Source organism: Streptomyces sp. NPDC007872, assembly GCF_042868165.1.
Taxonomy (GTDB): Bacteria; Actinomycetota; Actinomycetes; order Streptomycetales; family Streptomycetaceae; genus Streptomyces.
In genome coordinates, this window is the sequence record NZ_JBIAEA010000005.1 from 225,677 (window position 1) to 283,347 (window position 57,671).

49 protein-coding genes and 2 tRNA genes (2 of these 51 running past the window's edge) are annotated in these 57,671 nt (G+C 70.4%); 32 read left to right on the top strand and 19 right to left on the bottom strand.

Annotation, left to right across the window (positions count from 1 at the left end; genetic code table 11):
• Together ACFYNX_RS19640 and ACFYNX_RS19645 are read right to left on the bottom strand one after the other, a co-directional pair.
• Nucleotides 1-1,284, bottom strand: the 5' portion of a protein-coding gene (locus tag ACFYNX_RS19640) for a glycosyltransferase family 87 protein (protein WP_388662837.1). It extends 198 nt beyond the left edge of the window; 1,284 of the gene's 1,482 nt are visible here — the first part of the coding sequence; the start codon lies at nucleotides 1,282-1,284; the stop codon falls past the left edge of the window.
• A 113-nt stretch (nucleotides 1,285-1,397) separates the two neighbouring features.
• Nucleotides 1,398-4,160 carry a transglycosylase domain-containing protein gene (locus ACFYNX_RS19645; protein ID WP_388662839.1) on the bottom strand — a complete coding sequence of 921 codons (2,763 nt, stop codon included), beginning with the start codon at nucleotides 4,158-4,160 and terminating at the stop codon, nucleotides 1,398-1,400.
• A gap of 367 nt (nucleotides 4,161-4,527) precedes the next feature.
• Between ACFYNX_RS19645 and ACFYNX_RS19650 the strand changes: the two genes are divergently transcribed.
• From ACFYNX_RS19650 to ACFYNX_RS19660, 3 genes are all read left to right on the top strand, one after another.
• Nucleotides 4,528-5,208 carry a PadR family transcriptional regulator gene (locus ACFYNX_RS19650; RefSeq protein ID WP_125659770.1) on the top strand — a complete coding sequence of 227 codons (681 nt, stop codon included), beginning with the start codon at nucleotides 4,528-4,530 and terminating at the stop codon, nucleotides 5,206-5,208.
• A 49-nt stretch (nucleotides 5,209-5,257) separates the two neighbouring features.
• Nucleotides 5,258-6,340, top strand: a complete 1,083-nt coding sequence (locus ACFYNX_RS19655; protein ID WP_125659772.1) for an inositol-3-phosphate synthase — start codon at nucleotides 5,258-5,260, stop codon at nucleotides 6,338-6,340.
• 117 nt (nucleotides 6,341-6,457) lie between these two features.
• Nucleotides 6,458-7,717 (top strand): MFS transporter, encoded by a 1,260-nt coding sequence (locus tag ACFYNX_RS19660; protein ID WP_388662842.1) that lies wholly within the window; start codon nucleotides 6,458-6,460, stop codon nucleotides 7,715-7,717.
• Between the two features lie 100 nt (nucleotides 7,718-7,817).
• Here ACFYNX_RS19660 and ACFYNX_RS19665 read toward each other — a convergent pair whose 3' ends face one another.
• Nucleotides 7,818-9,284, bottom strand: coding sequence for a CCA tRNA nucleotidyltransferase (locus tag ACFYNX_RS19665; RefSeq protein WP_388662844.1), 1,467 nt, complete (start codon nucleotides 9,282-9,284; stop codon nucleotides 7,818-7,820).
• A gap of 244 nt (nucleotides 9,285-9,528) precedes the next feature.
• Between ACFYNX_RS19665 and ACFYNX_RS19670 the strand changes: the two genes are divergently transcribed.
• The 7 genes from ACFYNX_RS19670 (at nucleotide 9,529) to trxA (ending at nucleotide 19,278) form a co-directional block, all read left to right on the top strand.
• Nucleotides 9,529-11,964 carry a DUF6049 family protein gene (locus tag ACFYNX_RS19670; protein WP_388662846.1) on the top strand — a complete coding sequence of 812 codons (2,436 nt, stop codon included), beginning with the start codon at nucleotides 9,529-9,531 and terminating at the stop codon, nucleotides 11,962-11,964.
• Nucleotides 11,965-12,009: 45 nt separating this feature from the next.
• Nucleotides 12,010-14,286, top strand: a complete 2,277-nt coding sequence (murJ, locus tag ACFYNX_RS19675; RefSeq protein ID WP_388662848.1) for a murein biosynthesis integral membrane protein MurJ — start codon at nucleotides 12,010-12,012, stop codon at nucleotides 14,284-14,286.
• 117 nt (nucleotides 14,287-14,403) lie between these two features.
• Nucleotides 14,404-16,095: a protein kinase family protein gene (locus ACFYNX_RS19680; protein WP_388662850.1), complete on the top strand. Its 1,692-nt coding sequence runs from the start codon at nucleotides 14,404-14,406 to the stop codon at nucleotides 16,093-16,095.
• On the top strand, nucleotides 16,092-16,826 hold the full coding sequence (sigM, locus tag ACFYNX_RS19685) for an RNA polymerase sigma factor SigM (protein WP_388663401.1): 735 nt from the start codon (nucleotides 16,092-16,094) through the stop codon (nucleotides 16,824-16,826). The genes ACFYNX_RS19680 and sigM overlap by 4 nt, the downstream gene beginning before the upstream one ends.
• Nucleotides 16,823-17,776, top strand: a complete 954-nt coding sequence (locus ACFYNX_RS19690; protein ID WP_388662852.1) for a hypothetical protein — start codon at nucleotides 16,823-16,825, stop codon at nucleotides 17,774-17,776. The genes sigM and ACFYNX_RS19690 overlap by 4 nt, the downstream gene beginning before the upstream one ends.
• A gap of 138 nt (nucleotides 17,777-17,914) precedes the next feature.
• Complete coding sequence (trxB, locus tag ACFYNX_RS19695; protein WP_388662854.1) at nucleotides 17,915-18,898, top strand: thioredoxin-disulfide reductase; 984 nt, start codon at nucleotides 17,915-17,917, stop codon at nucleotides 18,896-18,898.
• A 47-nt stretch (nucleotides 18,899-18,945) separates the two neighbouring features.
• Nucleotides 18,946-19,278, top strand: a complete 333-nt coding sequence (trxA, locus tag ACFYNX_RS19700) for a thioredoxin (RefSeq protein WP_351973838.1) — start codon at nucleotides 18,946-18,948, stop codon at nucleotides 19,276-19,278.
• An 88-nt stretch (nucleotides 19,279-19,366) separates the two neighbouring features.
• Here the strand turns inward: trxA and ACFYNX_RS19705 are convergent, their stop codons facing one another.
• The 9 genes from ACFYNX_RS19705 to rpmH all read right to left on the bottom strand — a co-directional run bounded on the left by ACFYNX_RS19705 (nucleotide 19,367) and on the right by rpmH (nucleotide 26,088).
• Nucleotides 19,367-19,984 (bottom strand): GNAT family N-acetyltransferase, encoded by a 618-nt coding sequence (locus ACFYNX_RS19705; RefSeq protein WP_388662857.1) that lies wholly within the window; start codon nucleotides 19,982-19,984, stop codon nucleotides 19,367-19,369.
• A gap of 167 nt (nucleotides 19,985-20,151) precedes the next feature.
• Nucleotides 20,152-21,132, bottom strand: a complete 981-nt coding sequence (locus tag ACFYNX_RS19710; protein ID WP_388662859.1) for a ParB/RepB/Spo0J family partition protein — start codon at nucleotides 21,130-21,132, stop codon at nucleotides 20,152-20,154.
• A complete protein-coding gene (locus ACFYNX_RS19715) occupies nucleotides 21,129-22,223 on the bottom strand; it encodes a ParA family protein (RefSeq protein WP_388662860.1) in 1,095 nt (364 codons plus the stop codon). The genes ACFYNX_RS19710 and ACFYNX_RS19715 overlap by 4 nt, the downstream gene beginning before the upstream one ends.
• A 292-nt stretch (nucleotides 22,224-22,515) precedes the next feature.
• A complete protein-coding gene (gene rsmG, locus ACFYNX_RS19720) occupies nucleotides 22,516-23,232 on the bottom strand; it encodes a 16S rRNA (guanine(527)-N(7))-methyltransferase RsmG (protein WP_033208766.1) in 717 nt (238 codons plus the stop codon).
• Between the two features lie 121 nt (nucleotides 23,233-23,353).
• The gene (locus ACFYNX_RS19725; protein ID WP_388662863.1) at nucleotides 23,354-23,866 is read right to left on the bottom strand and encodes a protein jag; all 513 of its coding nucleotides are present in this window, start codon (nucleotides 23,864-23,866) and stop codon (nucleotides 23,354-23,356) included.
• A 30-nt stretch (nucleotides 23,867-23,896) separates the two neighbouring features.
• On the bottom strand, nucleotides 23,897-25,231 hold the full coding sequence (gene yidC, locus ACFYNX_RS19730; protein ID WP_388662865.1) for a membrane protein insertase YidC: 1,335 nt from the start codon (nucleotides 25,229-25,231) through the stop codon (nucleotides 23,897-23,899).
• Nucleotides 25,232-25,234: 3 nt separating this feature from the next.
• Nucleotides 25,235-25,561 carry a membrane protein insertion efficiency factor YidD gene (yidD, locus tag ACFYNX_RS19735; RefSeq protein ID WP_125664307.1) on the bottom strand — a complete coding sequence of 109 codons (327 nt, stop codon included), beginning with the start codon at nucleotides 25,559-25,561 and terminating at the stop codon, nucleotides 25,235-25,237.
• A complete protein-coding gene (rnpA, locus tag ACFYNX_RS19740) occupies nucleotides 25,558-25,929 on the bottom strand; it encodes a ribonuclease P protein component (protein WP_388662867.1) in 372 nt (123 codons plus the stop codon). Before rnpA ends, yidD begins: the two co-directional genes overlap by 4 nt.
• Nucleotides 25,930-25,950: 21 nt before the next feature.
• On the bottom strand, nucleotides 25,951-26,088 hold the full coding sequence (gene rpmH / locus ACFYNX_RS19745; protein WP_015659252.1) for a 50S ribosomal protein L34: 138 nt from the start codon (nucleotides 26,086-26,088) through the stop codon (nucleotides 25,951-25,953).
• A gap of 397 nt (nucleotides 26,089-26,485) precedes the next feature.
• Here rpmH and dnaA point away from each other — a divergent pair, with 397 nt between their 5' ends.
• The 11 genes from dnaA to ACFYNX_RS19800 all read left to right on the top strand — a co-directional run bounded on the left by dnaA (nucleotide 26,486) and on the right by ACFYNX_RS19800 (nucleotide 40,984).
• On the top strand, nucleotides 26,486-28,297 hold the full coding sequence (gene dnaA, locus ACFYNX_RS19750) for a chromosomal replication initiator protein DnaA (protein WP_388662870.1): 1,812 nt from the start codon (nucleotides 26,486-26,488) through the stop codon (nucleotides 28,295-28,297).
• Between the two features lie 885 nt (nucleotides 28,298-29,182).
• On the top strand, nucleotides 29,183-30,313 hold the full coding sequence (dnaN, locus tag ACFYNX_RS19755) for a DNA polymerase III subunit beta (protein ID WP_125664301.1): 1,131 nt from the start codon (nucleotides 29,183-29,185) through the stop codon (nucleotides 30,311-30,313).
• A gap of 190 nt (nucleotides 30,314-30,503) precedes the next feature.
• On the top strand, nucleotides 30,504-31,382 hold the full coding sequence (gene gnd, locus ACFYNX_RS19760; RefSeq protein WP_365539780.1) for a phosphogluconate dehydrogenase (NAD(+)-dependent, decarboxylating): 879 nt from the start codon (nucleotides 30,504-30,506) through the stop codon (nucleotides 31,380-31,382).
• A gap of 56 nt (nucleotides 31,383-31,438) precedes the next feature.
• Complete coding sequence (recF, locus tag ACFYNX_RS19765) at nucleotides 31,439-32,560, top strand: DNA replication/repair protein RecF (RefSeq protein ID WP_388662873.1); 1,122 nt, start codon at nucleotides 31,439-31,441, stop codon at nucleotides 32,558-32,560.
• Nucleotides 32,561-32,573: 13 nt separating this feature from the next.
• Nucleotides 32,574-33,143: a DciA family protein gene (locus tag ACFYNX_RS19770; RefSeq protein WP_365539779.1), complete on the top strand. Its 570-nt coding sequence runs from the start codon at nucleotides 32,574-32,576 to the stop codon at nucleotides 33,141-33,143.
• Nucleotides 33,144-33,686: 543 nt separating this feature from the next.
• A complete protein-coding gene (gene gyrB, locus ACFYNX_RS19775; RefSeq protein ID WP_365539778.1) occupies nucleotides 33,687-35,717 on the top strand; it encodes a DNA topoisomerase (ATP-hydrolyzing) subunit B in 2,031 nt (676 codons plus the stop codon).
• 41 nt (nucleotides 35,718-35,758) lie between these two features.
• Complete coding sequence (gene gyrA / locus ACFYNX_RS19780) at nucleotides 35,759-38,371, top strand: DNA gyrase subunit A (protein WP_365539777.1); 2,613 nt, start codon at nucleotides 35,759-35,761, stop codon at nucleotides 38,369-38,371.
• A 109-nt stretch (nucleotides 38,372-38,480) separates the two neighbouring features.
• On the top strand, nucleotides 38,481-39,044 hold the full coding sequence (locus ACFYNX_RS19785; RefSeq protein ID WP_125661582.1) for a DUF3566 domain-containing protein: 564 nt from the start codon (nucleotides 38,481-38,483) through the stop codon (nucleotides 39,042-39,044).
• Nucleotides 39,045-39,144: 100 nt separating this feature from the next.
• Nucleotides 39,145-39,218: transfer RNA gene (locus tag ACFYNX_RS19790), tRNA-Ile, on the top strand.
• Nucleotides 39,219-39,387: 169 nt separating this feature from the next.
• Nucleotides 39,388-39,522, top strand: coding sequence for a DLW-39 family protein (locus tag ACFYNX_RS19795; RefSeq protein ID WP_003958712.1), 135 nt, complete (start codon nucleotides 39,388-39,390; stop codon nucleotides 39,520-39,522).
• Nucleotides 39,523-39,682: 160 nt separating this feature from the next.
• On the top strand, nucleotides 39,683-40,984 hold the full coding sequence (locus ACFYNX_RS19800) for a hypothetical protein (RefSeq protein WP_388662876.1): 1,302 nt from the start codon (nucleotides 39,683-39,685) through the stop codon (nucleotides 40,982-40,984).
• Nucleotides 40,985-40,996: 12 nt separating this feature from the next.
• On the opposite strand, the gene ACFYNX_RS19805 is transcribed toward ACFYNX_RS19800, so the two are convergent.
• Together ACFYNX_RS19805 and ACFYNX_RS19810 are read right to left on the bottom strand one after the other, a co-directional pair.
• Nucleotides 40,997-42,385 (bottom strand): protein kinase, encoded by a 1,389-nt coding sequence (locus ACFYNX_RS19805; RefSeq protein ID WP_388662878.1) that lies wholly within the window; start codon nucleotides 42,383-42,385, stop codon nucleotides 40,997-40,999.
• 61 nt (nucleotides 42,386-42,446) lie between these two features.
• Entirely contained in the window at nucleotides 42,447-42,995 is a 549-nt protein-coding gene (locus ACFYNX_RS19810) for a DNA-binding protein (RefSeq protein WP_365539774.1), read from the bottom strand.
• 129 nt (nucleotides 42,996-43,124) lie between these two features.
• Between ACFYNX_RS19810 and ACFYNX_RS19815 the strand changes: the two genes are divergently transcribed.
• The 4 genes from ACFYNX_RS19815 to ACFYNX_RS19830 all read left to right on the top strand — a co-directional run bounded on the left by ACFYNX_RS19815 (nucleotide 43,125) and on the right by ACFYNX_RS19830 (nucleotide 46,406).
• Nucleotides 43,125-43,197, top strand: a tRNA-Ala gene (locus tag ACFYNX_RS19815).
• Between the two features lie 216 nt (nucleotides 43,198-43,413).
• A complete protein-coding gene (locus ACFYNX_RS19820; RefSeq protein ID WP_388663403.1) occupies nucleotides 43,414-44,508 on the top strand; it encodes an acyltransferase family protein in 1,095 nt (364 codons plus the stop codon).
• Nucleotides 44,509-44,605: 97 nt separating this feature from the next.
• The gene (locus ACFYNX_RS19825; protein WP_388662881.1) at nucleotides 44,606-45,883 is read left to right on the top strand and encodes an MFS transporter; all 1,278 of its coding nucleotides are present in this window, start codon (nucleotides 44,606-44,608) and stop codon (nucleotides 45,881-45,883) included.
• Between the two features lie 145 nt (nucleotides 45,884-46,028).
• On the top strand, nucleotides 46,029-46,406 hold the full coding sequence (locus tag ACFYNX_RS19830; protein ID WP_388662883.1) for a DUF6344 domain-containing protein: 378 nt from the start codon (nucleotides 46,029-46,031) through the stop codon (nucleotides 46,404-46,406).
• A 223-nt stretch (nucleotides 46,407-46,629) separates the two neighbouring features.
• On the opposite strand, the gene ACFYNX_RS19835 is transcribed toward ACFYNX_RS19830, so the two are convergent.
• Complete coding sequence (locus ACFYNX_RS19835; RefSeq protein WP_365539771.1) at nucleotides 46,630-47,343, bottom strand: DUF5324 family protein; 714 nt, start codon at nucleotides 47,341-47,343, stop codon at nucleotides 46,630-46,632.
• Nucleotides 47,344-47,515: 172 nt separating this feature from the next.
• Between ACFYNX_RS19835 and ACFYNX_RS19840 the strand changes: the two genes are divergently transcribed.
• Complete coding sequence (locus tag ACFYNX_RS19840) at nucleotides 47,516-48,043, top strand: peptidylprolyl isomerase (protein ID WP_388662885.1); 528 nt, start codon at nucleotides 47,516-47,518, stop codon at nucleotides 48,041-48,043.
• Between the two features lie 21 nt (nucleotides 48,044-48,064).
• On the top strand, nucleotides 48,065-48,931 hold the full coding sequence (locus tag ACFYNX_RS19845) for a rhomboid family intramembrane serine protease (protein WP_388662887.1): 867 nt from the start codon (nucleotides 48,065-48,067) through the stop codon (nucleotides 48,929-48,931).
• 315 nt (nucleotides 48,932-49,246) lie between these two features.
• Here ACFYNX_RS19845 and crgA read toward each other — a convergent pair whose 3' ends face one another.
• Complete coding sequence (crgA, locus tag ACFYNX_RS19850; protein WP_125661612.1) at nucleotides 49,247-49,501, bottom strand: cell division protein CrgA; 255 nt, start codon at nucleotides 49,499-49,501, stop codon at nucleotides 49,247-49,249.
• Between the two features lie 140 nt (nucleotides 49,502-49,641).
• Here crgA and ACFYNX_RS19855 point away from each other — a divergent pair, with 140 nt between their 5' ends.
• The 5 genes from ACFYNX_RS19855 to ACFYNX_RS19875 all read left to right on the top strand — a co-directional run bounded on the left by ACFYNX_RS19855 (nucleotide 49,642) and on the right by ACFYNX_RS19875 (nucleotide 53,483).
• Complete coding sequence (locus ACFYNX_RS19855; RefSeq protein WP_388662889.1) at nucleotides 49,642-50,409, top strand: DUF881 domain-containing protein; 768 nt, start codon at nucleotides 49,642-49,644, stop codon at nucleotides 50,407-50,409.
• A 122-nt stretch (nucleotides 50,410-50,531) separates the two neighbouring features.
• A complete protein-coding gene (locus ACFYNX_RS19860) occupies nucleotides 50,532-50,693 on the top strand; it encodes a hypothetical protein (RefSeq protein ID WP_185893351.1) in 162 nt (53 codons plus the stop codon).
• The gene (locus ACFYNX_RS19865; protein WP_125661615.1) at nucleotides 50,690-51,328 is read left to right on the top strand and encodes an aminodeoxychorismate/anthranilate synthase component II; all 639 of its coding nucleotides are present in this window, start codon (nucleotides 50,690-50,692) and stop codon (nucleotides 51,326-51,328) included. The genes ACFYNX_RS19860 and ACFYNX_RS19865 overlap by 4 nt, the downstream gene beginning before the upstream one ends.
• Entirely contained in the window at nucleotides 51,325-52,767 is a 1,443-nt protein-coding gene (locus ACFYNX_RS19870) for a class E sortase (protein WP_388662892.1), read from the top strand. The genes ACFYNX_RS19865 and ACFYNX_RS19870 overlap by 4 nt, the downstream gene beginning before the upstream one ends.
• A gap of 38 nt (nucleotides 52,768-52,805) precedes the next feature.
• A complete protein-coding gene (locus tag ACFYNX_RS19875) occupies nucleotides 52,806-53,483 on the top strand; it encodes a class E sortase (protein WP_388662894.1) in 678 nt (225 codons plus the stop codon).
• Between the two features lie 84 nt (nucleotides 53,484-53,567).
• On the opposite strand, the gene pknB is transcribed toward ACFYNX_RS19875, so the two are convergent.
• The 3 genes from pknB to ACFYNX_RS19890 all read right to left on the bottom strand — a co-directional run.
• Nucleotides 53,568-55,607, bottom strand: a complete 2,040-nt coding sequence (gene pknB, locus ACFYNX_RS19880; protein WP_388662896.1) for a Stk1 family PASTA domain-containing Ser/Thr kinase — start codon at nucleotides 55,605-55,607, stop codon at nucleotides 53,568-53,570.
• A 167-nt stretch (nucleotides 55,608-55,774) separates the two neighbouring features.
• Nucleotides 55,775-57,241 carry a penicillin-binding transpeptidase domain-containing protein gene (locus tag ACFYNX_RS19885; protein WP_365539764.1) on the bottom strand — a complete coding sequence of 489 codons (1,467 nt, stop codon included), beginning with the start codon at nucleotides 57,239-57,241 and terminating at the stop codon, nucleotides 55,775-55,777.
• Nucleotides 57,238-57,671, bottom strand: the 3' portion of a protein-coding gene (locus tag ACFYNX_RS19890; RefSeq protein WP_125661630.1) for an FtsW/RodA/SpoVE family cell cycle protein. 1,009 nt of this gene lie beyond the right edge of the window; only the last 434 of its 1,443 coding nucleotides appear in the window; the start codon falls outside the window, past its right edge — the gene reads right to left on this strand; its stop codon occupies nucleotides 57,238-57,240. The genes ACFYNX_RS19885 and ACFYNX_RS19890 overlap by 4 nt, the downstream gene beginning before the upstream one ends.

Genomic DNA, 57,671 nt, shown 5'->3' on the forward strand with positions numbered 1-57,671 from the left:
CAGGGTGCCGAGCAGGTGCAGGACGATCGCGAACTGGTAGCCCTCCACCGGCAGGCCCTGCTTGTTGCCGCTGGTGGTGAACGCCAGGTACATCCAGATGCCCAGGAAGTACATGACCTCGCACGCCTGCCAGATCAGGAAGTCGCGCCAGCGCGGCCGGGCGAGGACCGCCAGCGGGACCAGCCACAGCACGTACTGCGGCGAGTAGACCTTGTTGACGAGGACGAACGCGGCGACGACCAGGAAGGCCAACTGGACGAAGCGGGGCCTGCGGGGGGCCGTGAACGCCAGGTAGGCGAGGCCGATCACGGCCATGCCCATCAGCAACAGCGCGTACAGGTTGGCCCGGTCCGGCGGGATCGAGGCGCCCGTGCGCTGGCCGACGAGCAGCCAGACCGAACCGAAGTCGACGTTCCGCTGCCGGCTGAAGAGGTAGAACTGCTTCCACCCCTCCGGCGCGAGCAGCATCACCGGCAGGTTCACGACCAGCCAGGACCCCGCGAAGCCGAGCACCGCGGCCCCGTACTCCCGCCACTTCCCGGCGCGGCAGCAGAGCAGCAGCAGCGGGAGGAGGAGCAGGACCGGGTAGAGCTTGGCGGCCGTGGCCAGGCCCAGCAGGATCCCGAAGGCCACCGGGCGGCTCCGCGCCCACATCAGGACGGCGGCGGCGGTCAGCGCGACGGCCAGCAGGTCCCAGTTGATCGTGGCCGTGAGCGCCACCGAGGGCGCCAGGGCGACCAGGAGGCCGTCCCAGGGGCGCCAGCGGTGCGTCCTGGCCACGCAGACCGCCAGGACGGCCGCGCAGACCATCAGCAGACCGGCGTTGGCCAGCCAGTACGCCTGCTCGCGCTCCGCCAGGTCGCCGCCGCCCGGCGTCAGCCAGGACGCGACCTCCATGAAGAGCCCGGTCAGGACGGGGTACTCCAGGAACGGTATGTCGCCGGTCAGCCGGTCGAAGTAGGGGACCAGGCCGTCCGCGAAGCCCCGTCCGGAGAACAGGTGCGGGATGTCCGAGTAGCAGGCGTGCGTGTACTGGGAGGTCGTCCCCCGGAACCAGGCCCAGTTGTAGCAGGGCAGCTTCTGCACCATGCCCAGGGCGAACATGCCGATGGCCACGAGGGCGATCACCCGTACCGGGGACGGCTTTCCGGTGCCGGGCAGCGCCCGGCGGCCGTAGGGGCCGCCGATCAGCTCGCTGCCCGCGGCGGCCACCTCGTCCCGGTGGGTGGGGATGACCGTCTGCGAGCGCTCCCGGGGCGCGCTCGTCTTCTGGAGGCTCGGCATGGGGGACATCCTGCCGTACGTCCCCGGGAAAACGGCGAGGGCCGCCGCGGCCGGCTCCGTACGAGAGGTACGGAACGGCCGCGACGGCCTCGAAGGAGTGTCCCCGGCGGGGGTCAGGGGACCCGGGACCCGTCGCCGGGCCTGTTCCCGTTCCCGCCCGGCCTGCCGCCGCCGTCGTCCGTCGGCGTGTCGGTCGGATCCGGCTCGTCGGTGTTCGTCGGCGTGCCCGTGGGCTCCCCGGTGTTGCCGCCCGGGTCGCCCGGGTGGTTGCAGTCCCAGTCCCAGATGTCACAGGTCGGCTTGTCCGACGTCGGCGACTTGGTCGGCGTGGGAGGAGTCGTCGGCGGGGTGGTCGGGGGAGTCGTCGACGGGGTGACGGACTCGGTCGGCGTCGGCGAGGGCGTCTTCGACTCGGTCACCGTCGGCGTCGGCGTCGGGCTCGACGCGCCGCCGCCGAAGACGGGCTCGGCGCCCTCCAGCTTCTCCGGCTTGGGGAACTTCACCTTCGGGTCGTTCTTGACGGCCTCGGACATGTAGTCCTGCCAGATCTCCGAGGGGAACGACGAACCGTGGATCGTGTCACGGCCACCGGTGCCGTACATCTTCTCGAACTTGCGGTCCTTCTTGGTGTCGTCGTCGTCGTAGCGGTACATGTCGATCGCCGTCGACAACTGCGCGGTGTAGCCCACGAACCACGCGGACCGGTTCTCGTCGGTCGTACCGGTCTTGCCGGCCACGGCGCGCCCGGGGAGACGGGCCTTCCTACCGGTGCCCTCGGGGTCGTCCACGACGTCCCGGAGGACGTCGGTGACGTTGTTGGCGATGGCCGCGCTGAAGGCCTGCTCGGGCTTCGCCTTGTGCTCGTGGACGGTCACGCCGTCCTTGACCACCTTCTGCACGGAGTAGGGGTCGTTCTGCTTGCCCTGGTTGGCGAAGGTCGAATAGGCGCCGGCCATGCGGATGGCGCTCGGGCTGGAGATGCCGAGGGAGAACGAGGGGACCTCGCCCTTCACGAGCGAACTCTCCAGCAGGCCGGACTTCACGGCGGCGTCGCGGACCCTGTCGATGCCGACGTCCATGCCGAGCTGCACGTAGGGCGAGTTGGCGGACTTGATCATGGCCCGGCGCAGCGAGATGCTGCCGTAGTCCTCCTGGCCGTCATTGGTCTGACGCCACTCCTTGCCCTCTTCGTTGTGCCAGATCTCGCCGTCGTACTTGCGGATCACCAGCCCGTTCTTGCCGGAGTAACGGCTCTTGTCCGGGTCGACGATCGTGCGGGTGGAGGCGTCCTGATCGGCACCCAGTTCCTTGTCCCGCACACCGTCCCTCATCGCGGCGGCGAGCACGAAGGGCTTGAACGTCGATCCGACCATGGCGCCGGTGGCGTCGGCGTTGTTGGTGAAGTGCTTGGTGGAGTCGACACCTCCGTAGAGGGCGACGATCGCCCCCGTGCCCGTGTCGACGGAGGCGCCACCGAACTGGACGTTCGTGTCCGTCCTGGGGCGCTCCTTGGGCTTGATGTTCTCCTTGATGACCTTCTGGACCGACTTCTCGAGCGCGGTCACCTTCTTCTTGTCGAAGGTCGTGTAGATCTGGTAGCCGCCGCGCTCCAGCTCCGCCTCGCCGAGGTCGAACTGGGTCTTGATGTTCGCCTTGGCGGTCCTGACGAGGTAACCGATCTGACCGGTCAGGTTGGCGCTCTGGCCGGGCTTCTGGATCTTGGGGAAGGTCGTGTACTTGGCCCGCTCCTCGGCCGAGATATGTCCGTCCTTCTGCATCTCGTCGAGAATCCACTTCCACCGCTTGGTGGCCCGCTCGGTGTTCTTCTCGGCGGTGGCGTTGGGGTCGATCTCGGGGTAGCCGGCCGGGTCGTAGTACGTCGCGCCCTTCAGCACCGAGGCGAGCAGAGCCGCCTGGCTGGGGTTGAGGTCGTCGGCGTCCGTGTTGAAGTAGGCCCGGGAGGCCGCCTGGATGCCGTAGGCACCGCGTCCGTAGTACGCGGTGTTCAGGTAGCCGGCCATGACCTTGTCCTTGTCGACCTCGTTGCCGACCTTCATGGCGATGAAGAATTCCTTCGCCTTGCGGGTGAGGGTCTGCGACTGGTCGTCGAGGAGGTTGTTCTTCACGTACTGCTGGGTGATCGTCGAACCGCCCTGGGTCTGGCCGCCCTTGGCCATGTTCCACACGGCGCGCGCGATGCCCATCGGGTCGATGCCGGAGTCGTCGCGGAAGGTCTTGTTCTCCGCGGAGATCACCGCGTTCTGGATGTGCTTCGAGATCTTCGGGAGCTGGACGATCTGGCGGTTGGCGCCGTCGCCCGTCGCGACCATGCGGGTGCCGTCGGCCCAGTAGTAGATGTTGTTCTGCGACCTCGCGGTGTCGGCTTCCTTGGGGATCTCCACCTGCGAGTACGCGTAGGCGGACACGCCCAACAAGCTCGCCACGAAGAACAGGAACGTGCCCGTCACGAGCCGCCACGAGGGCACCCAGCGGCGCCAGCCGCGCTTGTTGTGGCGCGGGTAGTCGATGAACCGCTTCTTGCCGGGACCGCGCCCCTCGGGACCGCCCCCGGGTCCGCGCCCCCCGCCACCGCCGCCACCGCGCCGGCCGCCGCCGGACCCGCCGGGACCGGAGCCGGCTCCCTTGCGGCGGCTGCCGCGCTGGGCGGCACGGCGGGCCTCCGCGCGTCCTCCGTAGGGACGCTCCTCCCCGCCGTGAGAAGAAGGAGGACCGTAGGAGGCCGAAGGGGCCCCCGTACCGACGTCCTGGACCGGGGCCGACCTGCGGCCCACCGGCTGCTGGGCAGCGCGCCGTGCCGCCGCGCGTCCACCCGTCGGTGGCTGCTGCTGCGGCGCTTTGCGACGATGCTCGCTCATCGAACGACTACTCCTCGGGCAGGCGAGTACGCCTGGAAGCGGCAGTTGAGTTCCGGTCCCCCCGAAATGCGCACGGCCGGGACCCATCGGAGGTCCCCCCGTACCGCAGCCGGTCACCCGCAGCACTGACGCCCCACGGCGTCGCTCGGTTCCCGGTGGTCTGCATCCGCACAGACTACGCACGGCCAAAAACCACCTGGAGCCGGACTTCACCCCAAATCAGGCAAGTCGACTGCCGTGAATCGAGGATGTGACGCCGGTCACGACGGGTCCACTTGTCGCCACAGAGCGGCCGTTCTATCGTGCTGATGTATCGAGCCGATACATCAGCACGGCATAAGGGCACCGGAAGCGGAGGAGGCGACGGATGAGCAGACGCTCCGGCATCCTCGAATTCGCCGTCCTCGGCCTGCTGCGCGAGGCGCCGATGCACGGATACGAGCTGCGGAAGCGGCTCAACACCTCGCTGGGCGTCTTCCGCGCCTTCAGCTACGGAACGCTGTACCCCTGCCTCAAGACGCTGGTCGCAAACGGCTGGTTGATCGAGGAACCGGGCAGCGCTCCCGAGGACACCCTCGCCGCGTCGCTCGCGGGGCGCCGGACCAAGATCGTCTACCGGCTGACCCCGGAAGGTAAGGAGCACTTCGAGGAGCTCCTCTCCCACACGGGGCCGGACTCCTGGGAGGACGAGCACTTCGCCGCCCGCTTCGCCTTCTTCGGGCAGACCGAGCGCGAGGTGCGGATGCGCGTCCTCGAAGGCCGCCGCAGCCGGCTGGAGGAGCGCCTGGAGAAGATGCGCGCCTCCCTGGCCCGGACGCGCGAGCGCCTCGACGACTACACGCTTGAGCTGCAGCGCCACGGCATGGAGTCCGTGGAGCGCGAAGTGCGCTGGCTGAACGAGCTCATCGAGAGCGAGCGGGCGGGGCGGGATCGGCGATCCGGCCCCGGAACCGCCGCTCTGCACGACAACGATTCTGGAGAAACGGGCGGCCTGCCCCGGCACGGGGGCAGTACCCGGCCGGATCCGTCCGACGACACCACCACGTGAGACCCCGCACACAGCAGGGCTTCACACGATCACACAGGGAGCAACCGGAATGGGTTCGGTTCGCGTAGCCATCGTCGGCGTGGGCAACTGCGCCGCCTCGCTGGTCCAGGGCGTCGAGTACTACAAGGACGCCGACCCGGCGACCAAGGTGCCCGGCCTGATGCACGTCCAGTTCGGCGACTACCACGTCGGTGACGTCGAGTTCGTCGCCGCCTTCGACGTCGACGCGAAGAAGGTCGGCCTCGACCTCTCCGACGCCATCGGCGCCAGCGAGAACAACACCATCAAGATCTGCGACGTCCCGAACGCGGGCGTCACGGTCCAGCGCGGCCACACCCTCGACGGTCTCGGCAAGTACTACCGCCAGACCATCGAGGAGTCCGCCGAGGAGCCGGTCGACGTCGTCCAGATCCTCAAGGACCGCCAGGTCGACGTCCTCGTCTGCTACCTGCCGGTGGGCTCCGAGGAGGCCGCGAAGTTCTACGCGCAGGCCGCCATCGACGCCAAGGTCGCCTTCGTCAACGCCCTCCCGGTCTTCATCGCCGGCACCAAGGAGTGGGCGGACAAGTTCACCGAGGCGGGCGTCCCGATCGTCGGCGACGACATCAAGTCGCAGGTCGGCGCGACCATCACGCACCGCGTGATGGCGAAGCTGTTCGAGGACCGCGGTGTCCGTCTCGAGCGCACCATGCAGCTCAACGTGGGCGGCAACATGGACTTCAAGAACATGCTGGAGCGCGAGCGCCTGGAGTCCAAGAAGATCTCCAAGACGCAGGCCGTCACCTCGCAGATCCCCGACCGCGAGCTGGGCGAGAAGAACGTCCACATCGGCCCGTCGGACTACGTGGCCTGGCTGGACGACCGCAAGTGGGCGTACGTGCGCCTCGAGGGCCGCGCCTTCGGTGACGTCCCGCTGAACCTGGAGTACAAGCTCGAGGTGTGGGACTCCCCGAACTCGGCCGGTGTCATCATCGACGCCCTGCGCGCCGCGAAGATCGCCAAGGACCGGGGCATCGGTGGCCCCATCCTCTCGGCTTCCTCGTACTTCATGAAGTCCCCGCCGGTGCAGTACTTCGACGACGAGGCCCTCGCCAACGTCGAGAAGTTCATCAAGGGCGAGGTCGAGCGCTGATCACGCCGCACGCTTGACGGCTGACGGCTGACGGCTGACGGCGGATCACGCCGCACGGCTGACGAGGAGGGCCCCGGGCACTGCCCGGGGCCCTCTTCGTGTGTGAGTCTTGCTGCCATGTCCGTCGTACGTGATCTGCGCGTACTCCTGCGCCTGACGAACTTCCGCCGCCTGCTCGCCGTCCGGCTGCTCTCCCAGTGCGCCGACGGCGTCTACCAGGTGGCCCTGGCCACGTACGTCGTCTTCTCCCCCGAGAAACAGACCTCCCCCACCGCGATCGCCTCCGCCATGGCGGTGCTCCTGCTCCCGTACTCGCTCGTGGGGCCCTTCGCCGGCGTGCTCCTCGACCGCTGGCAGCGCCGCCAGGTCTTCCTGTACGGGAACCTCCTGCGCGCCCTGCTCGCGTGCGGGACCGCGATGCTCGTCCTCGCCTCCGTACCCGACTGGCTCTTCTACGCCTCCGCGCTCTCCGTCACGGCCGTCAACCGCTTCGTCCTCGCGGGGCTCTCGGCCTCGCTCCCGCGCGTCGTCGACGACGAACGGCTGGTCGTGGCGAACGCGCTCTCCCCCACCGCCGGCACGCTCGCCGCGACCGTCGGCGGCGGTCTCGCCTTCGGCGTCAAGCTGCTCGCCGACGGTTCCGACGCCGCCGTGGTGGCCTTCGGCGCCGTCCTCTACCTCTGCGCCGCCCTCGCCTCCCTGCGGATGTCCCGGGAACTCCTCGGCCCCGATCCGGACCTCGTGCCCCAGCGCCTCGCCACGGCCCTGCGATCGACGGCGCGCGGCCTCGCCGAGGGGCTGCGCCACCTCACCGAGCGGCGTCCCGCCCTCCGGGCGCTCACCGCGGTGGGCCTCATGCGGTTCTGCTACGGCGCCCTGCTCGTCGCCGTGCTCATGCTCTGCCGCTACACCTGGAGCTCCACCGAGTCCGAGGGACTCGCCCTCCTCGGACTCGCCGTCGCCCTGTCGGGGGCGGGCTTCTTCGCCGCCGCGGTCCTCTCCCCGTGGGCGGTCCGCCGGTTCGGCCCCTTCGGCTGGATGACCGTGTGCACGGCGGCGGCGGCCGTGCTCGAACCGGCCCTCGGCCTGACCTTCGCCCCCGTGCCCTTCCTCGTCGCCGCCTTCCTCCTCGGGCTCATCACCCAGGGAGCCAAGATCGCGACGGACACGGTGGTGCAGACGTCGGTGGACGATGCCTACCGGGGCCGGATCTTCTCGCTCTACGACGTGCTGTTCAACGTCGCCTTCGTCGGCGCGGCCGGAGTCGCGGCCCTCATGCTGCCGCCCGACGGCCGCTCGGCCCCGCTGATCGTCCTGGTGGCCGTGATCTACGGGGCGACGGCCGTGGCTCTGCGCGGGGAACGTACGAAGGGGTGACGAAGGGGTGATGTTTCACGTGAAACACCACCCCTCGTCGAACGCCCGTCGGGTGGGCCGCTGTTTCACGTGAAACAGCGGCCCACCCGACGGGGACGGCTCAGCCCTGCGCCTCCCACCACTCCTTGAGCGCGGCGACGGCCTGGTCGTGCTCCATCGGACCGTTCTCCAGCCGGAGCTCAAGGAGGAACTTGTACGCCTGCCCGATGGCCGGGCCGGGACCGACGCCCAGGATCTCCTGGATCTGGTTGCCGTCGAGGTCGGGGCGGATCGCGTCCAGCTCCTCCTGCTCCTGGAGCTGGGCGATGCGGTCCTCCAGGCCGTCATAGGCGCGGGAGAGCGCGGCCGCCTTGCGCTTGTTGCGCGTGGTGCAGTCCGAGCGGGTCAGCTTGTGCAGCCGCGAGAGCAGCGGGCCGGCGTCCCGCACGTAGCGGCGCACGGCCGAGTCGGTCCACTCGCCGGTCCCGTACCCGTGGAAGCGGAGGTGCAGCTCCACGAGACGGGAGACGTCCTTGATCATCTCGTTGGAGTACTTGAGCGCGGTCATGCGCTTCTTGGCCATCTTCGCGCCCACGACTTCGTGGTGGTGGAAGGAGACCCGCCCGTCCTTCTCGAAGCGACGGGTCCGCGGCTTGCCGATGTCGTGCAGCAGGGCCGCGATGCGCAGCACCAGGTCGGGACCGTCCTCCTCCAGGTCGATCGCCTGGTCGAGCACGGTCAGCGAGTGCTCGTAGACGTCCTTGTGCCGGTGGTGCTCGTCGCTCTCCAGTCGCAGCGCCGGCAGCTCGGGCAGCACGTGGTCGGCGAGGCCGGTGTCCACGAGCAGGCCGAGGCCCTTCCGCGGGTGCACCGAGAGGAGGAGCTTGTTGAGCTCCTCACGGATGCGCTCGGCGGAGACGATCTCGATCCGGCCGGACATCTCCTTCATGGCCGCGACGACCTCGGGGGCGACCTCGAAGTCCAACTGGGCGGCGAACCGCGCGGCCCGCATCATGCGCAGCGGATCGTCGGAGAAGGACTCCTCCGGCGTGCCCGGCGTGCGCAGCACCCGGGCGGCCAGGTCCTCCAGACCTCCGTACGGGTCGACGAACTCCTTCTCGGGGAGGGCCACGGCCATGGCGTTGACGGTGAAGTCACGCCGGACGAGGTCCTCCTCGATCGAGTCGCCGTAGGAGACCTCGGGCTTGCGCGAGGTCCGGTCGTACGCCTCCGAACGGTACGTGGTGACCTCGATCTGGAAGCGCTGGACGGTGTCCCCGACGCGGGCGTCCTTCTGGCAGCCGACCGTCCCGAAGGCGATCCCGACCTCCCACACGGCGTCGGCCCACGGGCGGACGATCTTCAGCACGTCCTCGGGGCGGGCGTCGGTGGTGAAGTCCAGGTCGTTGCCGAGCCGGCCGAGCAGGGCGTCCCGTACCGAGCCACCGACCAGCGCAAGGCTGAACCCGGCCTCCTGGAAGCGGCGGGCGAGGTCGTCGGCGGCAGGGGACACGCGCAGCAGTTCGCTGACCGCGCGGCGTTGCACCTGACTCAGTGCAGTGGGGGTGTCTTCGTTGGCGTTCGGCACAACAGAAAAGGGTACGTGCCCCGGTCCACCGCGACGTCCTCGTTTTCCCGGGGCGGAACCTCCCGTCTCCGGGGCGCGGGGCCGCCCGTCCGTGTGCACCGGAGGCCGGTCGAAGATCGCCTGGAGCACTCCCCGGCACTTGCTCCCAGCGTGCCTCGTTACCATGCCTGGACACAGCAACCGGAAACCACCGCCAGCACGGGCACCACTGGCACCACAGACAACGACGAGGACGGGCGAAGGCGTGGCCGAGGCGGCAGACATCAAGGGGACCGGTCCCTCACCTGCCCGCCGATGGCTGCGGCGCACACTCACCGTCGCCGTCGGGGCGCCGCTCCTCGCCGGACTGCTCCAGGCACCGGTGGTCACCCCCTCCGCGGTCGCCGCTCCCTCGGCGACCACCGCCGAGGACGCCACCGGCTCGAAGACCGTCGACGTGTCGCTCGACACCCTGACCCCGAACACGCCGGTCGAGGGCGACACCGTCACCCTCACCGGCACGGTGACCAACCGGGGCAAGAGGACCGTCACCGACGCGTCCGTCGAACTGCGCGTCGGCCCCCGGATGACCAGCCGCAGCGAGATCGAGCAGGTGACGGGTCGCACGGGCTACCGGAGCGACAGCGATCCCGCTCCCGCGCAGGACGCCCCCACCGCCAAGATCCCCAAGCTGGGCGCCGGCCTCAGCGCGGAGTTCTCCCTCTCCGTCCCGGTCTCCGCCCTCGGGCTCGACGAGGCGGGCGTCTACCAGCTCGGCGTCTCCCTCAGCGGACAGACCTCGGACCGCCCCTACCCCCGGGTGCTCGGCATCGAGCGGACCTTCCTGCCGTACCAGCCCGAGGCCACCGAGAAGAAAACCCAGATCAGCTACCTCTGGCCGCTGATCTCCTCGGCCCACGTCTCGGCGGAGACGGCCACGGACGACCAGCAGACCCCGGTCTTCGAGGACGACGCCCTGGCGGCCGAGCTGCGTCCCGGCGGACGCCTCGACCAGATGGTCACGCTGGGCAAGGACCTGCCGGTCACCTGGGTGATCGATCCGGACCTCCTCGCCACGGTCGACGCCATGGCGAACGGCTACCGCGTCAAGGAAGGCTCCCTGCACGTTCCCGGCGCGAACAAGGAGCTCGCCGAGCGGTGGCTGGGCGCGCTGGAGAAGGCGGTGCAGGGGCACAAGGTCGTCGCCCTCCCCTTCGCCGACCCCGACCTCGCCTCCCTGGCCCACCACGGCAAGGACGTCCCCGGCTCCCTGGGGCACCTCCAGTCGGCGACCGCCCTCGCCGGAATGACGGTCGAGACCATCCTCCACGTACAGCCCTCCACCGACTTCGCCTGGCCCGTCGACGGGGCCGTCGACCCCGCCATCGTGTCGGTCGCGACCTCGGCCGGTGCCGACAAGGTGATCGCCCGCAGCGACAGCGTCCGCGACGACCTCTCCTACACGCCGTCGGCGGCCCGCCCCCTGGGCAACGGCAGCACCACGGCCGTGGTGAGCGACGCCCTGCTGTCCACCGCCTTCGAAGGGGACATGGTCCGCGCGGAGGGGTCCACGCTCGCCGTCCAGGAGTTCCTCTCCCAGACGCTCGCGATCACCCTGGAGCAGCCGGAGAAGCAGCGGAGCGTCGTGGTCGCCCCCCAGCGGGTGCCGACCGTCGCCCAGGCCCAGACCATGGCGGCCGCCCTGCGCGGCCTCTCCGGCCGGCGCTGGAGCCAGCCGAGCGACCTCGTCGCGGCGGCCACGGCCAAACCGGACCCGGACGCCTCCACCTCGGTGCCCGGCAGCGCGCGGTACCCGAAGAAGCTGCGCGACCAGGAGCTGCCGGTCCAGGCCTTCCGCGACATGAAGACCACCCGGGACGAGCTGAACGACTTCAAGGTCGTCCTGACGCTCCCGGACCGCGTCGTGACCCCGTTCGGCACCGCGATCAACCGCGAGATGTCGACCTCCTGGCGCGACCGGACCAGAGCGGCCACGATCTACCGCGGCAACGTCCTGGACTACCTGCAGGAGCTCACCAAGAGCATCCAGCTCGTCGACAAGTCGGACCTCACGCTCTCCGGCCGCAGCGCGACGATCCCCGTGACCGTCCAGAACAAGCTGGTCCAGGGCGTGGACCACCTGGTGCTGCGCCTGACCTCCAACAACAAGAACCGGTTGAAGATCAACGGCGACAGGATCGCCGAGCTGCCCGTGAAGGTCGGCGCCGGACACAACCAGTCGGTGAAGTTCGACGCCACGGCCGCCGTCAACGGCCAGGTTCCGGTGACGGCCCAGCTCTACACCGAGGACGGCACCCCCTACGGGAAGCCGATGTCGTTCATCGTGAAGGTCTCCGAGATCACCCCCACGGTGATGCTGGTGATCGCCGGCGGTGTCCTCCTGCTCGCCCTCGCCGGTGTGCGGATGTACACCCAGCGCAAGCGGCTGGCCGCCCAGACCGCCGAAGCCGAAACGAACGGAGCCGCCGACGCAGAGGCGCCCGGGGCCGAAGCGGCCGACGCCGAGGCGCCCGGAGAGGCGGAGAAGGCCGGAGAGCCGGAAGGTACCGGAGCGGACGGGCCGGGCGCGGAGCCGGGGGAGGGCGGCGCGGGCGGACCCGAGCAGCCGAGTGACCCGACACCGGACACCGGGCCCGAAAGCGGCGACCCGTCGGCCACGGGTGAGAAAGTGGACCGTTGAGCGATGTCGTGGCCGGTCGGCCGGGGACGATGAGGTGGGGTAACCATGAACGCGCCGTACGACGGTGACCGCGGCCAGGGCGCGGGCGGCACCGCGCCGTCCGGCGGGACGCCCGCGGCACCCTCGGGTCCCGGCCACCCGCCGGCACAGGACCCGCGGCAGGGTGACCCCGCACAGCACCCGCACGGGCAGGGCCCCTACGCGCAGGACCCGTACCAGCAGGGCGACCCCTATGCGCAGAACCCGTACGCCCAGGACCCCTCCGTCCAGGACCCGTACGTCCAGGACGCCTTCGCCCACGACCCGTACCGGGCGCAGGACCTCTCCGCGCAGGACCCGGTGACCGAGGCGCTCTACGACCGCGCCGCGCACCCGCCGCCGCCCCCCGGCACCTACCAGGACCCCCAGGCGCTCTACCAGCAGCCGGCCGCGCCCCCGTACGCCCCCGACCCCCGGGTGTGGGCGCAGACCCCGGCACCGGAGCCCGACGGCCCCTCGCGCCACCTGCCGTACGGCGACGACGCGCGCACGGTCCAGTTCACCGGCGTCGACGACCTGGTCACCCGGGCGAGCGAGGAGGCGCCCGAGCCGGACGCCTTCGCGCACCTCTACCGGGACCAGCAGGCGCCCGGCCAGGTGCCCCCGCCCGCCCCGGAGCCCGATCCGCTGCCCGCGCCCGCCCCCAAGAAGGCCGGACGCGCCTCCGGGCTGCTCAAGTCGAGCGCGGTGATGGCGGCCGGCACCCTGGTCTCCCGGCTGACCGGTTTCGTCCGCAGCCTGGTGATCACCGGCGCGCTCGGCGCGGCCCTGCTCGGCGACACCTTCACCATCGCCTACACCCTGCCGACGATGATCTACATCCTCACCGTCGGCGGCGGCCTCAACTCGGTCTTCGTCCCCCAGCTCGTCCGCGCGATGAAGAACGACGAGGACGGCGGCGAGGCCTTCGCCAACCGGCTGCTCACCCTGGTCATGGTGGCGCTCGGCGCTATCGTCGCCCTGGCCGTCTTCGCCGCGCCGCTGCTGATCCGGCTGATGTCGAACACCATCGCCGACGACGCGGCGGCCAACAGCGTGGCCGTGACCTTCGCCCGCTACTGCCTGCCCACGATCTTCTTCATGGGCGTGCACGTGGTGATGGGCCAGATCCTCAACGCCCGCGGCAAGTTCGGCGCGATGATGTGGACCCCGGTCCTCAACAACATCGTCATGATCGTCACCTTCGGCCTGTTCATCTGGGTCTACGGCACCTCCGCCGAGTCCCGGATGGGCGTGCAGACCATCCCGGACGAGGGCATCCGGCTGCTCGGCATCGGCACCCTGCTCGGCCTCGTCGTCCAGGCCCTGGCGATGATCCCGTACCTGCGCGAGACGGGCTTCCGCTTCCGGCCCCGCTTCGACTGGAAGGGCCACGGGCTCGGCAAGACGGTCAAGCTCGCCAAGTGGACCGTGCTCTTCGTCCTCGCCAACCAGGCGGGCGTCCTGGTGGTCACCCAGCTCGCCACCGCCGCCGGCGAGGAGTCCGGGAAGAACGGCGCGGGCTTCCTCGCCTACTCCAACGCCCAGCTCATCTGGGGCATGCCGCAGGCCATCATCACCGTCTCGGTCATGGCCGCCCTGCTGCCGCGGATCTCCCGCGCCGCCCACGACGGCGATCCCGGCGCCGTCCGCGACGACATCTCGCAGGGCCTGCGGAACTCGGCCGTCGCGATCGTCCCGGTCTCCTTCGCCTTCCTGGCGCTCGGCGTCCCGATGTGCACCCTGCTCTACGCCTCCAGCGGTGTCGAGGCCGCCCAGGGCATGGGCTTCATCCTGATGGCCTTCGGCCTCGGCCTGATCCCCTACTCCGTCCAGTACGTCGTGCTCCGCGGCTTCTACGCCTACGAGGACACCCGGACGCCCTTCTACAACACGGTCATCGTCGCCGCCGTCAACGCGGCCGCCTCGGCGGTCTGCTACGTCGTCCTGCCCGCCCAGTGGGCCGTCGTGGGCATGGCCGCCTCGTACGGTCTCGCCTACGCGGTCGGTGTCGGCGTCGCCTGGCGCCGGCTGCGCAGCCGGCTGGGCGGCGACCTGGACGGCACCCACGTGCTGCGGACCTACGCCCGGCTCTGCATGGCCTCCGTGCCCGCCGCGCTCGTCGCGGGCGCCGTCGGCTTCGGCCTCCTGAAGCTCCTGGGCGAGGGCGCGCTCGGCTCGCTCGTCGCCCTGGCCGTCGGCGGGGCCGTGCTCCTCGGCGTCTTCTTCGTCGCGGCCAAGCGCATGCGGATCGCGGAACTGAACACCCTGGTGGGCATGGTCCGCGGCCGTCTGGGACGCTGAACCGGAGGCTCCGCACAACCATCGACGGGGGCCGCGTGTCGTGCATAGCGTCCGACTGTGGGCACAATTGGCTTGGCTGTTGGATGTGGCGCAACGGATGGGGAGGCAGGAACGACGGTGGCGGAACGTAGCACGGCTGCCGTCGACGTGGCCGACAACAGCGGTGACGACCCGCTGACCGCCAAGGCGGGTACGGCCGCGACCGACGGGGTGGCGGAAGAACAGAAGAAGGCGGCTAAGACCGCCGAGGCCACGGAGAACAAGGCGGTCGAACGACAGGGCGGTGAACAGCCCTCCCTCACGGCTCCGGAACTGCACAGCGGCCACAAGCTGGCCAGGCGCTACCGGCTGGAGGAGTGCGTCACCCGTCTGGACGGCTTCAGCAGTTGGCGGGCCGTCGACGAGAAGCTCCGGCGTGCCGTCGGGGTCCACCTGCTGCCCGCCGACCACCCCCGGGCGCGTTCGGTCCTGGCCGCGGCCCGCTCCGCCGCCCTCCTCGGCGACCCCCGGTTCGTCCAGGTCCTCGACGCCGTCGAGGAGAACGACCTCGTGTACGTCGTGCACGAGTGGCTGCCCGACTCCGTCGAGCTGACCGCGCTGCTCGCGGCCGGCCCGCTGGACGCCCACGACGCCTACCAGCTCGTCAGCCAGGTCTCCCAGGCCATGGCCGCCGCCCACCGCGAGGGCCTCTCCCACCTCCGCCTCACCCCGAGCGCGGTCCTGCGCAGTTCCACCGGCCAGTACCGGATCCGCGGCCTCGCCGTGAACGCCGCCCTGCGCGGCATCACGGCCGAGCGCCCGCAGCGCACCGACACCGAGGCCATCGGCGCCCTGCTGTACGCGTCGCTCACCCAGCGGTGGCCGTACGAGAACGATGCCCACGGCCTCTCCGGGCTTCCCAAGGGCGTCGGGCTGCTTCCCCCCGACCAGGTCCGTGCCGGCGTCCACCGGGGCCTCTCCGAGATCGCCATGCGCGCCCTCGCCAACGACGGCGCCACCGCCTCGCGCCAGGAGCCGCCCTGCACCACCCCGGACGAGCTGGCCAGGGCCGTGTCCACGATGCCCCGCGTGAAGCCGCCGGAGCCCGAGTTCGCCGCCCCGCCCGAGTATCAGCGCACGACGTACCAGCAGGGCACGTACGGACGTCCGCAGCCGCACCCGGCGGCCACCCAGACGGTCGTCGTCCCGCCGCCCCCGCTCCAGAGCCGCACCGGCCGTGCGCTGAAGTGGACCGTCTCGGCCCTGCTGATCGCCGCCCTCGGCCTGGGAAGCTGGCAAATCGCCGACCGCCTCCTCGGCCCGAAGGACACCCCCAAGACCCCGGAGGCGACCCCCACGGTCGTCACCGACGAGAAGCCGGCGGCGCCCAAGCCGGTCTCCATCGAATCCGCGCACGACTTCGACCCGCTGGGCAACGGGGCGGAGAAGCCCCAAGCCATACCGAACGCCTACGACGGAGATCCCAGCACCTTCTGGCACACCGAGAACTACGCGACCGCCGACCTGGGCAAGCTCAAGTCCGGCGTGGGCCTCGTCCTCGACCTGGGCAAGGTCCAGAAGATCAGCTCGGTCGACCTGTCGTTCCTGGGAGATACCTCGGTGGAGCTGCGGACCGCGCCCGCGGACGCGGCGTCGGAGCCGGGCATGCCCGATCAGTTCCTCACCCGGGCGTCCAAGACCGGCAGCGACGTGACGCTGAAGCCCACCGGTCCCGTCACCACCCGCTACGTTCTGCTCTGGCTCACCGAGCTGCCCGCCAACGACGGGGGCTTCCGCGGCAAGCTGACGGAAATCAAGATCCTGGGCTGACGACCGCACAGGGAGGGGGCTCACCGTTGGACGATCCGATAGACGAGGCCACTGGCGACCGGGAACTCCTGGCCCGTCACGTCGCCGGGGATCCCGATGCCTTCGGTGAGCTGGTGCGGCGGCACCGGGACCGGCTGTGGGCGGTGGCCCTGCGGACCCTGGGGGACCGCGAGGAGGCCGCCGACGCCGTCCAGGACGCCCTGCTCTCGGCCTTCCGGGCCGCCCACACCTTCCGCGGCCAGTCGGCCGTCACGACCTGGCTCCACCGGATCACGGTGAACGCCTGCCTCGACCGGGCCCGCAAGACCGCCTCCCGCAGGACCTCGCCCGTCGACGACGACGACCGCTTCGAGCAGCTCCTCGGTCCCCACGAGTCCGCCGAGGCTCCCGTGGAGCGCCGGGACCTCCACCGCGAGGTCCTGGCCGCACTCGCCTCGATCCCCGCCGACCAGCGGGCCGCCCTCGTCCTCGTCGACATGCAGGGTTACCCCGTCGCGGAAGCGGCCCGTATCCTCGGCGTTCCCGCCGGGACCGTGAAGAGCCGCTGTGCCCGGGGCCGGGCGCGTCTCCTTCCGTTGGTCACTCATCTGCGTGCGGACACCGTGGGTAACGAGACCGCCGAAGGGGGAAGGAACCGGACGCCGGGGACATCCGTCCCACCGGTGCCGGGGCCGACGGACACCGAACCGACTGATCAAGCTGCTGTGAAGGGCGGAGGTGGGCGCACGTGACTTCCACGGCCGACAGGGCTGACACCACACAGCACCCGGACGTCTCGGAGATCTCCGACCTGGCCGAGGGGCTGCTCTCGCCGTCCCGTTCCGCGGCCGTGCGCCGGCACGTGGACGGCTGTCCCCTCTGCGCGGACGTGCGGTCCTCCCTGGAGGAGATCCGGAGCCTGCTCGGCACCCTGCCGGGGCCGCCCCGGATGCCCGTCGAGATCGCGGGCCGGATCGACGCCGCCCTCGCCGCCGAAGCACTCCTCGACGCCACCGCCCCCGGCAGCGACACACGCAACGACGGCGACAACGACAGCGACGTCCGTGTTTCACGTGAAACATCGCGCCCCTCCGTGGAGCCTTCTCCCTCTTCCTCCCCGGGCTCGGACCGTCCCGCCGGACACCCCCGCGCGGCCACCGGCCCCGGTCGCCCCCGGCGGCCCCGCCGCCGGATCGCCCTCTTCTCCACGATCGGCGCCGCCTTCGGTTCCGCGATCCTGGGGACGAGCCTGTACCTCAGCCAGGCGGGCGACATGGCCGGGGACGGTGTGGCGAACGGCGTGCGGAGGGCCGATGCCTCCGCCGAGGTCGCCGCGGCCCCCTTCTCCGGGTCTCCGGTCGAGGAGCGGGTCCAGGAGCTCCTGTCCAAGGACAGAACACTGAGGACTCCTCAGGGCATCGGTCCCGAATCGATGTCCTCCGACACCGGGACCGCGTCCCCCCGGCGGAGCGGCGGCGCCACCGTGCCGGCCTGCGTCCTCGCCGGCACCGGCCGCACCGATCCGGTGCTGGCCCACGAGCGGGGCGAGTACCGGGGGAAGTCCGCCTATCTGCTCGTCCTCACGGACCCCGCCGACACCGCGCACGTCCAGGCCTATGTGCTCGACGCCTCCTGTGCCGACCGGGCGGAGAACGGAAAGGCCGCCGAGGTGCTCCTCAGCAAGGCCTACCCCCGCTCCTGACCCCCTCTTCCCGCCCCGGTCACGTGCCGCGCGGCGGTCTCGGGAATGCGCGCCCCTTAGGATCCGTTGGGTGGGGTGAGCGACCGAGACAACCGCCCCCGTAGGCAGTGGCAGTCTGCAGAGACGAGGAAGAAACCCGTGAGCGACGTCCGTAACGTGATCATCATCGGCTCGGGGCCCGCGGGATACACCGCTGCGCTCTACACCGCCCGAGCGTCGCTGAAGCCTCTGGTCTTCGAGGGTGCGGTCACCGCCGGTGGCGCCCTGATGAACACGACCGAGGTCGAGAACTTCCCCGGCTTCCGCGACGGCATCATGGGCCCGGACCTCATGGACAACATGCGGGTCCAGGCCGAGCGCTTCGGCGCCGAGCTCGTCCCCGACGACGTCGTCGCCGTGGACCTGACCGGTGAGATCAAGACCGTCACCGACACCGCCGGCACCGTGCACCGTGCCAAGGCCGTCATCGTCACCACGGGCTCCCAGCACCGCAAGCTCGGCCTCCCCAACGAGGACACCCTCTCCGGCCGTGGTGTCTCCTGGTGCGCCACCTGCGACGGGTTCTTCTTCAAGGACCAGGACATCGCCGTCGTCGGCGGCGGCGACACCGCGATCGAGGAGGCCACCTTCCTCTCGCGCTTCGCCAAGTCCGTCACGATCGTCCACCGCCGCGACACCCTGCGCGCCTCGAAGGCCATGCAGGACCGTGCCTTCGCCGACCCGAAGATCTCCTTCGCCTGGGACAGCGAGGTCACCACGATCCACGGCGACCAGAAGCTCAGCGGCTTGACCCTGCGCGACACGAAGACCGGCGTGACCCGCGAGCTGCCGGTCACCGGCCTCTTCATCGCCGTGGGTCACGACCCGCGGACCGAGCTCTTCAAGGGTCAGCTCGACCTGGACGACGAGGGCTACCTCAAGGTCGCCGCTCCGTCGACGCGCACGAACCTCCCGGGTGTCTTCGGCGCCGGTGACGTCGTCGACCACACCTACCGCCAGGCCATCACGGCCGCCGGCACCGGCTGCTCCGCCGCACTCGACGCCGAGCGCTTCCTGGCCGCCCTCGCCGACACCGAGAAGGTGGCCGAGCCCGAGAAGCTGGCCGAGACCCCCGTGGTCTGACCCCTGTCTACTCCCCACCCACACCCCGCGAGTTCAAGGAGGCCACTGTGGCCCTGAAGTCTGTGACCGACGCCACCTTCGAAGAGGAAGTCCTCAAGAGCGACAAGCCCGTTCTGGTGGACTTCTGGGCCGAGTGGTGCGGCCCGTGCCGCCAGATCGCCCCGTCGCTCGAGGCGATCGCCGCCGAGCACGGCGAGATCGAGATCGTGAAGCTCAACATCGACCAGAACCCCGACACGGCCGCCAAGTACGGCGTCATGTCCATCCCGACGCTGAACGTCTACCAGGGCGGCGAGGTCGTGAAGACCATCGTCGGCGCCAAGCCGAAGGCGGCCATCCTGCGCGACCTGGAGGGCTTCGTCGAGCCGACCAAGGCCTGACGCTCCTTCGCTGTTTCACGTGAAACACGCACGCGGAACAGCAGCGGCCCGCTCCCTCACCGGGGCGGGCCGTTCTCGTCTCCGGACACTAGAGGGGCCGCAGGGCAGGTTCTTTCTGTACGGCTCCGAGTAGACGGTCCAAGGCCAACTCGACGTCCTCCTTCCAGGAGAGCGTCGTCCTGAGGTCCAGCCGCATCCGGGGAAAGGCGTGGTGCGGCCGGACGGTCTTGAAGCCCACCGCGAGCAGGTGGTCGGCCGGCAACATACAGGCCGGCTCCTTCCACCGGGCGTCCCCGAACGCCTCGATCGCCTTGAAGCCCCGCCTCAGCACGTCCTTGGCCACGGTCTGCACCATCACCCGGCCCAGCCCCTGGCCCTGATAGCCCGGCATGATCCAGGCCGTTATCAACTGGACGGCATCCGCCGCCACAGGGCTCGTCGGGAAGGCCGTCGACCGCGGCACATAGGCCGGGGGAGCGTAGAGAACGTAGCCGACGGGCACCTCGTCGACGTAGACCACCCGCCCGCAGGAGCCCCATTCCAGGAGCACGGCCGAGATCCAGGACTCCTTCTCCGACTCCGAACGCCCCGCCTGGACGGCGGCCTCACCACTGACCGGGTCGAGCTCCCAGAAGACACAGGAGCGACACCGCTTGGGGAGATCCGGAAGGTTGTCCAGCGTGAGCGGTACGAGCCGACGCCCCACGGCTGCTCCTCGCTTCCCTCGCCTCCGCGTACGGATGTGCCTCCTGAAATCGTATCGATCAGACGATCAGGAGGACACCGCCCACAGGCAAAGGGCGGGCCACGCCCCGGTGGAACCGGAGCACGACCCGCCCTCGGGGTCTCGTCGGAGCGAGGAGAGCGCGGCGGTCAGCCCTGGGCGGCCTCTTCGACGGGCTTCTGGTCCAGCACCCGGCCCTCGCCGGGAGCCAGGGTCGAGAGGATCCGCTCCAGGTCGTCCATGGAGGCGAACTCGACGACGATCTTGCCCTTCTTCTGCCCCAGGTCGACCTTCACCCGGGTCTCGAAGCGGTCCGAGAGCCGGGTGGCCAGGTCCGTGAGGGCGGGCGAGACACGAGCGCCGGCACGCGGCTTCTTCGGCTTGACCGCACCGGCGGGCTCCTCTGAGTCCATGAGGCTCACGATCTCCTCGACAGAACGCACCGAGAGCCCCTCGGAGACGATCCGGGCCGCCAGCTTGTCCTGGGCCTCCATGTCCTCCACACCGAGCAGAGCCCGCGCGTGGCCGGCGGAGAGCACCCCGGCGGCGACCCGGCGCTGCACCGGAGGAGAGAGCCGCAGCAGACGCAGCGTGTTGGAGATCTGCGGGCGGGAACGTCCGATCCGGTCCGCGAGCTGGTCATGGGTGCAGCCGAAGTCCTTGAGCAGTTGCTCGTAGGCGTGCGCCTCTTCGATCGCGTTCAACTGCGCCCGGTGGAGGTTCTCCAGGAGGGCGTCCAAGAGCATCTTCTCGTCGTCGGTCTCCCGGACGATCGCCGGGATCCGGTCGAGCCCCGCCGTCGTGGAGGCCCGCAGACGCCGCTCGCCCATGACGAGCTCGTAGCGGTCGCCGTCGACCTTGCGCACGACCACGGGCTGGAGCAGACCGACCTCCTTGATGGAGGTGACCAGCTCCGCGAGGGCGTCCTCGTCGAAGATCTGTCGCGGCTGGTGCCGGTTGGGCACGATGGCGTCGATCGGGATCTCGGTGAAGTACGCCCCGGCAGGAGCCTTCGGCTCGGCCGTCTTCACGGCCTCGGCCCATGTCACCGCCGACTCGGGAGACGGAGCGCTCTGCGGGATCAGCGAACCGAGCCCGCGCGGCCCCAATCCCCTACGTCGCTCACTCACTGAATTCCCTCCGACATGCTGCGCTGATGGTTCTGGTGCCCCACACGTGCGTGCTGGGCGTCATAGTTCACGGTGACGCCCCGGAGGGCGATCTCACGAGCCGCTTCGATGTACGACAGGGCACCACTGGAGCCCGGATCGTACGTGATCACCGTCTGGCCGTAGCTCGGCGCCTCCGAGATGCGGACGGAGCGGGGGATGCTGGTGCGCAGCACCTCCTCGCCGAAGTGGGTGCGCACCTCCTCGGCGACCTGGGAGGCGAGCCTCGTCCGGCCGTCGTACATGGTGAGCAGAATCGTCGAGACGTGGAGGGCGGGGTTGAGGTGCCCCCGGACCAGCTCGACGTTCTTGAGGAGCTGACCGAGGCCTTCGAGGGCGTAGTACTCGCACTGGATCGGGATCAGCACCTCGGCCCCCGCCACCAGGGCGTTGACCGAGAGGAGGCCGAGCGAGGGCGGGCAGTCGATCAGGATGTAGTCCAGCGGCTGCTCATAGGCCTGGATCGCCCGCTGGAGGCGGCTCTCACGCGCCACCAGGGACACCAGCTCGATCTCCGCACCAGCCAGGTCGATGGTGGCGGGGGCACAGAAGAGGCCTTCCACGTCGATGACGGGCTGCACCACTTCGGAGAGCGGGCGACTGTCCACCAGGACGTCGTAGATCGAGGGCACGCTGGCGTGATGGTCGATGCCGAGCGCCGTGGAGGCGTTGCCCTGCGGGTCCAGGTCGATGACCAGAACGCGGGCGCCGTGCAGGGCCAGGGACGCGGCGAGATTGACCGTCGTGGTCGTCTTGCCCACGCCGCCCTTCTGGTTGGCGACCACCATGACGCGAGTCCGGGCCGGGCGGGGAAGTCCCTCACCGGCACGCCCCAGGGCCTCTACCGCCAGTTGGGCAGCACGGCCGATGGGGGTGTCGTCCATGGGGGGCGGTGTTTCCATGGAGGCCGATGTTTCACGTGAAACATCGCTTCCCACCGATTCGGTTCGGGGACCGGGGACCGGATCGGTCATCGGTCCCGCGATGTTGGCGTCGGACCGCAAGGATTCACTCTCCTCGGCTTCGGGCTCGCGATGAGGAGAGCCTGCCATGCTTTCGGGGTCGCGAACCAGCGAGGTCGGTGGTTCTGTGGAGGAATCCACCTCTGTGGACATCTCCGTAACCCTCGCGGGTGGATTCACGCGGGGCCTACGGTCCCGGGGCGTGGCGGCCGCACGACCGCGACTGATGATCCCCTGCAGCAGCGAGCGATGTTTCACGTGAAACACCATGCCCGTGCCATCCCGCCGGGGCCGGTCGACACTCCGAAATCGGACGTATGCGACGCCCGGCGGCGTCAGCGAGCTCCTGCCGGCAGATGTCCCCCTGCCGGCAGGACTTCCCTCAGCGGCGTCGGCGGGTCTTGCTCGTACGGGCGGCCTTGGCCCGCTTGGCCGCGAACCGCACACCGCCGGGGCTCTCACCGACCTCCACCCGGACGACCGTGGACAGCGGATCGACGATGCCCTCGCCCACGTGCAGCACCGAGGTCTCCACCACACCGAGTCGGGAGAGCGCGGCACGGGCGCCGTCGATCTCTTCCTGGGCGGTGTCGCCCTTGAGCGCCAGCATCTCTCCGTACGGGCGCAGCAGGGGAACGCCCCAGCCGGCCAGCCGGTCCAGCGGGGCCACCGCGCGGGCGGTCACCACGTGCACGGGCGTGATCTTGCCGAGCATCTCCTCCGCGCGCCCCCGGACCACGGTGACGTGGTCGAGGCCGAGCAGCTCGACGACCTCCTGGAGGAAGTTCGTCCGGCGCAGCAGCGGTTCGAGGAGCGTGATCTTCAGGTCCGGCCGGACCAGGGCCAGAGGGATGCCGGGGAGACCGGCGCCCGAGCCGACGTCGCAGACGGTGACGCCCTCGGGGACGACCTCCGAGAGGACGGCGCAGTTCAGCAGGTGGCGTTCCCAGAGCCTCGGGACCTCGCGGGGGCCGATCAGACCGCGCTTCACACCCGCGTCCGCGAGGAGCTCGGCATACCGCACGGCCTCCGGGAAGTACTCACCGAAGACTGTCCGTGCCTGCTCCGGCGCCTCGGGGAGCTCCGCTGCCTCCGTCACGGGAACCGTCCTTCCGTACCGCACGCATGCCGTGCGAGCGCACTGTGGTGGTGGCTGAACTATCAGGCTGACAAAGATCGGCCCCGCCTGCGAACAGACGGGGCCGAGACTACGTGAGGGGTCAGGCCGGGAGCACGACGACGAAGCGCTGCGGCTCCTCGCCCTCGGACTCACTGCGCAGACCGGCGGCGGCGATCGCGTCGTGCACGACCTTGCGCTCGAAGGGCGTCATCGGGTCCAGCTTGACCGGCTGGCCGCCGGCCTTCACCTCGGCCGCGGCCTTGGCGCCCAGCTCGGCGAGCTCGGAACGCTTCTTGGCCCGGAAGCCGGCGATGTCGAGCATCAGACGGCTGCGGTCCCCGGTCTCCCGGTGCACGGCGAGGCGGGTCAGCTCCTGGAGCGCCTCCAGGACCTCGCCGTCGCGGCCCACGAGCTTCTGGAGGTCGCGGCTGTGGGAGTCGCTGATGATCGAGACCGCCGCCCGGTCCGCCTCGACGTCCATGTCGATGTCGCCGTCGAGGTCGGCGATGTCGAGCAGGCCTTCGAGGTAGTCGGCCGCGATCTCACCCTCCTGCTCCAGGCGGGTCAGGGTGTCGCCACCCTCGGCGGCGGCGGAGGTGGTGCCTTCCGTCACGGACGGGCTCCTTCTTGCGTCGGGGGAGGCTTACTTCTTGGAGGACGGGTGCTTGGGCCGCTGCTGGCCCTTGCGCTGGCCGGTCTTGCCCTGCTGCTGGCGGGAACCGCCGGAGTTGGCACGGCTCGGGCGCGCGGGCTTGTCGCCCTGGGCCTCGCCCTTCGTACCGGTGACGTCGGAAGCACCGGTCTCGGCCGGTCCCTGGGGCTTCTTCTCGAGCGAGGGGGACGCCTTCTCGGCGGCCGGCTTGGTGTCCTCCCCGGCGTCCTTGGAGAGGGACGGCTGGACCGCCGCGGCCTGGCGCTGGGCCTTGGTCTGGCGCTTGGGCTGCTGACGCCTGGCGACGGCGCCGCTCTCGGCCTCGGCCGTGAGGGTGTCGCTCTTGATCACGGTGCCGTCGGCCTGGGCGGCGAAGCCGGCCTTGGTGAGGCCTCCGAAGAAGCGACGCTCGTTCTCGTTGCGGTCGGTGCCCTTGGCGACGACGACCTTGACGACGCTCTTCCGGCGGCGACCGCGGACCTCACCGTGCTGGGTGATGCTCTTGAGCAGGCGCTGGAGGTAGGCGTCCTGGGCCTTGCTGCCCGGCGTCGGGTTCTGGTTGATCACGTACATCTGCTGGCCCATGGTCCACACGTTGGTGGTCAGCCAGTAGACGAGGACACCGACGGGGAAGTTGATGCCCATGACGGCGAAGATCACCGGGAAGATGTACATGAGCATCTTCTGCTGCTGCATGTACGGGGTCTTCACCGAGAGGTCGACGTTCTTCATCATCAACTGGCGCTGGGTGAAGAACTGCGAGGCCGACATCATGATGATCATGACCGCGGTGACGATGCGGACGTCGGTCAGCGAGGCGTCGAGGGCGGCGACCTTCGCGGCGCTGTCGGTGAACTTGGCGGCCAGCGGGGCGCCGAAGATGTGGGCCTGACGAGCGCTCTCCAGGAGCGGACCGTCGATCTTGCCGATCTCCTTGCCCGAGGCGATCGCGGAGAGCACGTGGTACAGGGCGAAGAAGAACGGCGACTGCGCCAGGATGGGAAGGCACGAGGAGAGCGGGTTGGTGCCCGTCTCCTTGTACAGCTTCATCATCTCTTCGGACTGGCGCTGCTTGTCGCTCTTGTAGCGCTCCTGGATCGCCTTCATCTTCGGCTGGAGCGCCTGCATGTTCCGCGTCGACTTGATCTGCTTCACGAAGAGCGGGATCAGGCAGATGCGGATCAGCACCACCAGGGACACGATGGACAGACCCCAGGCCCAGCCCGTGTCGGGACCGAAGAGCGCCCCGTACATCTTGTGGAACTGGACGATGACCCAGGAAACGGGCCAGGTGATGAAGCTGAACAGACTGGCAATCGTGTCCACTAATCAGGCTCCTTGAGCATTGGACGAGGTCTCTGCGGCCGGGCTCGTCTCGGTGGTGGACCCGCCCGTGTCCCCGCGCAGCGCGTTCCTCAGCATTTCGTGCCAGCGGGGGCGCTTCCGCGGGGGGACATGGTCCACGCCGCCGGGCGACCACGGATTGCACCGCAGGATGCGCCAGGCGGTCAGGGCCGTGCCCTTGATCGCGCCATGCCGGTCGATGGCCGTGAATCCGTAGTGGGAACACGACGGGTAGTACCGGCAGACGGGGCCCAGCAGGGGGCTGATCGTCCACTGGTACAGCTTGATGAGAGCCAGCAGCGGGTACTTCATCGCGTGCCCCCTCCCAGGAGCCGCTGGAGAGCGGCGTCCAGGTCTCGGGCGAGCTGTGCGTGATCGGCGTCGCCGGCTCCGGGCAACGCCCGTACCACCACCAGGCTACCGGGGGGGAGGGCGGAGATGCGGTCGTGGACGAGGTGACGCAGACGACGCTTCACCTGGTTGCGTACGACCGCCCCGCCCACGGCCTTGCTCACGACGAAACCCGCACGCGTCGGGGGAGCGCTCTCCCCAGGCGCGTGCGGGTCCGTTGCACCGCTGCGTAGGTGGACGACGAGGAGCGGGCGACCGGCCCGGCGCCCTCGGCGTACCGCGGTTGCGAAGTCCTCGCGCCGCCTCAGCCGATTCTCGGTAGGCAGCACGTCATGACCTGTTTAAGTGGATCAGGCGGACAGGCTCGCGCGACCCTTGGCACGGCGGTTCGCCAGGATGGCGCGGCCGGCACGGGTGCGCATGCGCAGGCGGAAGCCGTGGGTCTTCGCGCGACGACGGTTGTTCGGCTGGAAGGTGCGCTTGCTCACTCGGGGGCTCCAGAAATGATTCGGGTGGTGGCGGGACATCGCCTGGCTGTCACCGTGCGCCCACGAGTAGCTCGCAATACGCCCGAGTGCACCGCTTCGTGATCACGGAGAGTGATCTTTGCCCATCGGAGGCAGGCGGCAGCAGCCATCGACAACTCGACCTGGTTACGGTACGCGCGGCTACGCCATCCGGTCAAACCGACCCGTTGCCGCCCCCCATTGTGCACAGCCTGTGGACAACAACTTGAACCGCGTCAGTCCGCCCGACTACCGTGGGCGGACTCCACAATCTTTTCCGTTCTGTCCTCACCTGTCCCCGACGGACCGGTGATCCGGACTTCGATCCACCGTCCCCCGAGAACCACACCTTCGTGGGACCTGCGAGAAAGCGTGCCCTGTGGCTGACGTACCTGCCGATCTTGCCGCAGTGTGGCCGCGGGTCCTCGAGCAGCTCCTCGCCGAGGGCCAGCAGGGGATCGAGCCCAAGGACAAGCAGTGGATCGAGCGCTGCCAGCCGCTCGCCCTGGTCGCCGACACGGCCCTCCTGGCCGTGCCCAACGAGTGGGGCAAGCGCGTCCTGGAGGGCCGGCTCGCCCCGCTGATCAGCGAGACCCTCAGCCGCGAGTGCGGCCGGCAGATCCGGATCGCGATCACCGTCGACGACTCCGTCGGCGAGCAGGCGCCGCCCGCGCCCACCGTGCCCCAGCCGCAGCAGCCCCGGTACGACGAGCGCGACCGGCCCGAGTCGTACGACAAGTACGAGAAGTACGAGGGCTACGGCCACCGGCCGATGCCCGACGACGGGCTGCCGAACGCGCGCCCGGCCTACCCGGACTACCAGCAGCCGCAGCGGCCCGACCCCGGTTCCTGGCCGCGCACCCAGGAGGACCTCTCCTGGCAGCAGCCGCGGCTCGGCGGCTACCAGGAGCGCGCGCCGTACACGGGCCCCGAGCAGTCCCGGCAGACGCGCTACGACGAGCCCTCCCACGGCTACGAGCAGCAGCGGCCCGAGCGCGCCGAGCTGCCCGACCCGCCGGGCCACGCGGCGCGCCCCGGCCCCCGCCCGGGCGGCGGTCCGGTCCCCGGCCCCGGCCCCGGCCCCGGGGGCGTCCACGGCTCCCCCTCTTCCGGTTCCTCCGGCTCCTCCGGGCAGGGCGCCGGCGCGCCGGGCGAGCAGCACGCGCGGCTGAACCCGCGGTACCTCTTCGACACCTTCGTGATCGGTTCCTCGAACCGGTTCGCGCACGCGGCCGCGGTCGCGGTGGCCGAGGCGCCGGCGAAGGCGTACAACCCCCTCTTCATCTACGGGGAGTCGGGGCTCGGCAAGACCCACCTGCTGCACGCGATCGGACACTACGCGCGGAGCCTCTACCCGGGCACGCGCGTGCGGTACGTGAGCTCCGAGGAGTTCACCAACGAGTTCATCAACTCGATCCGCGACGGCAAGGGCGACACCTTCCGGAAGCGCTACCGCGACGTGGACATCCTGCTCGTCGACGACATCCAGTTCCTGGCGAGCAAGGAGTCGACGCAGGAGGAGTTCTTCCACACCTTCAACACCCTGCACAACGCGAACAAGCAGATCGTCCTCTCCTCGGACCGGCCGCCCCGCCAACTGGTGACCCTGGAGGACCGGCTCCGCAACCGCTTCGAGTGGGGCCTCACCACCGACGTGCAGCCGCCGGAGCTGGAGACGCGCATCGCGATCCTCCGCAAGAAGGCGGTGCAGGAGCAGCTCAACGCCCCGCCGGAGGTACTGGAGTTCATCGCCTCCCGGATCTCGCGGAACATCCGCGAGCTGGAGGGCGCGCTGATCCGGGTGACGGCCTTCGCGAGCCTCAACCGGCAGCCGGTGGACCTCGGGCTCACCGAGGTCGTCCTCAAGGACCTGATCCCCGGCGGCGAGGACAGCGCGCCGGAGATCACCGCGCCGGCGATCATGGCGGCCACCGCCGACTACTTCGGCCTGACGGTGGAGGACCTCTGCGGATCCTCGCGCAGCCGCGTCCTGGTGACGGCCCGCCAGATCGCCATGTACCTGTGCCGCGAGCTCACGGACCTGTCGCTGCCGAAGATCGGCGCGCAGTTCGGCGGCCGCGACCACACGACGGTGATGCACGCGGACCGGAAGATCCGTGCCCTGATGGCGGAGCGGCGCTCCATCTACAACCAGGTCACCGAGCTGACCAACCGCATCAAGAACGGCTGACACCGCCTCCTCCTACGGGCGCTCCGGGACTCCTCCCGGGGCGCCCGTAGGCGTTTCCGGGGGGTCTCGCGGGGGGTCGCAGGGGGCCGTAGGGAGTCGTCGACGGCCGACCACAGGCTGGGGACGGCCCGGGAACGGGCCGAGGACGAGCCGACGGCGGGGCGGCTCTGTTCGATTGCGGCGTTCCGCTGGCGGGTTCTCCACAGATTGCGGGATGATCACCCGTCCACAGGGTGGGGACTGCGAAGTTATCCGGATTTTGTCCACAGGACCGCCTGGTGACAGGGCATCGCGCCAGCTCAGACCCCTGGGGAATTGTTGGCAAACGTTATCCACAGGTTGTGGATGGAAGTTTCGTCCACAGGAGGCCTCGAAGGTTGTCCACTGGCCGCCCACAGGGGACGGCCGGTTGCCCACAGCTTCTCCACAGCGCTGTCCACTGTTCGGCAACGAAACACCCGTCCTCACCTTGTCGAGTGAAAGCCGTCACACCAAGGGAGACGATTGGGCTGTGGGGAACCTGGGTAAAGCTGGGGACAGCGCTGGGGAGAACTCCCTGTGTCCTGTGTATGGGGTGTGCAGAACTTTCGGGTGTCCACAGAGACCCCTGGTTTTCCACCGGTGTCACCCACAGGCGCGGTGGACAAAAAACTGGGTCTGACCTGCGTGGACGGGGTTATCCACGGTTTCCACAGGCCCTACTACTACTCCCACATAGAGTTAGCTCGGAATCCGCTTCGAAGCAGGGCCTGTGCACAACTCGGCGCCGGAGCTCCGACCGCCCCTCGTCCCGACTTGACCCCGAGCAGCGACGAGTGTCGGTGGCGTACGTCAGACTGGTTCCCGCAGTCGACGAAGAGCCAGCAACAGCAGGAGGCGGTTCCGGTGAAGATCCGGGTGGAGCGCGATGTACTCGCGGAGGCGGTGGCCTGGGTGGCCCGCAGCCTCCCGGCCCGTCCGCCGGCGCCCGTACTCGCGGGCCTTCTGCTGAAGGCCGAGGACGGCGCCCTGAGCTTCTCGAGCTTCGACTACGAGGTCTCGGCGCGGGTCTCGGTCGAGGCGGAGGTCGAGGAGGACGGCACCGTCCTCGTCTCCGGCCGCCTGCTCGCCGACATCTGCCGCGCCCTCCCCAACCGTCCCGTGGAGATCTCCACAGACGGTGTACGGGCGACCGTGGTCTGCGGCTCCTCCCGCTTCACCCTCCACACCCTGCCTGTGGAGGAGTACCCGGCGCTGCCGGAGATGCCCACCGCGACGGGCACCGTCCCCGGCGAGGTCTTCGCCTCCGCCGCCGCGCAGGTGGCCATCGCCGCCGGCCGCGACGACACGCTGCCCGTCCTCACCGGCGTGCGCATCGAGATCGAGGGCGACACGGTCACCCTGGCCTCCACCGACCGCTACCGCTTCGCGGTCCGCGAGTTCCTGTGGAAGCCGGAGTCCCCGGACGCCTCCGCGGTCGCCCTGGTGCCCGCGAAGACCCTCCTGGACACCGCGAAGGCGCTCACCAGCGGCGACACGGTCACCCTGGCGCTCTCGGGCTCCGGCAAGGGCGAGGGCCTCATCGGCTTCGAGGGCGCGGGCCGCCGCACCACCACCCGCCTCCTCGAGGGCGACCTGCCGAAGTACCGGACGCTCTTCCCCACCGAGTTCAACTCGGTCGCGGTGATCGAGACCGCCCCCTTCGTCGAGGCCGTCAAGCGCGTGGCCCTGGTGGCCGAGCGCAACACCCCGGTCCGGCTGAGCTTCGAGCAGGGCGTGCTGATCCTGGAGGCGGGCTCCAGCGACGACGCACAGGCTGTGGAGAGGGTCGACGCGCAGTTGGAGGGCGACGACATCTCGATCGCCTTCAACCCGACCTTCCTGCTCGACGGCCTGAGTGCGATCGACTCCCCGGTCGCCCAGCTCTCCTTCACGACCTCCACCAAGCCGGCGCTGCTCAGCGGCAGGCCCGCCGTGGACGCCGAGGCGGACGAGGCCTACAAGTACCTGATCATGCCGGTGCGGCTCAGCGGCTGAGGCCGGTCGGATCCTGCCGGGGGTCCGGGGGTCGCCCCCCGGGAGACCGCAGTATGCCGGTGCGGCTCAGCGGCTGAGGCCTTGCTCCGGGGGCGTCGCCTGAGCGGCTGACCCCACAGGTGTGCACCCGCGTCCGGGCGTAGGCTCGGACGCGGGTACGAACCGCACACGACGCTTAAGGAATCATCTGATGGAGCTCGGTCTCGTCGGTCTCGGCAAGATGGGCGGCAACATGCGCGAGCGCATCCGCCGCGCAGGCCACACCGTCATCGGATACGACCGCAACCCGGACCTCGCCGACGTCCACAGCCTCGAAGAGCTGGTGGGCAAGCTCAAGGGTCCGCGCGTCGTGTGGGTCATGGTCCCGGCCGGTGCCGCGACCCAGTCCACCATCGACGAGCTGGCCGACCTGCTCTCCCCCGGCGACGTCGTCGTGGACGGCGGCAACTCGCGCTGGACGGACGACGAGAAGCACGCCGGGGAGCTGGCCGCCAAGGGCATCGGCTTCGTCGACTGCGGCGTCTCCGGCGGTGTCTGGGGCCTGGAGAACGGCTACGCGCTGATGTACGGCGGCGACACCGAGAACGTCGCGAAGGTCCAGCCGGTCTTCGACGCGCTCAAGCCCGAGGGCGATTTCGGCTCGGTCCACGCGGGCAAGGTCGGCGCCGGCCACTTCGCGAAGATGGTCCACAACGGCATCGAGTACGCGATGATGCAGGCCTACGCCGAGGGCTGGGAGCTCCTGGAGAAGGTCGACTCCGTCACCGACGTGCGCGAGGTCTTCCGCTCCTGGCAGGAGGGCACGGTCATCCGCTCCTGGCTGCTCGACCTGGCCGTCAACGCCCTGGACGAGGACGAGCACCTGAACGGGCTGCGGGGCTACGCGGAGGACTCCGGCGAGGGCCGGTGGACCGTCGAGGCCGCCATCGACAACGCCGTGCCGCTGCCCGCGATCACCGCGTCCCTGTTCGCGCGGTTCGCCTCGCGCCAGGACGACTCCCCGCAGATGAAGATGATCGCCGCGCTGCGCAACCAGTTCGGTGGCCACGCGGTCGAGAAGAAGAAATAATCCACAGGCTGTGCACCCGGCGGTGCACAGCAGCCGGGGAAGGTCGGCGCCCAACCATGCACGTCACGCACCTGTCGCTGGCCGACTTCCGTTCCTACGCCCGGGTCGAGGTCTCGCTCGACCCGGGCGTCACCGCTTTCGTGGGCGCCAACGGCCAGGGCAAGACCAATCTGGTCGAGGCCGTCGGCTACCTCGCGACCCTCGGCAGCCACCGGGTCGCCTCCGACGCCCCGCTCGTCCGCGTGGGGGCGGAGCGCGCGGTCATCAGGGCCGCCGTCACCCAGGGCGAGCGCTCCCAGTTGATCGAGCTGGAGCTCAACCCGGGCCGGGCCAACCGGGCCCGCATCAACAGGTCCTCGCAGGTCAGACCGCGTGACGTGCTCGGCATCGTACGGACCGTGCTGTTCGCGCCCGAGGACCTCGCCCTGGTGAAGGGCGACCCCGGCGAGCGCCGGCGCTTCCTCGACGAGCTGATCACGGCGCGCGCGCCGCGCATGGCGGGCGTGCGCGCCGACTACGAGCGCGTGCTCAAGCAGCGCAACACGCTCCTGAAGTCGGCCGCGATGGCCCGGCGGCACGGCGGCCGGGGCATGGACCTGTCGACCCTGGACGTCTGGGACCAGCACCTGGCCCGGGCGGGCGCCGAACTGCTCGCCCAGCGGCTCGACCTCATCGGCGTGCTCCAGCCGCTCGCGGACAAGGCGTACGAACAGCTCGCGCCCGGCGGCGGGCCGGTCCTCCTGGAGTACCGGCCCTCCGCGCCGGGCGCCGGGACCACCCGCGAGGAGCTGTACGCACAGGTGCTCGCCGCGCTCGCCGAGGTCCGCAAGCAGGAGATCGAACGGGGCGTCACGCTCGTCGGACCGCACCGGGACGAGCTGCTGCTCAAGCTCGGGGACCTGCCGGCGAAGGGGTACGCGAGCCACGGCGAGTCCTGGTCGTACGCGCTCGCGCTGCGGCTGGCCTCGTACGACCTGCTGCGGGCCGAGGGCAACGAGCCGGTCCTCGTCCTCGACGACGTCTTCGCGGAGCTGGACGCGCGCCGGCGCGAGCGGCTCGCGGAGCTGGTGGCGCACGGCGAGCAGGTCCTGGTGACGGCCGCCGTGGACGACGACGTGCCGGGCGTCCTGGCGGGGGTGCGGTACGCGGTGGCCGGCGGAACGGCGGAACGCGTATGACCGTGGAGCGCGCATGAGCGAGGAAGACCTTCCCCAGGCTGTGGACAGTCCCGCGGCCCCCGGGGCCCCGGTGCCCGAGCCCTCCGGCGTCGACCTCGCCCGGGTCGCGCTGCGCGCCGCCAAGGAGCAGGCGAAGGCGCGGGGCGCGGCCGCGCAGCAGAAGAAGCAGGCCCGGCGCGGCGGCGGGCTGCGGTCCGGCGCGCGCGCCGACGGACGCGACCCGATGGCGCTCGGCGCCGCGATCAACCGGCTGATCACCGAGCGGGGCTGGGAGACGCCGGCGGCGGTCGGCGGGGTCATGGGCCGCTGGCCGCAGATCGTCGGCGAGGACCTGGCGAAGCACTGCGTGCCGGTGCGGTTCGACGACGATCCGGACGCGCGGGTGCTGACCGTGCAGTGCGACTCGACCGCGTGGGCCACGCAGCTCCGGCTCCTCGCGCCGAGGCTCGTCGCGCGGCTCAACGAGGACCTGGGGCACGGGACGGTGCGGATCATCAAGGTCCTGGGGCCGGGGGCGCCGCGGCGGGGGTACGGGGCGCTGCGGGCGCCGGGGTCGGTGGGGCCCGGCGACACGTACGGCTAGGGCGCCGGGCGGCCCGGGTCGTTGTTACGCGGGGTCCTTCGGGGCCCCGTTCTCGTGGTGCGGGTACCAGGAGAGGGCGCCGTGCGCGTGGGCGTCGTGCCCGCCCGTTCCGCCCCGGCGGAACGCACGGCCCACAACGTGGCGGAGCGCGCCCCCACAACGCGGTGGGGCGTGCCCCTACGACGTGGCGGTGCCTGCCCCCAGGACGTGGCCGGAGCACGCCCCGACGACGTGGTGGAACGTGCCCCCGCGACAGGGGCGGGCGCGCGTTCTCCGGCGCGGCCGATCCCCCGTTGACAACGTTCGCCACCCGCTGCCCACGCCCCGCTACGACCCGAAGCGCTGGGTGGCCGTCAGGGGGCTCTGGAGCCCCTATCCGAATATGGGGAGTCGTCTCGGTCCCGCTCAGGGCGGCACATGCGCATTCAGGTACCGGCAAACCCCCATGAGTGTCAGTGGTACCGGTAGACTGGAAGGCAAACCCGCCACCCCGCGGAAATGTCGAACGACGCAGCCGGCTCCCGTATGCCCGGAGTACGGCCTGTGCTGTGCCAGAAAGGGCGCTTCGTGGCCGATTCCGGCAACCCCAACGAGAACAACCAGTACACCGCCAGCAACATCCAAGTCCTGGAGGGCCTGGATGCGGTGCGCAAGCGCCCCGGTATGTACATCGGCTCGACCGGCGAGCGCGGTCTGCACCACATGGTGCAGGAGGTGGTCGACAACTCGGTCGACGAGGCCCTGGCCGGTCACGCGGACACCATCGACGTGACGATCCTGGCCGACGGCGGCGTCCGCGTCGTCGACAACGGCCGCGGCATCCCCGTCGGCATCGTCGCGTCCGAGGGCAAGCCGGCCGTCGAGGTCGTGCTGACGGTCCTCCACGCGGGCGGCAAGTTCGGGGGCGGCGGCTACGCGGTCTCCGGCGGTCTGCACGGCGTCGGCGTCTCCGTCGTCAACGCCCTCTCCACCAAGGTCTCGGTGGAGATCAAGACCGACGGCCACCGCTGGACGCAGGACTACAAGATGGGCGCCCCCACCGCGCCCCTCGCGCAGCACGAGGCGACCGACGAGACCGGCACCTCGGTCACGTTCTGGTCCGACCCGGAGATCTTCGAGACCACCGAGTACTCCTTCGAGACGCTCTCGCGCCGCTTCCAGGAGATGGCCTTCCTCAACAAGGGCCTGACGATCTCGCTCACCGACGAGCGCGAGTCCGCGAAGGCCACGGTCGGCGCCGACGACCCGGACGTCGAGGCCGCCGCCGAGCCGGCCGCGCGCACGGTGACGTACCACTACGAGGGCGGCATCGTCGACTTCGTGAAGTACCTCAACTCGCGCAAGGGCGAGCTGGTCAACCCGACCGTCATCGACATCGAGGCCGAGGACACGGAGCGCCTGCTCTCCGCCGAGATCGCGATGCAGTGGAACTCGTCGTACAGCGAGGGCGTGTACTCCTTCGCCAACACGATCCACACCCACGAGGGCGGCACCCACGAGGAGGGCTTCCGCGCCGCGCTGACGACGCTCGTCAACAAGTACGCGCGCGAGAAGAAGCTGCTCCGCGAGAAGGACGACAACCTCACCGGCGACGACATCCGCGAGGGTCTGACCGCGATCATCTCGGTCAAGATCGGCGAGCCGCAGTTCGAGGGCCAGACCAAGACCAAGCTCGGCAACACCGAGGCGAAGACCTTCGTGCAGAAGGTCGTCCACGAGCACCTGACGGACTGGTTCGACCGCAACCCGAACGAGGCCGCGGACATCATCCGCAAGGGCATCCAGGCCGCCACCGCGCGCGTGGCCGCCCGCAAGGCCCGCGACCTCACCCGCCGCAAGGGCCTCCTGGAGTCGGCCTCCCTGCCGGGCAAGCTCTCCGACTGCCAGTCGAACGACCCCACCAAGTGCGAGATCTTCATCGTCGAGGGCGACTCCGCCGGCGGTTCGGCCAAGTCCGGCCGGAACCCGATGTACCAGGCCATCCTGCCGATCCGCGGCAAGATCCTGAACGTCGAGAAGGCCCGCATCGACAAGATCCTGCAAAACACCGAGGTCCAGGCGCTGATCTCCGCCTTCGGCACCGGTGTGCACGAGGACTTCGACATCGAGAAGCTCCGCTATCACAAGATCATCCTGATGGCGGACGCCGACGTCGACGGCCAGCACATCAACACCCTGCTGCTGACCTTCCTCTTCCGCTTCATGCGTCCGCTGGTCGAGGCCGGGCACGTCTACCTCTCCCGCCCGCCGCTCTACAAGATCAAGTGGGGCCGGGACGACTTCGAGTACGCCTACTCGGACCGCGAGCGGGACGCCCTCGTCGAGCTGGGCAAGCAGAACGGCAAGCGGATCCGCGAGGACTCGATCCAGCGCTTCAAGGGCCTCGGCGAGATGAACGCCGAGGAGCTGCGCGTCACCACCATGGACGTCGAGCACCGCGTGCTCGGCCAGGTGACCCTGGACGACGCGGCCCAGGCCGACGACCTGTTCTCGGTGCTGATGGGCGAGGACGTCGAGGCACGTCGCTCGTTCATCCAGCGGAACGCCAAGGACGTCCGCTTCCTCGACATCTGAGTCGGTCTCCGCTGACCGTACGAAAGGACTGACGACCAGCAATGGCCGACGAAAACACCTCCGGCACCACCGAAGAGCAGGAGCCCGTGCTGCGGATCGAGCCCGTCGGGCTCGAGACCGAGATGCAGCGCTCGTACCTCGACTACGCGATGTCCGTCATCGTGTCCCGCGCGCTGCCCGACGTGCGGGACGGCCTCAAGCCCGTCCACCGGCGCGTGCTCTACGCGATGTACGACGGCGGCTACCGGCCGGAGAAGGGCTTCTACAAGTGCGCCCGCGTCGTCGGTGACGTCATGGGCACGTACCACCCGCACGGCGACACCTCGATCTACGACGCGCTCGTCCGCCTCGCCCAGCCCTGGTCGATGCGGCTGCCGCTCGTCGACTCCAACGGCAACTTCGGCTCCCCGGGCAACGACCCGGCCGCCGCCATGCGCTACACCGAGTGCAAGATGGCGCCGCTGTCGATGGAGATGGTCCGGGACATCGACGAGGAGACCGTCGACTTCCAGGACAACTACGACGGCCGCAACCAGGAGCCGACGGTCCTGCCGGCCCGGTTCCCGAACCTGCTGGTCAACGGCTCGGCCGGCATCGCCGTCGGCATGGCGACCAACATCCCGCCGCACAACCTGCGCGAGGTCGCCGAGGGCGCCCAGTGGTACCTGGCGCACCCCGAGGCCGGCCACGAGGAGCTGCTCGACGCGCTCATCGAGCGGATCAAGGGCCCGGACTTCCCCACCGGCGCGCTCGTCGTCGGCCGCAAGGGAATCGAGGAGGCGTACCGCACCGGGCGCGGCTCCATCACGATGCGCGCGGTCGTCGAGGTCGAGGAGATCCAGAACCGCCAGTGCCTGGTGGTCACGGAGCTGCCGTACCAGACCAACCCGGACAACCTCGCGCAGAAGATCGCCGACCTGGTGAAGGACGGCAAGATCGGCGGCATCGCCGACGTCCGCGACGAGACCTCGTCCCGGACCGGCCAGCGCCTGGTCATCGTGCTCAAGCGCGACGCCGTCGCCAAGGTCGTCCTGAACAACCTGTACAAGCACACCGACCTCCAGTCGAACTTCGGCGCCAACATGCTGGCGCTCGTCGACGGCGTGCCGCGCACCCTCTCCCTGGACGCGTTCATCCGCCACTGGGTGACGCACCAGATCGAGGTCATCGTCCGCCGGACCCGCTTCCGGCTGCGCAAGGCCGAGGAGCGCGCCCACATCCTGCGCGGCCTGCTCAAGGCCCTCGACGCGATCGACGAGGTCATCGCGCTGATCCGGCGCAGCGACACGGTCGAGGTCGCCCGCGGCGGCCTGATGGACCTGCTGAGCATCGACGAGATCCAGGCCAACGCGATCCTGGAGATGCAGCTCCGCCGACTCGCCGCCCTGGAGCGCCAGAAGATCGTCGCCGAGCACGACGAGCTCCAGGCGAAGATCAACGAGTACAACGCGATCCTGGCCTCGCCCGAGAAGCAGCGGACGATCGTCAGCGAGGAGCTGGCCGCGCTCGTCGAGCGCTTCGGCGACGACCGCCGCTCCAAGCTGGTGCCCTTCGACGGCGACATGTCCATCGAGGACCTGATCGCCGAGGAGGACATCGTCGTCACCATCACGCGCGGCGGCTACGTGAAGCGGACGAAGACCGAGGACTACCGCTCGCAGAAGCGCGGCGGCAAGGGCGTGCGGGGCACGAAGCTGAAGCAGGACGACATCGTCGACCACTTCTTCGTCTCCACCACCCACCACTGGCTGCTCTTCTTCACCAACAAGGGCCGGGTCTACCGGGTCAAGGCGTACGAGCTGCCGGACGCCGGCCGGGACGCCCGCGGCCAGCACGTGGCCAACCTCCTCGCCTTCCAGCCGGACGAGCAGATCGCCCAGATCCTGGCGATCCGCGACTACGAGGCCGCGCCGTACCTGGTGCTCGCCACCAAGGCCGGCCTGGTGAAGAAGACCGCGCTCAAGGACTACGACTCGCCCCGCTCCGGCGGCGTCATCGCCATCAACCTGCGCGAGCTGGACAACGGCGGGGACGACGAGCTGATCGGCGCCGAGCTGGTCTCCGCCGAGGACGACCTGCTGCTCATCAGCAAGAAGGCGCAGTCGATCCGCTTCACCGCCACGGACGACGCGCTGCGCCCGATGGGACGCGCCACTTCGGGTGTCAAGGGCATGAGTTTCCGCGCGGACGACGAACTGCTCTCGATGAATGTCGTCCGGCCCGGTACGTTCGTCTTCACCGCGACCGACGGCGGGTACGCGAAGCGCACCCCCGTCGACGAGTACCGCGTCCAGGGCCGCGGCGGCCTCGGCATCAAGGCCGCCAAGATCGTGGAGGACCGCGGCTCGCTCGTGGGCGCGCTGGTGGTCGAGGAGACGGACGAGATCCTCGCCATCACGCTGTCCGGCGGTGTGATTCGTACGCGAGTCAACGAAGTCAGGGAGACCGGCCGTGACACCATGGGCGTCCAGCTGATCAACCTGGGCAAGCGCGACGCCGTCGTCGGCATCGCACGGAACGCCGAGGCGGCCGGAGACGACGAGGTCGGCGACGCCGACGACATCGAGGGCGGTGTCGAGGTGACCGAGACCGCGGTGGTCGAGGTCGGGACAGCCGGGGGCACGGAGCCCTCGGCCGGGGAGCACGAGGAGTAAGAGCGTGAGTGGAGCCACGGGCGCCGGATCTGCGGCCGCCGGAGCTTCTTCTGCAGGTGCCGGCGCGAGCGGCGCCCGTGGTTCCGCCACGGACTCCCAGGGGGTTGCGGTGACGGACACTCGGGGGCAACAGCCCTCGTACGAGAGCTACAACGGGCCGCTGCCCGGCGAGCGCGCCGGCGGACAGCAGAGCGGTCCCTACCACCCGCCGCAGGCGTACGGCGCCCCGACGACGGGCGGCACGGCGGGCGGGAAGACCGGGGCCGTGCGCCGGCCCCGTACGGGCGCGCGCACGACGCCCCGGACGCGCAAGGCGCGGCTGCGGGTGGCCAAGGCCGATCCGTGGTCGGTGATGAAGGTGAGCTTCCTGCTCTCCATCGCGCTCGGCGTCTGCACGGTCGTGGCCGCGGCCGTGCTGTGGATGGTCATGGACGCCATGGGCGTCTTCTCGACGGTCGGCGGGACGATCAGCGAGGCCACGGGCTCGAACGAGTCCAACGGCTTCGACCTTCAGTCGTTCCTGTCGCTGCCGCGGGTGCTGATGTTCACCTCGGTGATCGCGGTGATCGACGTGGTCCTGATGACCGCCCTGGCGACGCTCGGCGCGTTCATCTACAACCTGTCCGCCGGTTTCGTGGGCGGTGTCGAGCTGACGCTGGCCGAGGACGAGTAGGCCCGTGGGGGGGCCGGTCCGGGAACGGATTTTGGGACTGGCCCCCACGTGCGCTAATCTTCAGGAGTCAGCGCGCGGGACACACACCGCAAAGCGCGGCGGGGCTATAGCTCAGTTGGTTAGAGCGCATCCCTGATAAGGATGAGGCCACAGGTTCAAATCCTGTTAGCCCCACATTTCCGATCGACCCGGACGGTTCCTCCGCCCGGGTCGATTTCGTTTCTCCCGGGGTGAATCCCGGACCACGTGGGTTTGAACCTCGCACAGGTCACCGATCGGTATCGGTCGATGTGTAGAGTGGGCGTCAGAAGTCTCCTACGTCAACGAAAGACGAGGTCGCGCGGTGAAGAAGCTTCTCCTGGTCGCACTGGCCGCCATCGGCGGGCTCCTCGTGTACCGCCAGATCCAGGCGGATCGCGCCGAGCAGGATCTGTGGACGGAGGCGACCGACTCCGTGCCCGCAGGTTCGGGTGTCTGAGACGAAGAACGTCTGTGGGTGAAGCCCCGGCCGCGCGCGAGCGCGACCGGGGCTTCGCTCTGTCCGCACCTTGTTCGTGGTTTGCCCGGGCGAATAGGTTGCTTGCTCAAGCGAAGAGAAAGCCGCGGGGAAGCGATGGGGAAGCGATGAGGGGGAGCGCGTGAGGAAGCGGGCCGGCACCGGCAGGAGGGCGGGGGCCCTGATCGCGGCCGTCGCGGCGGTGGGAACGGTGGCGGGATCGCCCGCCCGGGCCCGGGCCGCCGACGGGGAGGCCCTCCCCCCGTACACCTTCGACTCCGCCGCCCAGCCGGTCCGGGGCGCCCTCTCCAGCTCGGACGCGCGGCCGTTGGAGGCCGGGCAGGCCTACCGCGACACGCTCGGGAAGAACGGCAGGGTCTACTACCGGGTCGCCCTCGACAACCAGCGGAACACGTACGTCTCCGTCGTCGCCGTCCCCAGGCCCGGCGGCACGGTCGACCACGGCGACGGCTTCCAGGTCAGCATCCAGGACGACTCCGGCACCGAGTGCGGCGACCAGCGGGTGAGCTTCTCCTCGGCCCGGTACGCCCGCCCCCTCGCCGCGTACGCCCGCCGGGTCGTGAACCCGGACAGTTCCGGTTGCCAGGAGCCGGGCAACTACTACGTGGTCGTCGAGCGCACCACGAAGGAGGGCTCCGACCCGGCCGACTGGGACCTGGAGATCCGGCACCTGTCCGAGCCGCTCCTGAAGAAGGCCGGGCCGACCGGGATCCCGGAGGCCTGGCCGTCCGCCACGCCCGCGCCCCTGACGGGCGACCCGAAGCGCCGGCAGGGCGGTTCGGGGGTCCACGACGCCGCCTCGCTGACGCGGGGCGAGTGGCGGTCCGACATCCGGCCCGGACAGACCCTCTTCTACCGGGTCCCCCTCGACTGGGGACAGCAGCTCTTCGCCACCGCCGAACTGGGCAGCAGCGCCACGGGCGACGCCTACGTCTCCAGCGCGCTCGTGCTCTCCCTCGACAACCCGGCGCTCGGCCACGTCGACGACGAGACCCTCGGCTACAGCGGGAAGCAGGCGACGCTGGCGCTCGGTCCGCAGCGGCCGGTGGCGCACGAGAACCGCACCTCGTACAACGAGGCCACGAGCGGGATGCGGTTCGCCGGCTGGTACTACCTGTCGGCCACGCTCAGCCCGGAGATCGCCAAGGAGTACGGGGACGGGCCGGTGCCGCTGACGCTGCGGGTGAACGTCCTGAACGCGGCGAAGGGCGAACCCGGCTACGACGGGGACCCCGGCCCGTTCGCCGTGACCCCCGACGACCGGAAGGCGGCCGAGAAGGGGGCCAGCGGGGCACAGACGGCCGCGGCGGCGGAGCGCGGCGACTCCATGCGGCTGGTCGCCGCGGCCGGGATCGGCACCGGGACGGTGCTGCTGCTCGGCCTCGGCGCGTGGACGCTGGTGGCGCGGCGGCGGGCGGCCTGACCCCCCGGTCCCTCAGATCTGGGTGAGGGCCCAGAAGCCGACGGCGAGGCAGACGAGCGCGAGCAGGAGCACCGGGACCGCGACCTTCGGGGGCGGTCCCGGCCGGCGTGCGGGGGTGGGGACGGCCGAGGGAGCCGTCACCGGCTGTGGGGGCCCGTAGGGGCCGGCTTGGTAGGGGTGTGGGTGGGGCGTGGCGTAGGGATTCGCGAAGGCCTGCCCGTACGGGGTTCCCGGAGCCGGGGTCGGGGGCGCCACCGGCGGCGGCAGGTGGAAGCTGCCCGTCTCGGAGGGGTGGGGCGGGACGGGGTGCACGGGGCCGGCGGGCCGCTCCTGCGGCGGTACGGGGGCGGGGGCGCCCTGCGGGGAGGCCGGTGAGGTGGTGGTGGTCGCGGCGGGGCGCCGGCCGTCCTGCGCCGTACGGGATGCGGGATCAGCGGTACTTGTGGTGTTTGTGGTGCTCGTGCCACCAGTGGTGCTCGTGGTGCCTGTGCTGCCCGTGTTGCCGGTGGGTTTCGCGGGCCGCTCCGGGCCCTCGGGGCCGAAACCGGGCGGCAGGGGACCGAGTTGGTCGAAGATCTCGACCGGCTCCTCGTCGGCGGCCGGTTCGGGCAGCAGCTCGACGGCGGCGCTCAGCGCCTTGCGCGCCCCCGTGGCCGTCCGGAAGCGGGCCTGCGGGTCGGGCTGGAGCAGCCCCGCGAGCACCTGCCACAGGGGCTCGGACATGCCCTCGGGGGCGCTCGGGGTGCCGTGCGCGAGGAAGTGCCCGACCAGGGCCTCGGAGTCCGGCTTGCGGCCCTGGAGCAGATAGAGCGCGACCAGGCCGACGGCGAACAGGTCGGCGGTGAAGTCGGGTTCGGCGCCGAGGAGCTGCTCGGGCGCGAAGTAGCCGGGCGTCCCCACGACGTAGTTCGTCTCCGTGAGCCGGGGTTCGCCCTTGCGCATGGAGATGCCGAAGTCGGAGAGGCGCAGGTGCGGCCGGCCGGTCCCGGTGACGTCGAGGAGGATGTTGGCCGGCTTGATGTCCCGGTGGACGACCCCCTCGGCGTGCACCGCGGCCAGGCCCGAGAGCAGTTGGTCGAGCAGGACGCAGACGAAGCGGGGCGGCAGCGGGCCGTAGTCCCCGATGACGTGGGCCAGGGAGCCGCCGGCCACCAGGTCCATGGTGAAGAGGACCTTGTCGTCGTCGGCGGCCCAACTGGCCGGGGCGAGGACGTGCGGGTGATCGATCCGCAGCGCCTGCTCGCGGACGAAGCGGAGCAGGGTGTGGGCGTCGCTCTGCAGGAGCACCTTGGCCGCCACGTAGCGGCGGCGCCGGTGGTCCCAGGCCCGCCACACCGCGCCCGCCCCGCCCCGTCCGATCGGGTCGACCAGCTCGTACCGCCCGGCGAAGACCTCACCCATCGCGCTGCGCCCGCTCCCCGTCGCTTCGTCTCTCCCCGGGTCCGGCCGGCCGCCGGATCCGTCAGTTCTGGTGCGACTCGTAGTGGGCGACCGCCTCGGCGGTGCGCCCGGCGCCGTACACCCGGAGGAACTCTGCCAGCTCCGGGTGGGCCGGGGCGAGCGAGTCGGCGGCGTCGATGATGTCGCCCGCGGCCGCGACGGAGCGCAGCAGGGACTGGATCTCGCGGACGACCCGGCGCACGGTCGGGGCGCCGGAGACGGTGCCGGTCTGACCGGAGCCGGTGAGGACGGAGCCGCCCTGCGACTTCTTGACCTCCTCCATCCGGTCCGTGGCCTCGGCGGCGCTGACGCTGCCGTCGGCGACCTGCACGGCGAGCTCCTGGAGGGCCTGGACGCGCTGGACGACGGCCGGATTGCCGATCTTCGCCCGCTGGCCGCTCATCAACTGGGACAGCATGGGCGCGGAGAGCCCGAGCACGGCCGCGAGCCTGGCCTGGTTGAGCCCGAGGTCGTCGATCAGGCGACGGAAGAGCGCCCCCAGCGGCTCCCCGTACCAACTGCGCTGAAGCTCTCTGGCTCTGGCCGTGGCTTCCTGCTGCGCTGCGTCCATTACTTCTCCCCATCCCTGCGGTTCGCCACTGCGAACCTCGGTCAGCATCCTACGGAGCGTGGTCGCCGACCGGGAGCCCCAATCCTTTTGCCGGAGATGGGGGGTGACCCGGTACGCTGTTCTCGTTCCGGGGCCTTAGCTCAGTTGGTAGAGCGCTGTCTTTGCATGGCAGATGTCAGGGGTTCGACTCCCCTAGGCTCCACTCCCCGAACGGCCCCCCGGTCACTCCACGTGGCACGGGGGGCCTTTCCGTGTCGCGCTGGGTAGTTGCACGGGAGGTGAGGGGCGTATCACGCAAATCGAATGTTGTACGGAGTCTGTGAGCCACTTATGCTCGCTCCGCCGAGCCGACACCCCACGGGACCCAGGGGCGCCTCCGGCCGCATACCTAGGTGGGGATCTTCGAGTGTTGAACCAGATGCAGTACGCGCTGCCCTCGACCCGCATACCGGCCCAGCCCACGTCCGGGACGACCCTCGAAGCGAAGCGCCCCGGGCGTCTCTACGCACTCGACGGGCTCCGGCTGGGGGCCGCGCTCATGGTGGTCATGTACCACTACATGGCGCGCGGCGGAGGGTGGCCGACGCCGGTCAAGGCGATCTTTCCCGACGCCTTCCGAATATCGGCCTACGGCTACCTCGGCGTGCAGCTCTTCTTCGTCATCAGCGGCTTCGTCATCTGCATGAGCGCCTGGGACCGACCGGTGAAGGCCTTCTTCGTCTCCCGCGTCGTGCGTCTCTACCCGGCCTACTGGTTCGCGGTCGTCGCCACGACCGTCACCGTGGCCGTGATCCCCGGCGGGCGCCGGCACCTCCCCTGGAACGACGTCCTCACCAACCTGACGATGCTCCAGCAGCCGCTCAGGGTCGCGCACGTCGACCCCGTCTACTGGACGCTCTTCACCGAGCTCCGCTTCTACCTGATCTTCGCGCTGGTCGCCTGGTGGGGCCTGACCTACAAGCGGGTCCTGCTCTTCTGCTGCGTCTGGGGCGCGGCCACGCTCCTCGTCGCCAAGGCGCCGCCCGGGCCGCTGCGGCTGCTGCTGATCCCCGAATACAGTTGGTTCTTCATCGCCGGCATGGCGTTCTACCTGATGTACCGGTTCCGTCCGAACCTGATGCTCTTCGGCATCGTCGGGATCTCCTTCTGCGCCTCGCTCGCCCCCACCATCGAGGAGTTCAAGCGGCTCACCTTCCTCGGTGACCGCCCCGCGTGGCCCGTGACCGCCGTCCTCGCCGTCTTCTTCGGCATCATGGCGCTCATCGCGACCGGCAAGCTCTCGGGCATCAAGTGGAAGTGGCTGCCGATCGCGGGCGCGCTGACCTACCCCCTGTACCTGCTGCACCAGATCATCGGCTGGGAGGTCATCGGCTACTTCGCGCCGCGGGGCGTGGACCCGTGGGTGCTGGTCGGCTCGCTGACCGCCGGGATGCTGGTGTTCTCGTACCTGGTGCACAAGATCGTCGAGAAGCCGCTCAGCCGGTACCTCAAGCGCGGCCTCACCCAGCTCTGACGTCGGGGGCGGCTCCCGGGCCGCCCCGAAGTGGCCCGCCTTCCGGGGGCCCCAGTGGACCAGGGGAAGCGGGCCACCCGGTCCTAGCGTCGTGTTCATGTCGCACACCTCCCCGGGGGCCGCGCGGACGCCCCGCGCGCTGCTGCACGCCCAGCTCGTCAACGCCGTGGGCGACGGGGCCTTCTACGTCTCCTCGGCGCTCTACTTCACGCGGATCGTCGGGCTCTCCGCGCCGCAGATCGGCGCCGGGCTCGCGGTCGCCTGGGCCGTCGGGTCGCTCGCCGGGGTGCCGCTGGGGCACCTGGCCGACCGGCGGGGGCCGCGCGGAACCGCCGTCCTGCTCGCCCTGGCCACCGCCGTGTCCGTCGCGTCCTTCCTCGCCCTGCGCTCCTTCGTGCCGTTCCTCTGCGCGGCCGTCGCGTACGCCACGGCGCAGAGCGGTCTCGCCGCGGCGCGGCAGGCCCTGCTCGCCGGGCTCGTCGCACCGGCCGCGCGGACGCGGGTGCTCGCCCGGCTCCAGGCCGCCCTCAACGGCGGGCTCGCCGTGGGGGCCGCGCTCGGCGGGCTCGCGCTGCACGCCGGGACGCGGAGCGCGTACCTCTCCGTGTTCGCGCTGGACGCCGTCGCGTTCCTGGGCTGCGCGCTGATCCTGGGCAGGCTGCCCGCGGTGGCGCCCACCGCCGGGCCTGCGGGCGGCGGGCCGGGGCTCGCGGTGCTGCGGGACCGGCCGTACGCGCTCCTCGCCCTCCTGAACGCCCTGATGCTGCTGCGGATGCCGCTCCTCAGCCTCGCCCTGCCGCTGTGGATCGTGGAGCGGACGGCGGCGCCCGGGTGGACCGTGTCGGCCCTCTTCGTCCTCAACACCGGGGTGGTGACGCTCTTTCAGGTCCGCGCCGCCCGGTCCGTGACGGACCTCGCCACGGCGGCGCGGGCGGTGCGGTGGTCGGGGGCGGTCATGTGCGCCGCGTGCGCGGTCTTCGCGCTGTCGGGAGCGGTGTCGGAGGCGCTGTCGGGAGGGTCGCCGGGATCGCTGCCGGGATCGTCGCCGGAGTTCGGCCGTGGCGCCGGGGCAGGGGCGGTGGGGGCCGCGGTGGCGGTGCTCGTCCTCGGGGCCGTGCTCCAAGTCCTCGCCGAGATGCGGCACTCCGCGGGCGCGTGGCAGATCGGCTTCGCGCTGGCCCCCGCCGACCGGATCGGCCAGTACCAGGGCTTCTACGGCACCGGCGTCCCCGTCGCCCGCACCCTCGGGCCCCTGCTCGTCACCACGCTGCTCATCGGCTGGGGGATGCCCGGGTGGCTGCTCCTGGGCGGGGTCTTCCTGGTCGCGGGGGCGGCGACCAGGCCCGCCGTGCGGTGGGCGGAGGCCGCCCGCTGATCCGTACGAGTGGTGTTCATCCGAAGAACTGCGCGCGGGCGGCGTCGCTCCGTGCCATTCCGGGGCGCGACCACATCATGAGGAAGGTATGTAAAGCGCGCAACCCGAAATGAACCATTCGAGAACGTCACGAAAGTGAGGGGTCATGGCCACCGCCAAGGTCAAGCAGTTCTGGGCCGCCTTCATCTCCGTCCTCTTCGCCCTGCTCGCCTCCGTCGGCCTGGCGGGCACCGCCGCCGCGGCCCAGCAGCCCGCCGTGCGGCAGCCCGAGGAGCCTTCCGCTCCCGCCGCCACGACCGCCCCCGCCGTCACCGGGGAGCGGGCACCCGCCTCCGTACCGGCACAGCGGGCCCACCGGTGGCCGGTCGCCGGGGACCGTTCCCTGCCGCCCACCATCAAGCAGCGCATCGCCGCCGAGGCCCACGGTTCCTCCCCCACCGCGCGCCGGCGCTCGTCCGCGCCCGCCACCGCCGAGAGCGACCCGCTCGCGCTGACGGAGTCGGCGCTCGCCGCGTCGGCGTAGGGCACGGGGACCACGACGTGCACACCCCGTACCTCGCGCACTCCCCGCGCGCCCCGTACCTCGCGCACTCCCCGCACGGTGAACCGCCGCTCGTGACGACCTCGTACCACCCGGCAGGGCCCGGCAGTACGGCGTCGGCCCCGGCGGGGTCGGAAACCGCCCCACCGGAGCCGACAGGATCCGGTACCGCGCCGCAGAGCCCGGCAGGGCCCCGCGTGAGGGGTCAGAGGCCCTCTTCGCGCCGCTTGGCGGCCTCCGTGGCGTCCAGTTCCGCGGCCTCGGCCTGCGCCTCGGTCTCCTTGGCCTCCACCTCGGGGTCGAGAACGGCCCCACTGCCGTCGACGGACGTCAGTACGGTGACCTCCTCGTCCACCTCCGTGGCGGCGGGCGGTTCGACCAGCCAGTCGGGGTTGGACTGCTTGTCCCACCACTTCCAGGCGGCGTAGACGCCGCCGGCCAGCACACCGAGGACGACGAGTCCCTTGGTGACGCGCCCGGCCCTGGCCCGGCGCTCGTGCTTCCTCACGATCTTCTGGATGTCCTTCGGCGTCACCTGACCGCGCAGCGCGGCCCAGGCGGCCGTGGAACGCGCACCGGCCTCCTCCAGGACCGGACCGGTCGCGGCGACCGCGCTCTCGACGCGCGGAGCGGTGTAGTCGGCTGCCTGACGGGCGGCCCGGCGGGTCTTGACCGCCGCACGGTGTGCGGCCGCGTCGACCCCCGGCGGTACCCGCGGTGCGACGTACGAGTCGTACTGCACACGAGCCTGCTTGGCGGCCTTGGAGAGCTTGGGCGCGATGATCTCCCGCGCCTCGTGCGCGTAGTGCGTGGCGTGGTCCCTGGCCGTCTCGGCGTAGGGAGCCACCGCGTCGGCGGCGTGCAGGACGCTCTCCTTCGCCGAACCTGTGGCGGCGCGCACGCTGTCCATGCGGGTCACGGGATTCCTCCTCCTCGGTGGCGATGTCAGGTTTTCGCCTTTCCATCCTCTTCGGAATCATGCCCGTCGGAGCGAGGTCCGGCATGTGGGGCTGGCATCCGGGGCATGCGAGGATCGTTCACTGCAGAGTCAGGCGTGGGACGACGCGCCCCGATGTGGACGGAAGGCGACCGTGGCCGAGCAGTTGTACGCGATCCTCAAGACGAGCCTGGGCGACATCGAGGTGCGGCTGATGCCGTTCCACGCGCCGAAGACGGTCCGCAACTTCGTCGAACTCGCGACCGGCGGGCGCGAGTGGACCCACCCCGCCACCGGCGCGGTCTCCGAGGACGCGCTCTACGACGGGACGGTCTTCCACCGGGTCATCAAGGACTTCATGATCCAGGGCGGCGACCCGCTGGGCGACGGCACCGGCGACCCCGGCTACTCCTTCGCCGACGAGTTCCACCCGGAGCTCTTCTTCGACCGGCCCTACCTCCTCGCCATGGCCAACGCCGGCCCCGGGACCAACGGCTCGCAGTTCTTCATCACCGTCGCCCCCGCGACCTGGCTCAACCGCAAGCACACGATCTTCGGCGAGGTCGTGGACAAGGAGAGCCGGAAGGTCGTGGACGCGATCGCGGGGACCGCGACCGATCCGCACACCGAGCGTCCGCTCCGGGACGTGGTCCTCGAGTCCGTGGTGATCGAGAAGCGCTGAGCCGGAAGGGACGGGACCCCCATGGACGCTCAGCCCGGTCTGCCGCGCTGTTACCGCCACCCGGAGACCGAGACCGGCATCCGCTGCGTCCGCTGCGACAGACCCGTCTGTCCGCGGTGCATGGTCTCCGCCTCCGTCGGCTTCCAGTGCCCCGACTGCGTGCGCGGCGGCTCGGGGACCGGCCACGCCCCCGAAGCCAACCGGCCCCGCACGCTCGCGGGCGGCCGGACGGCCGAGGACGAACGATTCGTCACCAAGATCGTCATCGCGGTCAACCTGGCGCTCTTCCTCGCCGTCCAGGTGGTGGGCGACCGGCTCGTCGACGCCCTGGCGCTCATCGGGTACGCGCGCCTGTCGTCGTCCGGCGAGCTGGTCGGGGTCGCGGACGGCGAGTGGTACCGGCTGCTGACCGCCGCCTTCCTCCACCAGGAGATCCCGCACTTCCTCTTCAACATGCTGGGACTCTGGGTGATCGGCGGGATCGTCGAACCCGAACTGGGCCGGATCCGGTACGCGGCCCTGGTCCTGCTCTCCGGGCTCTCCGGCTCGGCCCTCGCCTACCTGCTCTCCCCGCAGAACCAGTTCTCGCTCGGCGCCTCCGGGATCGTCTTCGGCCTGATCGGCGCCTGGGCCGTGCTCACCCGTCGCCGGCGGTACGACATGCGGCCGGTCGTCCTCTTCGTGGCGCTGTCCCTCTTGTTCACCTTCACCCGTCCGGGGATCTCCTGGGAGGCCCACATCGGCGGTCTGGTCGGCGGCGCCCTGGTGACGTACGGGCTGGTGCACGCCCCCCGGGCCCGCCGGAACCTGGTGCAGTACACAACCTGTGGACTGGTTCTCCTGCTCGACCTGGGGATCGTGCTCTTCCGCTCGGCCGCGCTCGCCTGAGCGGACAGGGCTGTGGATGAGCTTCCGGGATAGCTTTCCCCAGAGTTATCCACAGCGTGGGACAGGCTCTGCCCGCTTCGTGTGAAAAGAACGCGCCCCTCACCTCTGACCTGGGGATTTCCCCGGGAGGTGAGGGGCGCGACGCGTCGTGCCGACGAGAGACGCGGTCATACCGGCGTCAACATCGTGAGAGTTATCCACAGATCTTCTTAAGTTATCCAGTGCTGTGCACAACGCTGTGGATAAACTCAGGGGAGAGCTTGACGGACACCCGGGACGGACGCTAGGCCACCGCTGCGGACGGCCGGACCGCCGTTACTTCCACTGCGTGGAGACGCCGAAACCGGCCGCGATGAAGCCGAAGCCCACCACGATGTTCCAGTTGCGGATCGACTCGACCGGCATGGAGCCGTCGGTGACGTAGAAGACCACGATCCACACCAGCCCGACGGCGAACAGGGCCAGCATCACCGGCGCCACCCAGCTCCGGTTGGTCAGCTTGATGTTGGTGGCCTGCTTGGCGGGCGGAGGCGTGAAGTCGGCCTTCTTGCGGATACGTGACTTCGGCACGAGGGACTCTCCTGTCGATGCGCTGCGTGACCGCGCAGGGAACTGTGGCTGGCGCCGGGATGTGACGAAGGAGGACGTCTGCGTCCCCCAGGCGTCCGTTAGCGTAGTGGTTCCGCGGCACCGAAGGGGATCAGGGTACGTTGAGCAATTCCGCCGGCACTCCCGAAGGGCCGGGCCGCACCGCGAGGTGGCGCCCCGTCCGGCTGCTCACCCTTGCCGTCTTCGCCCTCGCCGGACTGATCTTCGTCACGAGCTTCAACACCGCCAAGGGCACCAACCTCCGCACGGACGCCTCCCTCCTCAAGCTCTCCGACCTGATCGAGGAACGCAGCCACAAGAACGCCGGACTCGACGAGTCCGCCGCCGCCCTCCGCTCCCAGGTGGACTCCCTCGCCGCCCGCGACGACGGCTCCACGCGCGCGGAGGACGAGAAGCTCGAAGCGCTGGAGGAGGCGGCCGGCACCGCCGAGGTCTCCGGCTCCGGCCTCACCGTCACCCTCGACGACGCCCCGCCGAACACCCGTGCCGCCCCCGGCTACCCCGAGCCGCAGGCCAACGACCTGGTCATCCACCAGCAGGACCTCCAGGCCGTCGTCAACGCGCTGTGGCAGGGCGGCGCCGAGGGCATCCGGGTCATGGACCAGCGGCTGATCTCCACCAGCGCCGTGCGCTGCGTCGGCAACACCCTGATCCTCCAGGGCCGCGTCTACTCGCCGCCGTACAAGATCACCGCCGTGGGTGACCGGGGACGGCTGAGCCGGGCGCTGGCCGACTCCCCGGCGATCCGGAACTACCAGCTCTACGTCAAGGCGTACGGGCTCGGCTGGAAGGTCGACGAGCACAAGGCGGTGACCCTCCCCGGCTACGCGGGCACGGTGGACCTCCACTACGCGAAGCCGGTGGGCTGACCGGATCCCGCCCGCCGGCCGTGGACGGGATCCGTCGTCCACAGGCTTTGGACAGCGGCCCCCTTCCGGCCCCCTCGCCCCGTACTCTGGTCCCGTAACGAACGGAAGGGGCGGTCGACGTCATGTACGGCTGGATCTGGCGGCATCTGCCTGGCAACGCGGGGGTGCGGGCGCTGATCTCGATCGTGCTGGTCCTCGCGATCGTCTACGTCCTCTTCCAGTACGTGTTCCCCTGGGCGGAGCCGCTGCTTCCGTTCAACGATGTGACGGTGGACGGCCAGTGAGCGCGCGAATTCTCGTCGTCGACAACTACGACAGCTTCGTCTTCAACCTCGTTCAGTACCTCTACCAGCTCGGCGCCGAGTGCGAAGTCCTCCGCAACGACGAGGTCGAGCTGAGCCACGCCCAGGACGGCTTCGACGGCGTCCTCCTGTCGCCCGGGCCCGGCGCGCCCGAGCAGGCCGGGGTCTGCGTCGACATGGTCCGGCACTGCGCGGAGACCGGCGTCCCCGTCTTCGGCGTCTGCCTCGGCATGCAGTCGATGGCCGTGGCGTACGGCGGCGTCGTCGACCGCGCGCCCGAGCTGCTGCACGGCAAGACCTCGCTCGTCACGCACGGGGGCCGGGGCGTCTTCACCGGCCTGCCCTCGCCGTTCACCGCGACCCGCTACCACTCGCTGGCCGCCGAGCCCGCCGCCCTGCCCGCCGAGCTCGAAGTCACCGCGCGGACCGAGGACGGCATCATCATGGGCCTGCGCCACCGCGAACTCCCGGTCGAGGGAGTGCAGTTCCACCCCGAGTCCGTCCTCACCGAGCACGGCCACCTGATGCTCGCCAACTGGCTGGAAGAGTGCGGGGACAAGGGGGCGGTCGACCGGTCGGCGGGCCTCGCGCCGGTGGTGGGCAAGGCCGTCGCGTGACGGAGGGCTCGCCGTGGTTCCGGACGACGCACGAGCCGAGGCAGGAGCCGAGACCGGAGAACGGGCACGAGCCCGGGGGCGGGTACGAGCCCGGGGACGGGTACGAGCCGGGGGACGGGCGCGCGCCGGGCGGCGCGTCCGGATCGGGCGGCTCGTACGGGCCGAGGGGCGGGTACGTACCGGGGAACGGGTACGCACCGGAGGCGGAGGAGCCGCGCGCGGCTTCCGGTCCGTACGCGCCCACCGAGCCGTACGCCCCCGCCGCGGACCCGTACGCGCAGGCCGGCCCGTACGCGCCCGCCGCCGATCCGTACGCGCGCCCGGAGCCGTACGAGCGCCCGGAGACGTACGCCCCCGCCGAGCCGCAGGCCCCCGCCGATCCGTACACACCGGACAATTCCTACGCTCCGGCCCGGCCGTACCCGTACGAGCAGCCCGCCGCCCGGGGAAACGGCTCCCCCGAGGGCCCCTACGAGCCCCCCTACGGGCCGTACGGCGTCGCGCGGGCCCCGGGGCGCCGGTCCGACGAGACGGCGGTCCTGCCGCCCGTCGAGGACCTCTCGGGGCCCTCCGAGCCTTCTGAGCCCTCCGAGTCTTCCGAGGCGGGTCCGGAGCGGGCTCCCGGCCCCGGGCGGGCCGAGCGGCGTCGTGCCGCCGCCAAGGGCGGCCGGGGGAAGAGCCGCAGGGGCGGCCCGCCCGCCGCCGCGGCGACACCGGCCGCGCCCCTCTCCCGGGTCGAGGCCCGGCGCGCCGCCCGCGAGGCCAAGGACAGCGTCGGTGTCGTCGCCAGCCGGATCGTCGGCGAACTCTTCATCACCCTCGGCGTCGTCATGCTGCTCTTCGTCACCTACCAGTTGTGGTGGACGAACGTCCTCGCCGGCCAGGAGACGAACCAGGCCAAGGAACGGATCGAGAACACCTGGGCCAGGGGCGAGGGCGAGCCGGACGCCTTCGAGCCCGGCGAGGGCTTCGCCATCATGTACATCCCGAAGCTGGACGTCGTCGTCCCCATCGCCGAGGGCATCGACAAGACCAAGGTCCTCGACAAGGGCATGGTCGGCCACTACGCCGAGGGCACCCTCAAGACCGCCATGCCCTCCGACGAGCAGGGCAACTTCGCGGTCGCCGGCCACCGCAACACGCACGGCGAGCCCTTCCGGTACATCAACCGGCTGAAGCCCGGCGACCCGATCGTCGTCGAGACCCGGAACGCGTACTACACGTACGAGATGGCGAGCATCCTGCCGCAGACCTCGCCCTCCAACGTGTCCGTGATCGGCCCCGTCCCGAAGGGTTCGGGCTTCACCGAGCCCGGCCGGTACATCACGCTGACCACGTGCACGCCCGAATTCACCAGCACGTACCGCATGATCGTCTGGGGCAGGCTCCTGGAGGAGCGCCCGCGCAGCAAGGGGAAGCCCGAAGCGCTCGTAGGCTGAGACCCCACACCTCCGGACGGGACGACGGGACGACCTAAGTGGCACGAGCGCGCAACCGGATCGCCGGGATCATCAGTGTCTTCGGCGAACTCCTCATCACGGCGGGCCTGGTGCTCGGCCTCTTCGTCGTCTACTCGCTGTGGTGGACCAACGTCCTCGCCGACCGGGCCGCCGACCAGGACGGCGCCCAGGTCCGCGACCACTGGGCCGACGACGCCCCGGGCGCGCTCGACACCCGCGACGGCATCGGCTTCCTGCACGTGCCGGCGATGGGCGACGACGAGGTCCTGGTGAAGCGGGGCACCGACCCCTCCGTCCTCAACAACGGCGTGGCCGGGTACTACACCGACCCGATCAAGGCCGCGCTCCCGCAGGAGAAGCAGGGCAACTTCACGCTGGCCGCGCACCGGGACGGGCACGGGGCGAAGTTCCACAACATCCACAAATTGAAGACCGGCGACGCGATCGTCTTCGAGTCCAAGGACACCTGGTACGTCTACAAGGTCTACAAGACCCTGCCCGAGACCACGAAGTACAACGTGGACGTCCTCCAGCCCGTCCCGAAGGAGTCCGGCAGGACCGGGCCCGGCCGCTACATCACGCTGACCACCTGCACGCCCATGTACACCTCGGACTACCGGTACGTCGTCTGGGGCGAACTGGAGCGCACGGAACGGGTCGACCGCGACCGGACGCCCCCGGCGGAGCTGCGCTGACCCGTTCCCGCCCGCGGCGAACGGGAGAGCCCCGGCATCCGGTCCTCCGGATGCCGGGGCTCTCCCCTCGTACGGGGCGGGCGATCAGTCGAACCAGCCGCCGATGGCGTTGTTGTTGCCGCCGTTGCCGCCGTTGTCGCCCCCGTTGTTGTTGTCACCGGGGTTGCTGGGCACTCCGCCGCCCGCGGTGAAGACCTCCACCGTGGTGCCGGTGTTGACCGGGGTGTTCGCGCCCGGGTTGGTGGCCAGCACCAGCGCGTCCTCCTTGTCCGAACCCTTCTGGACGACCGTCAGGCCCATGCCTTCGAGCTGCGCCTTGACGTCCTTGAAGGGGCGGTTCGTGAGGCCGTCCGGGATCGTGACCTGGACCTGCTGCGGGCCCTTGGAGACCTTGAGCTTCACCTCGGAGCCCCCCGCGACCGAGGCGTTGCCCTCCGGAGACTGCTCCAGGACCTCGCCCTTCGGCTTGTCGGAGTCCACTTCCTCGGTGGTCACCACGAAGCCCAGCGCCTTCAGTTGCTGCTCGGCCTGCGCGAGCTGGTTGCCCACGACCGGGGGAACCGTGCTCAGCTTCTTCTTCGCGATGGTGATCGTCACCTCGGTGTTCTTCTCCGCCTTGGTGCCGCCGCCCGGGTTCTGGCGCAGGACGGAGCCGGGGTTCGCGTCGGACTCCTCCTCCTCGACCTTGACCTTGAAGCCCTTGTCCTCCAGGGACTTCGTGGCCCGCTCCTGGGACTGCTCCTGGACGTCCGGGACCTCCACGAGCGGCGCGCCCTCGGAGACGTACACCTTGATCGTGTCGTCGGGCTCCACCTTCGTGACGCCGTCCGCGACCGGCTCCTGGCGGCAGATGGCGCCGGTGGGCTGGTCGCAGCGCTCGGTGCCCGCCTCCTGGACCTTCAGGTTCACGTTGGCGGCGTGCTTCGTCGCGACGTCCAGCTTCTCGCCGACCAACTGCGGCACCGTGACCGGCTCCGGGCCGTCCTTCTTGTCGAAGATCGCGACGCCGATGAAGATCGCGCCGATGAGCACCAGGACGCCGGCGAGGGCCAGCAGGATCGTCGAGGTGTTCGACTTCTTCTGGCCGCCGCGACGGCGGTCCGGGCGGTCGTCGTAGCCGTAGCCGCCGTCGTTGGGGTTGACCGGCGGGAGCATGGCGGTCTGGCCGCCCGGGTCGGCCTGGCGCAGGGCCGTGGTCGGCTGGTCCTCCGGCGGGTAGCCGCCGTAGCCCCCGCCGTACGCGGGCGCGGACGCCATGCCCATCGCGGCGGCGGCCGCGACCGGCTGGCCGTCGAGGCAGGCCTCGATGTCCGCGCGCATCTCGTCGGCCGACTGGTAGCGGTAGTCGGGGTCCTTGACCAGCGCCTTGAGGACGATCGCGTCCATCTCGGGCGTGATCTCGGGGTCGAAGTTGCTCGGCGGCTGCGGCTCCTCGCGGACGTGCTGGTACGCGACCGCGACCGGGGAGTCGCCGATGAACGGGGGACGGACGGTGAGCAGCTCGTACAGCAGGCAGCCGGTGGAGTACAGGTCGGAGCGGGCGTCGACCTGCTCGCCCTTGGCCTGCTCCGGGGAGAGGTACTGGGCCGTGCCGATCACCGCGGCGGTCTGCGTCATGGTCATGCCCGCGTCGCCCATGGCGCGCGCGATGCCGAAGTCCATGACCTTGACCTGGCCGGTGCGCGTCAGCATGACGTTCGCCGGCTTGATGTCGCGGTGCACGATGCCGGCGCGGTGCGAGTACTCCAGTGCCTGGAGGATGCCGACCGTCATCTCCAGCGTGCGCTCGGGCAGCAGCTTGCGCCCGGAGTGGAGCAGCTCACGCAGGGTCGACCCGTCGACGTACTCCATCACGATGTACGGGATGGAGACCCCGTCGACGTAGTCCTCGCCGGTGTCGTAGACCGCGACGATCGCCGGATGGTTCAGCGAGGCGGCGGACTGTGCCTCACGGCGGAACCGGGCCTGGAAGGACGGGTCACGGGCCAGGTCGGCCCGCAGCGTCTTCACGGCGACGGTGCGGCCGAGCCGGGTGTCCTGGCCGAGGTACACCTCGGCCATGCCACCACGGCCGAGCACCGAGCCCAGCTCGTACCGGCCGCCGAGGCGACGCGGCTCTTCCATAGCTAATCCAGCCCTCTCCGTCTGTCCCGACCGCACCCATGGGTGGTCCGGCGGTGTGTGCTGTTCGCGCATACGCTACCGGCCCCGGGAAGGCGTTCCGCCCGGGGCCGGTAGCTGATACCCGACCGGTACCTGGCCCGTGCCGGACCGGGACCGGGTGGGGAAGATCAGCCCCGGGTCTTCAGGACCGCCTTCATCACGGCCTTCGCGATCGGGGCGGCCAGACCGCCACCGCTGATGTCCTCGCGGTTGGTGCCCGCCGAGTCCTCGACGATGACGGCGACCGCGACCGGGGAGCCCTCGGCGGTCTTCGCGTACGAGATGAACCAGGCGTAGGGGCGCTTGGCGTTCTTCTCGCCGTGCTGGGCCGTACCCGTCTTGCCGCCGACCTTCACGCCGTCCATCTTCAGGTCGGCGTTGCCGCCGGTGCCCTCGGTGACGACGTTCTCCATCATCTGCTGGAGCTTCTGGGCGGTCTCCTGCGAGACCGGGCGGCTCATCTCCTCCGGCTCGTTCTGCTTGATCAGGTCGAGGTTGGGAGCGCGGAGCTGGTCGATCATGTACGGCTTCATCAGCTTGCCGTCGTTGGCGATCGCCGCCGTGACCATCGCCATCTGGAGCGGGGTGGTCGCGGTGTTGAACTGGCCGATGGAGGAGAGCGCGTTGCCGCCGCGGTCGGCCTTCTTGTCGTAGACGGAGGCGGCGGAGCGGACCGGGGTGAACTGCTCGGCGTTGAAACCGAACTTCTCGGCCATCTCGACCATCTTGTCGCGGCCGACGTCGTCGCCGAGCTTCGCGAAGACCGAGTTGCAGGAGATCTCCAGCGCCCGGTTCAGGCTGGCGTTCGCGCAGCCGCTGGCGTGGTTGACCATCTCCTTGTTGGAGAGCGGGATCTTCCAGCCCTCGGGGGTCTTGGTCGGCGCGTTGATGTCGCTGACCTTGCCGTTCTCCAGCGCGGCGGCGGCGGTGACGACCTTGAAGACGGAACCGGGCGGGTAGATCTCGCGGAGCGCCCGGTTCAGCTTCGGCTTGTTCTTGTCCTTCTCCAGCGCGACCCAGGCCTTCTCGTCCTTGCCGGAGTAGCCGGCGAAGGAGGAGGGGTCGTACGAGGGGGTGGAGGCCATCGCCAGGATCTTGCCGGTCTTCGGCTCGATGGCGACGACAGCGCCGGTGTTGTTGCCGAGGCCCTCGAAGGCGGCCTTCTGCGCGGCGCCGTTCAGGGTGGTGACGACGTCGCCGCCCTTCTTCTGCTCACCGGTGAACATGGCGAGGGTGCGGTCGAAGAAGAGCCGGTCGTCGTTGCCGGTGAGGATGCCGTCCTCGATCTTCTCGATCTGGTTGGCGTCGTAGGCCTGCGAGGCGTAGCCGGTGACCGGCGCCCACATGGGGCCGTCGATGTAGGTCCGCTTGTACTTGTAGTACTCGTCCTTGGAGTCGACGGAGCCGGTGATCGGCTTGCCGTCGACGATGATGTTGCCGCGCTCGTTGGCGTACCGCTCGATCCGGACGCGGGTGTTCTTCGCGTGCGTGGTCAACTCGTCGGAACGGACGAACTGCACCCAGTTGTCCCGCAGGAGCAGGGCGAGGATGAGCAGGCCGCAGAAGATCGCGACCCGCCGCAGCGGCTTGTTCACGGACGGACCACCTGGGTCATCTCGGCGTCGGGGGAGGGGGCGGGCGCGGGCGCCGGGCGCCGGGCGGTGTCGCTGATCCGGATCAGGATGCCGATCAGGGCCCAGTTGGCGATCACGGAGGAACCGCCGTACGCGAGGAACGGCATGGTCATGCCGGTGAGCGGGATGAGTCCCAGGACACCGCCGGCGACGACGAAGATCTGGAGCGCGAAGGCGCCGGAGAGGCCCATCGCGAGCAGCTTGCCGAAGGGGTCGCGGGCGGCGAGGGAGGTGCGGATGCCGCGCTCGACGATCAGTCCGTAGAGGAGCAGGAAGACCATCACACCGGTGAGGCCGAGCTCCTCGCCGACGGTGGCGAAGATGAAGTCGGAGTTGGCGGCGAAGCCGATGAGGTCGGAGTTGCCCTGGCCGAGGCCGGTGCCGAGGATGC

Coding starts and splice junctions, on each gene's coding strand:
- murJ (WP_388662848.1), top strand. CDS start 12,010: ATGAACGCGCCGTACGACGGTGACCGCGGCCAGGGCGCGGGCGGCACC.
- gnd (WP_365539780.1), top strand. CDS start 30,504: ATGGAGCTCGGTCTCGTCGGTCTCGGCAAGATGGGCGGCAACATGCGC.
- yidD (WP_125664307.1), bottom strand. CDS start 25,561: ATGAAGTACCCGCTGCTGGCTCTCATCAAGCTGTACCAGTGGACGATC.
- recF (WP_388662873.1), top strand. CDS start 31,439: ATGCACGTCACGCACCTGTCGCTGGCCGACTTCCGTTCCTACGCCCGG.
- ACFYNX_RS19655 (WP_125659772.1), top strand. CDS start 5,258: ATGGGTTCGGTTCGCGTAGCCATCGTCGGCGTGGGCAACTGCGCCGCC.
- ACFYNX_RS19770 (WP_365539779.1), top strand. CDS start 32,574: ATGAGCGAGGAAGACCTTCCCCAGGCTGTGGACAGTCCCGCGGCCCCC.
- ACFYNX_RS19805 (WP_388662878.1), bottom strand. CDS start 42,385: ATGGGTGAGGTCTTCGCCGGGCGGTACGAGCTGGTCGACCCGATCGGA.
- gyrA (WP_365539777.1), top strand. CDS start 35,759: ATGGCCGACGAAAACACCTCCGGCACCACCGAAGAGCAGGAGCCCGTG.
- ACFYNX_RS19715 (WP_388662860.1), bottom strand. CDS start 22,223: ATGGCAGGCTCTCCTCATCGCGAGCCCGAAGCCGAGGAGAGTGAATCC.
- ACFYNX_RS19650 (WP_125659770.1), top strand. CDS start 4,528: ATGAGCAGACGCTCCGGCATCCTCGAATTCGCCGTCCTCGGCCTGCTG.
- pknB (WP_388662896.1), bottom strand. CDS start 55,607: ATGGAAGAGCCGCGTCGCCTCGGCGGCCGGTACGAGCTGGGCTCGGTG.
- ACFYNX_RS19860 (WP_185893351.1), top strand. CDS start 50,532: ATGTACGGCTGGATCTGGCGGCATCTGCCTGGCAACGCGGGGGTGCGG.
- ACFYNX_RS19825 (WP_388662881.1), top strand. CDS start 44,606: ATGTCGCACACCTCCCCGGGGGCCGCGCGGACGCCCCGCGCGCTGCTG.
- ACFYNX_RS19820 (WP_388663403.1), top strand. CDS start 43,414: ATGCAGTACGCGCTGCCCTCGACCCGCATACCGGCCCAGCCCACGTCC.
- ACFYNX_RS19660 (WP_388662842.1), top strand. CDS start 6,458: ATGTCCGTCGTACGTGATCTGCGCGTACTCCTGCGCCTGACGAACTTC.
- ACFYNX_RS19645 (WP_388662839.1), bottom strand. CDS start 4,160: ATGAGCGAGCATCGTCGCAAAGCGCCGCAGCAGCAGCCACCGACGGGT.
- ACFYNX_RS19845 (WP_388662887.1), top strand. CDS start 48,065: ATGGACGCTCAGCCCGGTCTGCCGCGCTGTTACCGCCACCCGGAGACC.
- ACFYNX_RS19810 (WP_365539774.1), bottom strand. CDS start 42,995: ATGGACGCAGCGCAGCAGGAAGCCACGGCCAGAGCCAGAGAGCTTCAG.
- ACFYNX_RS19830 (WP_388662883.1), top strand. CDS start 46,029: ATGGCCACCGCCAAGGTCAAGCAGTTCTGGGCCGCCTTCATCTCCGTC.